At 71.9% G+C, this 54,277-nt stretch carries 45 protein-coding genes and 3 pseudogenes; 20 read left to right on the top strand and 28 right to left on the bottom strand.

All coding sequences use genetic code 11. The features are described 5' to 3' along the window. The 7 genes from ACFXI4_RS29380 to ACFXI4_RS29350 all read right to left on the bottom strand — a co-directional run. Positions 1-168: alcohol dehydrogenase catalytic domain-containing protein (locus ACFXI4_RS29380; RefSeq protein ID WP_384996625.1), on the bottom strand; the 168-nt coding region annotated here is incomplete at its 3' end. Positions 169-192: 24 nt separating this feature from the next. Then, complete coding sequence (locus tag ACFXI4_RS29375) at positions 193-1,098, bottom strand: universal stress protein (protein ID WP_384996606.1); 906 nt, start codon at positions 1,096-1,098, stop codon at positions 193-195. Between the two features lie 148 nt (positions 1,099-1,246). Continuing rightward, entirely contained in the window at positions 1,247-1,876 is a 630-nt protein-coding gene (locus ACFXI4_RS29370) for a hypothetical protein (protein ID WP_384996603.1), read from the bottom strand. 942 nt (positions 1,877-2,818) lie between these two features. Further along, positions 2,819-3,742, bottom strand: a complete 924-nt coding sequence (locus tag ACFXI4_RS29365) for a carbamate kinase (protein WP_384996601.1) — start codon at positions 3,740-3,742, stop codon at positions 2,819-2,821. Between the two features lie 3 nt (positions 3,743-3,745). Continuing rightward, a complete protein-coding gene (argF, locus tag ACFXI4_RS29360) occupies positions 3,746-4,747 on the bottom strand; it encodes an ornithine carbamoyltransferase (RefSeq protein ID WP_384996599.1) in 1,002 nt (333 codons plus the stop codon). Positions 4,748-4,767: 20 nt separating this feature from the next. Beyond that, complete coding sequence (locus tag ACFXI4_RS29355; protein ID WP_384996596.1) at positions 4,768-5,982, bottom strand: arginine deiminase; 1,215 nt, start codon at positions 5,980-5,982, stop codon at positions 4,768-4,770. Between the two features lie 66 nt (positions 5,983-6,048). Continuing rightward, a complete protein-coding gene (locus ACFXI4_RS29350) occupies positions 6,049-7,545 on the bottom strand; it encodes an APC family permease (protein WP_384996594.1) in 1,497 nt (498 codons plus the stop codon). 442 nt (positions 7,546-7,987) lie between these two features. Between ACFXI4_RS29350 and ACFXI4_RS29345 the strand changes: the two genes are divergently transcribed. From ACFXI4_RS29345 to ACFXI4_RS29320, 6 genes and pseudogenes are all read left to right on the top strand, one after another. Beyond that, entirely contained in the window at positions 7,988-8,479 is a 492-nt protein-coding gene (locus ACFXI4_RS29345; protein WP_384996592.1) for a Crp/Fnr family transcriptional regulator, read from the top strand. A 27-nt stretch (positions 8,480-8,506) separates the two neighbouring features. Then, positions 8,507-8,689: pseudogene (locus ACFXI4_RS29340) on the top strand (DNA-binding response regulator); the annotation flags it as partial. 234 nt (positions 8,690-8,923) lie between these two features. Beyond that, on the top strand, positions 8,924-9,376 hold the full coding sequence (locus tag ACFXI4_RS29335; RefSeq protein ID WP_384996589.1) for an OsmC family protein: 453 nt from the start codon (positions 8,924-8,926) through the stop codon (positions 9,374-9,376). 199 nt (positions 9,377-9,575) lie between these two features. Further along, complete coding sequence (locus ACFXI4_RS29330) at positions 9,576-9,860, top strand: SHOCT domain-containing protein (protein WP_384996586.1); 285 nt, start codon at positions 9,576-9,578, stop codon at positions 9,858-9,860. Positions 9,861-10,222: 362 nt separating this feature from the next. Beyond that, positions 10,223-10,387: a hypothetical protein gene (locus tag ACFXI4_RS29325; protein WP_384996582.1), complete on the top strand. Its 165-nt coding sequence runs from the start codon at positions 10,223-10,225 to the stop codon at positions 10,385-10,387. Positions 10,388-10,439: 52 nt separating this feature from the next. Then, complete coding sequence (locus ACFXI4_RS29320; RefSeq protein WP_384996579.1) at positions 10,440-11,405, top strand: D-cysteine desulfhydrase family protein; 966 nt, start codon at positions 10,440-10,442, stop codon at positions 11,403-11,405. A gap of 93 nt (positions 11,406-11,498) precedes the next feature. On the opposite strand, the gene sbnA is transcribed toward ACFXI4_RS29320, so the two are convergent. The 7 genes from sbnA to ACFXI4_RS29285 all read right to left on the bottom strand — a co-directional run bounded on the left by sbnA (position 11,499) and on the right by ACFXI4_RS29285 (position 22,171). Then, positions 11,499-12,542 carry a 2,3-diaminopropionate biosynthesis protein SbnA gene (gene sbnA / locus ACFXI4_RS29315; RefSeq protein WP_384996576.1) on the bottom strand — a complete coding sequence of 348 codons (1,044 nt, stop codon included), beginning with the start codon at positions 12,540-12,542 and terminating at the stop codon, positions 11,499-11,501. A gap of 36 nt (positions 12,543-12,578) precedes the next feature. Next, positions 12,579-13,649 carry a 2,3-diaminopropionate biosynthesis protein SbnB gene (gene sbnB, locus ACFXI4_RS29310; protein WP_384996573.1) on the bottom strand — a complete coding sequence of 357 codons (1,071 nt, stop codon included), beginning with the start codon at positions 13,647-13,649 and terminating at the stop codon, positions 12,579-12,581. Next, positions 13,646-14,650, bottom strand: coding sequence for a TauD/TfdA family dioxygenase (locus tag ACFXI4_RS29305; RefSeq protein ID WP_384996570.1), 1,005 nt, complete (start codon positions 14,648-14,650; stop codon positions 13,646-13,648). Before ACFXI4_RS29305 ends, sbnB begins: the two co-directional genes overlap by 4 nt. Positions 14,651-14,691: 41 nt before the next feature. Continuing rightward, positions 14,692-17,955 carry an amino acid adenylation domain-containing protein gene (locus ACFXI4_RS29300; protein ID WP_384996567.1) on the bottom strand — a complete coding sequence of 1,088 codons (3,264 nt, stop codon included), beginning with the start codon at positions 17,953-17,955 and terminating at the stop codon, positions 14,692-14,694. A 13-nt stretch (positions 17,956-17,968) separates the two neighbouring features. Continuing rightward, positions 17,969-20,545 (bottom strand): Pls/PosA family non-ribosomal peptide synthetase, encoded by a 2,577-nt coding sequence (locus ACFXI4_RS29295; protein ID WP_384996565.1) that lies wholly within the window; start codon positions 20,543-20,545, stop codon positions 17,969-17,971. Positions 20,546-20,981: 436 nt separating this feature from the next. Next, entirely contained in the window at positions 20,982-21,230 is a 249-nt protein-coding gene (locus ACFXI4_RS29290; protein WP_384996562.1) for a hypothetical protein, read from the bottom strand. Positions 21,231-21,730: 500 nt separating this feature from the next. Further along, entirely contained in the window at positions 21,731-22,171 is a 441-nt protein-coding gene (locus tag ACFXI4_RS29285) for an ATP-binding protein (RefSeq protein ID WP_384996559.1), read from the bottom strand. Between the two features lie 230 nt (positions 22,172-22,401). Between ACFXI4_RS29285 and ACFXI4_RS29280 the strand changes: the two genes are divergently transcribed. The 3 genes from ACFXI4_RS29280 to ACFXI4_RS29270 are packed head-to-tail and all read left to right on the top strand — an operon-like array spanning position 22,402 to position 24,376. Beyond that, positions 22,402-23,277 carry a helix-turn-helix domain-containing protein gene (locus tag ACFXI4_RS29280; protein WP_384996557.1) on the top strand — a complete coding sequence of 292 codons (876 nt, stop codon included), beginning with the start codon at positions 22,402-22,404 and terminating at the stop codon, positions 23,275-23,277. Beyond that, a complete protein-coding gene (locus ACFXI4_RS29275; RefSeq protein WP_362724022.1) occupies positions 23,274-23,534 on the top strand; it encodes a DUF397 domain-containing protein in 261 nt (86 codons plus the stop codon). Before ACFXI4_RS29280 ends, ACFXI4_RS29275 begins: the two co-directional genes overlap by 4 nt. A gap of 35 nt (positions 23,535-23,569) precedes the next feature. Further along, positions 23,570-24,376, top strand: coding sequence for an SAM-dependent methyltransferase (locus tag ACFXI4_RS29270; protein ID WP_384996554.1), 807 nt, complete (start codon positions 23,570-23,572; stop codon positions 24,374-24,376). A gap of 75 nt (positions 24,377-24,451) precedes the next feature. On the opposite strand, the gene ACFXI4_RS29265 is transcribed toward ACFXI4_RS29270, so the two are convergent. Next, a complete protein-coding gene (locus ACFXI4_RS29265) occupies positions 24,452-25,306 on the bottom strand; it encodes a chitosanase (protein WP_384996551.1) in 855 nt (284 codons plus the stop codon). A gap of 217 nt (positions 25,307-25,523) precedes the next feature. Between ACFXI4_RS29265 and ACFXI4_RS29260 the strand changes: the two genes are divergently transcribed. Beyond that, a complete protein-coding gene (locus tag ACFXI4_RS29260; RefSeq protein WP_384996548.1) occupies positions 25,524-25,871 on the top strand; it encodes a tetratricopeptide repeat protein in 348 nt (115 codons plus the stop codon). Between the two features lie 76 nt (positions 25,872-25,947). Here the strand turns inward: ACFXI4_RS29260 and ACFXI4_RS29255 are convergent, their stop codons facing one another. The 3 genes and pseudogenes from ACFXI4_RS29255 to ACFXI4_RS29245 form a co-directional block, all read right to left on the bottom strand. Then, a complete protein-coding gene (locus tag ACFXI4_RS29255; RefSeq protein WP_384996545.1) occupies positions 25,948-26,868 on the bottom strand; it encodes a M56 family metallopeptidase in 921 nt (306 codons plus the stop codon). Between the two features lie 6 nt (positions 26,869-26,874). Next, positions 26,875-27,291 carry a BlaI/MecI/CopY family transcriptional regulator gene (locus tag ACFXI4_RS29250; RefSeq protein ID WP_384996622.1) on the bottom strand — a complete coding sequence of 139 codons (417 nt, stop codon included), beginning with the start codon at positions 27,289-27,291 and terminating at the stop codon, positions 26,875-26,877. Positions 27,292-28,110: 819 nt separating this feature from the next. Further along, positions 28,111-28,882, bottom strand: a pseudogene (locus ACFXI4_RS29245) (PepSY domain-containing protein); the annotation flags it as partial. Between ACFXI4_RS29245 and ACFXI4_RS29240 the strand changes: the two are divergent. Then, positions 28,806-29,450: a peptide deformylase gene (locus ACFXI4_RS29240; RefSeq protein ID WP_384996543.1), complete on the top strand. Its 645-nt coding sequence runs from the start codon at positions 28,806-28,808 to the stop codon at positions 29,448-29,450. The pseudogene ACFXI4_RS29245 and the gene ACFXI4_RS29240 sit on opposite strands and share 77 nt — an antisense overlap. A gap of 23 nt (positions 29,451-29,473) precedes the next feature. Here ACFXI4_RS29240 and ACFXI4_RS29235 read toward each other — a convergent pair whose 3' ends face one another. Continuing rightward, on the bottom strand, positions 29,474-30,901 hold the full coding sequence (locus tag ACFXI4_RS29235) for a dihydrolipoyl dehydrogenase family protein (RefSeq protein WP_384996541.1): 1,428 nt from the start codon (positions 30,899-30,901) through the stop codon (positions 29,474-29,476). Between the two features lie 134 nt (positions 30,902-31,035). On the opposite strand from ACFXI4_RS29235, the gene trxA reads away from it, so the two are divergent. Beyond that, positions 31,036-31,416, top strand: coding sequence for a thioredoxin (gene trxA, locus ACFXI4_RS29230; protein WP_384996538.1), 381 nt, complete (start codon positions 31,036-31,038; stop codon positions 31,414-31,416). 148 nt (positions 31,417-31,564) lie between these two features. Here the strand turns inward: trxA and ACFXI4_RS29225 are convergent, their stop codons facing one another. After that, positions 31,565-33,001 (bottom strand): aldehyde dehydrogenase family protein, encoded by a 1,437-nt coding sequence (locus ACFXI4_RS29225; protein WP_384996535.1) that lies wholly within the window; start codon positions 32,999-33,001, stop codon positions 31,565-31,567. Between the two features lie 121 nt (positions 33,002-33,122). Then, the gene (locus tag ACFXI4_RS29220) at positions 33,123-34,169 is read right to left on the bottom strand and encodes a LacI family DNA-binding transcriptional regulator (RefSeq protein ID WP_384996533.1); all 1,047 of its coding nucleotides are present in this window, start codon (positions 34,167-34,169) and stop codon (positions 33,123-33,125) included. 163 nt (positions 34,170-34,332) lie between these two features. Here ACFXI4_RS29220 and ACFXI4_RS29215 point away from each other — a divergent pair, with 163 nt between their 5' ends. Together ACFXI4_RS29215 and ACFXI4_RS29210 are read left to right on the top strand one after the other, a co-directional pair. Further along, the gene (locus ACFXI4_RS29215) at positions 34,333-35,004 is read left to right on the top strand and encodes a TetR/AcrR family transcriptional regulator (protein ID WP_384996530.1); all 672 of its coding nucleotides are present in this window, start codon (positions 34,333-34,335) and stop codon (positions 35,002-35,004) included. A 9-nt stretch (positions 35,005-35,013) separates the two neighbouring features. After that, the gene (locus ACFXI4_RS29210) at positions 35,014-36,180 is read left to right on the top strand and encodes an FAD-dependent oxidoreductase (RefSeq protein WP_384996527.1); all 1,167 of its coding nucleotides are present in this window, start codon (positions 35,014-35,016) and stop codon (positions 36,178-36,180) included. Here the strand turns inward: ACFXI4_RS29210 and ACFXI4_RS29205 are convergent. Continuing rightward, positions 36,155-36,835: a TetR/AcrR family transcriptional regulator gene (locus tag ACFXI4_RS29205; protein WP_384996524.1), complete on the bottom strand. Its 681-nt coding sequence runs from the start codon at positions 36,833-36,835 to the stop codon at positions 36,155-36,157. The two genes, ACFXI4_RS29210 and ACFXI4_RS29205, sit on opposite strands and share 26 nt — an antisense overlap. 102 nt (positions 36,836-36,937) lie before the next feature. Between ACFXI4_RS29205 and ACFXI4_RS29200 the strand changes: the two genes are divergently transcribed. Continuing rightward, positions 36,938-37,495 carry an NAD(P)H-dependent oxidoreductase gene (locus tag ACFXI4_RS29200; RefSeq protein WP_362717950.1) on the top strand — a complete coding sequence of 186 codons (558 nt, stop codon included), beginning with the start codon at positions 36,938-36,940 and terminating at the stop codon, positions 37,493-37,495. A gap of 57 nt (positions 37,496-37,552) precedes the next feature. Here the strand turns inward: ACFXI4_RS29200 and ACFXI4_RS29195 are convergent, their stop codons facing one another. After that, entirely contained in the window at positions 37,553-38,434 is an 882-nt protein-coding gene (locus ACFXI4_RS29195) for an LLM class F420-dependent oxidoreductase (RefSeq protein ID WP_384996521.1), read from the bottom strand. Between the two features lie 166 nt (positions 38,435-38,600). Between ACFXI4_RS29195 and ACFXI4_RS29190 the strand changes: the two are divergent. Continuing rightward, a pseudogene (locus ACFXI4_RS29190) lies at positions 38,601-39,447 on the top strand (alpha/beta hydrolase). A 20-nt stretch (positions 39,448-39,467) separates the two neighbouring features. Continuing rightward, positions 39,468-39,605, top strand: a complete 138-nt coding sequence (locus tag ACFXI4_RS29185; protein WP_384996518.1) for a helix-turn-helix domain-containing protein — start codon at positions 39,468-39,470, stop codon at positions 39,603-39,605. A 43-nt stretch (positions 39,606-39,648) separates the two neighbouring features. Here the strand turns inward: ACFXI4_RS29185 and ACFXI4_RS29180 are convergent, their stop codons facing one another. After that, the gene (locus ACFXI4_RS29180) at positions 39,649-43,761 is read right to left on the bottom strand and encodes a molybdopterin-dependent oxidoreductase (RefSeq protein WP_384996515.1); all 4,113 of its coding nucleotides are present in this window, start codon (positions 43,759-43,761) and stop codon (positions 39,649-39,651) included. A 231-nt stretch (positions 43,762-43,992) separates the two neighbouring features. On the opposite strand from ACFXI4_RS29180, the gene ACFXI4_RS29175 reads away from it, so the two are divergent. Then, complete coding sequence (locus tag ACFXI4_RS29175; RefSeq protein WP_384996512.1) at positions 43,993-45,714, top strand: SpoIIE family protein phosphatase; 1,722 nt, start codon at positions 43,993-43,995, stop codon at positions 45,712-45,714. On the opposite strand, the gene ACFXI4_RS29170 is transcribed toward ACFXI4_RS29175, so the two are convergent. From ACFXI4_RS29170 to ACFXI4_RS29160, 3 genes are all read right to left on the bottom strand, one after another. Then, complete coding sequence (locus tag ACFXI4_RS29170; RefSeq protein WP_384996509.1) at positions 45,705-46,730, bottom strand: alcohol dehydrogenase; 1,026 nt, start codon at positions 46,728-46,730, stop codon at positions 45,705-45,707. The two genes, ACFXI4_RS29175 and ACFXI4_RS29170, sit on opposite strands and share 10 nt — an antisense overlap. A 123-nt stretch (positions 46,731-46,853) precedes the next feature. After that, positions 46,854-47,939 (bottom strand): hypothetical protein, encoded by a 1,086-nt coding sequence (locus tag ACFXI4_RS29165; protein WP_384996506.1) that lies wholly within the window; start codon positions 47,937-47,939, stop codon positions 46,854-46,856. Positions 47,940-48,104: 165 nt separating this feature from the next. Next, positions 48,105-49,523, bottom strand: coding sequence for a lamin tail domain-containing protein (locus ACFXI4_RS29160; protein WP_384996503.1), 1,419 nt, complete (start codon positions 49,521-49,523; stop codon positions 48,105-48,107). 490 nt (positions 49,524-50,013) lie between these two features. Here ACFXI4_RS29160 and ACFXI4_RS29155 point away from each other — a divergent pair, with 490 nt between their 5' ends. Both ACFXI4_RS29155 and ACFXI4_RS29150 read left to right on the top strand, forming a co-directional pair. Next, entirely contained in the window at positions 50,014-50,568 is a 555-nt protein-coding gene (locus ACFXI4_RS29155; protein WP_384996500.1) for a hypothetical protein, read from the top strand. 268 nt (positions 50,569-50,836) lie between these two features. Continuing rightward, positions 50,837-51,958, top strand: coding sequence for an acyltransferase family protein (locus ACFXI4_RS29150; protein WP_384996497.1), 1,122 nt, complete (start codon positions 50,837-50,839; stop codon positions 51,956-51,958). 8 nt (positions 51,959-51,966) lie between these two features. Here ACFXI4_RS29150 and ACFXI4_RS29145 read toward each other — a convergent pair whose 3' ends face one another. Beyond that, complete coding sequence (locus ACFXI4_RS29145) at positions 51,967-54,237, bottom strand: M4 family metallopeptidase (protein ID WP_384996494.1); 2,271 nt, start codon at positions 54,235-54,237, stop codon at positions 51,967-51,969. Between the last annotated feature and the right edge of the window lie 40 nt (positions 54,238-54,277).

Genomic DNA, 54,277 nt, shown 5'->3' with positions numbered 1-54,277 from the left:
CGGCGGATTCGGCCTGACGGGCCAGTCACCGCGCGCGGCATGGATGTCGGTGTGACACAGCCCGGAGGCCTCCACCCGGATCCGGACCTGTCCGCGCCCGGGCTCGGGGTCGCAGCGCTCCTCGATCACCAAGGGCTCCCCGAACCGTCGTACGACCGCTGCCTTCATGGTGGTCCTCTCCTCTGTTCCTGGTCAGCCGTGGGGAACGACGGCGACGGGGGCGGTGGCGTGGTGCAGCACGGCGTGCGTGACGTGCCCGATGTGGGCGCCGAGAGGACTGCGCCGGATGCGCCGGCCGACGACCACGAGGGACGCCGTCTGTGCCGCGTCGACGAGGAGCACGGCGGCGCTGCCGTAGTTGGACTCCTCCCCGACCTCGACGTCCGGGTACTTCCGCCGCCAGGGGCGCAGCAACTCGGCGAGTGCCTCCTGCTCGCTCAGGCAGAGCGCTTGGTGCAGGGGCGGATTCACGGGCATCCCGTACGCGAAGTACGGCGGCGGAAACCAGCCGTGCACGACGCGCAGGGAAGTGGCGCGGAGCCGTGCGGCCTCGAATGCGAATTCGATCAGCGTGTCGTCAGGATGATCGGTGTCCAGGCCCAGGACGACGGGCCGGAAGGGTGCCGTGGCAGAGGGGACTCCCGCAGGGTCCGTCTCGTGCTCGTCGACGGCCTGCTCCCCGGCCCTGACCAGGACCGCGGGGCGCCCGGTGTGGGCCACGGCGCTCAGGCTGACTGAGCCGACCAGGAAGCCGCCGATGCCGCCCAGGCCGCGTGAGCCGAGAACAAGCAGTTCGGCGTCCTTCGCAGCCTCGGCGAGCACGTCGCCCGGCGCGCCCGACAGTTGCTCGACGGTCACCTCGACGCCGGGGTGGCGCCGGCGGAGTTCGGCGGCGGCTTCGCGCGGTATTCGCTCGGTCCAGTGCTGCTGGGTCTCGGCTCCGACCAGCGGCGCCTGCGCCATCGGCTCGGGGACCGGCTCCCAGACATGGACGATCTTCAGGGCCAGGCCGCGCAGCTCCGCCTCGCGGGCCGCCCATTCCGCGGCGGCCCGGCTCTCCGGCGATCCGTCCAAGCCGATCGTGATGGTTCCGGGCATGATCTCTGCCTTCCTGGGCACGGGACGCGGTTCCGGCGTCGTCTGCGGGGGTCTCTTCGGCCAGGGGCCACCGGTCCCCGATCAGGTCCGGCCGTCCCCTGTGCGGCACAACGCGGTGGGTTGAGAGCGGCCCACCGCGTCCGGTCGGTCAGCGCAGCCAGCCGTGGTCGCGGACGACCGGCAGCCGGGCCCAGAGCCGGCCGAGGCCCAGGGCGTCGCCGGCAGCGGCGGCGGCCAGGACGACCATGGCCAGGGCGTAGATGACGTGGTAGTCGGCGAAGGGGTTGGTGGACATGCTCAGCGAGCCGTCGGAGAGGTGCTTGGCGGGCGGCCACTCGGCGATCCACATCAGCGCCATCATCACGGTGCCCGCGACGGCGGCGAGCCGCAGTGCGATCCCCGCGACCAGGGCCAGGCCGACGCCGAGCAGGCCGAGCATGAACAGCCAGTCGGCCCAGGTGTCCCCGGCCCACGAGTGGAAGGTGGACTCCATGGGCCCCGCGGCGACGGAGCCGAGGAAGCCCTTGGTGGGCGAGCCGCCGTCGATCCAGCCCTTGCCGGAGGGGGTGGCGTAGCCGAAGCCGAAGGTCTTGTCGAGGAACGCCCACAGGAAGACGAACCCGGTGAGCAACCGCAGGGAGGCCAGCGCGTACGCCCGCGCGGCGTGCGTATCGGTCGTCGCTGCCACCACGGACTCGGAGCCGGCGGCCGCCCGGGGCCGGCGGAAGGACGGCAGGTGGAAGCCGAAGCTACGGTGAGGATGCTCGTGCACGGCCATGGTGGTGATCCCTTCGGGGAGCCGGGGGCGAATTGTTCCTTGCCTGACGTCCTTTACTCTCGTGGCCCGCGAACGCCCGCACCCGATGCCGAAGGTCCGCACCCGCTGGGCCGAACGGCCCTGTCCGCAAGGCCTTCTGGACATGCACACGACGTCGGTTCCGTGCCCGGGACGGGCCGGGTGGAGGACGGGATCGCCCGGTGAGGGGCGGCACATGGCCAACGGCTGGTGCGGGCACCCTGGTTGGCACCGGCTCGCGCCGGGACCGCCGCGCCGGCACAGGGGTCCGGACGGCTTGTCTCTGCGGTAGGCCGCCCGGGAGACACGGGAGCTGCCCCTCCCGCACCCGGTCACCAGACGAAGCCGTTCTCGAACGGTACATCTGGCCTCGGTGGTCCCCCGCGTCCCTGTCCGGCCTGGCTGCGTGCCGGTGTCAGTGTCTCCTCGCTCGGCACGGCGATCGCCGAGTTCGCCCTCCATCGCGGTGAGCGGGCCGTTTCCGCACGGCAGGAGCGAAGAGACCGGCGTCGAGTTGACGGTCGCCATCCCGGTAGCGCCAGGTGCCGTAGCCGGCCCGGCGCCGTCGTCGAGCAGATCACAGCCCGCCCCGGGAACTGGCCCCCTGGTTCGCACCCGCCGACGACGTCCGCCGCGAGGGGCCGCCGCCCTACGGCGTGCGGGCGCTCGCGGAGCAGTGGATGCTGACGCCACTCACCGACACGACGACCGGACAACAACGCGTAAGTGACTTGGGGACCGGGGACCAGTCGCAGAGTCCGCGCGGTCCGTACTGACCAGTCTCCTCAGGTCTTGTCGGATTCTCGCAGGAGGCCGGGAGGTACCGACTGTGTGAGGGTCTCCGGCCCTCGGCATCGGCCCTGAGCTGGGCGATCTCTTCAGCCTCCGGACAGTGCCCGTGGGCGGCTTTGCCGCTCCGGCACGTCAGCCGGCCGCGAAGCCGGGACGGATCAAGGTGCCCGACCTGCCGTGGACGATCTCGTACGCCGCCTCCAGGGCGCCGATGGCGGCGAGCTGCCCGGTCCGCTCGACGAACCGGGACACGGCCTCGGCCTTGGGACCCATCGAGCCCTCCGGGAAGCCCCCTCGGCGCAACTCGCCCGGGGTGGCGTCGAGGATCGGATGCTGTTCAGGAGTCCCGTAGCCCTCGTACACGCACGGCACGTCGGTGAGGATCAGCAGGAAATCGGCCTTCACGTCCTCGGCGAGCAGGGCTGCGGTGAGGTCCTTGTCGACGACCGCCTCCACGCCGGTCAGCGCCCCGGTGTCCCGGTCAGCGGTGACGGGGACGCCTCCGCCGCCCGCGCAGATCACCAGGTTCCCGCTGTCGAGCAGTTCGTGGACGGTGTCGGTCTCCACGATCCGTTCCGGTACCGGGGACGGAACCACGCGACGCCAGCCGGTGGTGTCCTGCGCGATGTGCCAGCCCCGCTCGCGGGCGAGGGAGCGGGCCAGCTCGCGCGGATAGACCTGGCCGACGAACTTGGTGGGGCGTGCGAAAGCCGGATCGTCGGCACTGACCAGGGTGTGGGTGACCAGCGTGGCGACACTGCGGCCCGGCAGGGCGTTGTGCAGCGTGCGGGCCAGCAGGGAGCCGATCATCCCCTGGGTCTGGGCGCCGAGCAGGTGCAGCGGATACGGGACGCTCAGTGCGGGGTCGGCGGCGCTCTCCACGGCGAGCAGGCCGATCTGGGGGCCGTTGCCGTGGGTGATGACCAGTTCGTGTTCGTGGGCGAGGGCGGCCAGCGCGGTGGCGACCCGGTCGATGTTGGCCTGCTGGACGGCCGCGTCGGGGCGTTCACCGCGGTGCAGCAGAGCGTTGCCGCCGAGGGCGACGACGATACGCATGGTTCAGTCCTCCAGGGTGGCGACGAGAACGGCCTTGATGGTGTGCAGCCGGTTCTCCGCCTGGTCGAAGACGATCGACGCCGGGGAGGTGAAGACGTCGTCGGCGACCTCGAGGCCGTCCAGGCCATAGGTGTCGAAGAGGTCCCGGCCAAGGCGGGTGCCGCGGTCGTGCAGGGCCGGCAGGCAGTGCATGAACTTCACGTCCGGGTTGCCGGTGAGGGCGAGGGTCTTGTCGCTGACCTGGTACGGCAGCAGCAGTTCGATGCGCTCCCGCCAGGTGTCGGCGCGCTCGCCCATGGAGACCCACACGTCGGTGTGCAGGAAGTCGGCGCCCCGTACGGCGGTCTCGACGTCCTCGGTGAGCAGGATCCGGGCTCGGCTGTGCTCGGCGAGCTCACGGCACCGGGCGACCAGTTCGCCGTCCGGCCACAGCCGGCGCGGGGCGGCGATGCGGACGTCCATGCCGAGCAGGGCACCCATGGACAGCAGCGAGTTGCCCATGTTGTTGCGGGCGTCGCCCAGGTAGCAGTAGGCGATGTCCTGCAGGGGCTTGCGGCTGTGCTCGTGCATGGTGAGGACGTCGCACAGGCTCTGGGTGGGGTGGGCGGTGTCGGTGAGGCCGTTGTAGACGGGGACGCCGGAGCGCTCGGCGAGTTCGGTGACGAGTGCCTGGTCGGAGCCGCGGTACTCGATGGCGTCGAACATGCGGCCGAGCACGCGGGCGGTGTCGGCGATGGACTCCTTGCCGCCGATGTGGGTGTCGCCGGGGCCGAGGTAGGTGGTGCGGGCGCCCTGGTCGGCGGCGGCAACCTCGAAGGCGCAGCGGGTGCGGGTGGAGGTCTTCTCGAAGATCAGCGCGAGGTGCCGGCCGGTGAGCCGGGGCCGCTCGGTGCGGGTGCGCTTCTCGGCCTTGAGATGGGCGGCAAGGGTGAGGAGGTGGTGGATCTCGGGGGCGGTGAAGTCGAGTTCGCTCAGGTAGGAGCGGCCTCGGAGGTCGACGGTCATGGTGGCTTCCCCTTGCTGCGTCAGTTGGCCGGGTCGCGTTCGATGGGGCAGCTCATGCACCGCGGTCCGCCCCGTCCGCGGCCGAGTTCGGCGCCGGCGATGGTGACGATCTCGATGCCCTGCTTGCGGAGGTAGGTGTTGGTGGTGACGTTGCGCTCGTAGCCGACGACGACCCCCGGAGCGACGGCGAGGAAGTTGCTGCCGTCGTCCCACTGCTCGCGCTCGGCGCCCCGGATGTCCTGCGGGGCGGAGAGCATCCGGACCTTGTCCAGGTCCAGGGCCTCGGCGAGCGCGGTCGCCAGGTCGGAGTCGGGGGACACTTCGAAGCCGGTGTCGCGTTCGGCACTCGGGGTGAGCGTCCAGGAGCGCAGCGAGTCGGCGAGTCCCGGGTAGATCGTGAAGGCGTCCCGGTCGACCATGGTCAGCACCGTGTCGAGGTGCATGAAGGCGCGGGTGGCGGGCAGTTGGACGGCGATCAGCCGGTTCGCGGTGCCGTCGGCGAACAGCCGGGCGGCCAGGTTCTCCACGGCCTGGGCGGTGGTGCGCTCGCCCATGCCGACCATGACGGCGCCGTTGCCGAGGACGTGGACGTCACCGCCCTCCAGGGTGCCGACCGCACCGTCCAGGAGCGGTTCGGGGGCGGAGCCCGCGAACATCGGGTGGAAGCGGTAGATGGCCTCGGCGTGCAGGCTCTCCCGGCGGCGGGCGAGCTTGGCCATGGGGTTGACCGACAGACGGCCGTAGATCCAGCACGAGTTGTCGCGCGGGAAGAGGTGGTTGGGCAGCGGGGTGAGCGCGAAGTCGTCCGCGTCCAGCGCGTTCCAGACCAGGCTGTGCGGGGACGCGAGCGGCAGGTCGCTCTTGAGGATCCCGCCGATCAGGTAGCCGGCGAGCGTCTCCCCGTCGAGCTCGGCGCAGAGTTCACGCACGGGGTCGACGAGGGCGGGGCCGACGCCGGCCGGGGTGACGACCCGGTCCAGGAGCCAGTCGCGGGCCTCGGGGGTGTCGAGGGTCTGGGCGAGCAGATCGGCGAAGTAGTGGACGCGGGCGCCGCGGTCGCGCACCACCTGCGCGAAGGCGTCGTGTTCCTCGCGGGCCCGCTTGGCCCACAGGATGTCGTCGAAGAGGAGGGCGTCGACGTTGCGCGGGGTGAGGCGGGCGAGTTCGAGGCCGGGGCGGTGCAGGATCACCTGGCGAAGGCGGCCGACCTCGGAGTCGACGTGAAACGTGTTCATGGCTTTGATTCCTCCGACGTGGGGTGTGGGGCGGGCCCGAACGGGGGCTGTCAGTCCAGGTGACGGTCAGTCCTGGTGGCGGTGGGCGTTCCGCCTACGTGGGCCTCCGACTCGGTTGGTGCCCAGTCCGCGGGAGATCCGCTTGGCCGGTGCCGGCGCCGCTGTCTCGGGGGCTCGCTCTTCGCGCGGAGTGCGGGCGGCGGGGATCGCCGCGTTCGCGTCGCCGTAGTTGCCCTGGCTCCGCTTCAGCCAGACGTAGACCGGCAGCCCCAGCAGCAGCACGAACAGGCCGTAGTAGACGGTCTGGTAGCCGCTGCCCTGGATCGACCAGTAGGAGAAGGCCATCGCGGCGGCGGCGACGGTCACGTCCCGGGCCAGTCGACGCGGGCTGAGGCTCTCCCGCCCGCGAACCAGCAGCCAGTACAGCTGGGCGGCCGCGGAGAACAGGTACGGGATCACCGCGGTGAGCACACTCAGCAGCACGATCTTGGTGAAGACGTCCTCGAAACGCGTGTAGCTGAACACCGTGATCAGCGAGGCGAGCACGGTGGAGGCGATGATGCCGAAGGCCGGCACGCCGTTCCGCCCGCGGAGCTTGGCGAAGGCGCCGGGGAAGAGGCCGTCGCGGGCGGCGGCGTACGGCATCTCCGCGCACAGCATGGTCCAGCCGTTCAGGGCGCCGATGCCGGAGACGACCGCGGCGACGGCGACGGCGTTCCCGGCCCAGGTGCCGCCGAAGATGTTGTTGGCGGCGTCGGTGAACGGCGCCGTGGAGGAACCCAGTTCGGCGTGCGAGACGGTGCCGAAGACGGCCAGGGTGCCCAGGATGTAGATGACCGCGCAGACGAGCGTGCCGTAGACGGTGGCACGGGGCACGTTCCGCTCCGGGTCACGCACCCGGCCGGCGACCACCGAGGCGGCCTCCAGCCCGAGGTAGCTGAACAGGGCGATGGCGCCGGCGGCGGAGATCGCGCCCAACGCCGACTGGCCGCTGGCGTTGAAGGCACCGAAGTTGTCCGGATCGATGAAGAACAGCCCGATGCTGGCCATGAAGATCAACGGAATGAACTTCAGCACGGTCGTGATCACCTGGAACGCGCCGATGTTGCGGACCCCGGTGAGGTTGATCGCCGCGGGTATCCAGAGTCCGACCAGCGCGAGGCCCACGGAGATCCACGTCTTGTGGCCGGTGTTCACGAAGACCTCGACGTAGCCGACCCACGCCACGACGATCGCCGCGTTGCCGGCCCATGCGGTGATCCAGTAGGACCAGGCGTTCAGGAAGCCCGCGAACTCGCCGAAGGCCTCCCGCGCGTAGACGTAGGGTCCGCCGCTCGCCGGGACCCGCTTCGACAGGGAACCGAAGGTCGACGCGAGCGCCAGCGCGCCCAGGGTCACGGCGACGAAGGCGACCAGGGAGATCGGCCCGTAGGAGGCGAGGGCCGAGGGCAGGGCGAAGACTCCGGTACCGATGATGCTGCCGATCACGAGTGCGGACGCGGCGGGCAGCCCGAGAGCGGCCCTGGGCGCCGCTCGCTCACCACTGGTCGTGGTTCTGGACATGGCTGTGCTCCTTGTGCAAGTCGCTGGAGACGCGGTGGATGCAGGTCGCTGCGAATGCCGCGGCCACGGAACGATGCTTCTGCGCCATGCCGGGTCGGGGCACCGGCCATACGGTCCCGCGCGGTTCCCGAAGGTCCCGGTCCTGAAGGTCCGTGCAGCCCAACCGGCCTTGGACGCGGGTAGCGTGGGCCGCTCTGAGGGGTCGTCAGCACCCGGGGGCTTCGGCGGCCCAGGATCCCGTGACCAGAAGACGATCAGCCGTCGCCCCCGCGCGAGGCCGCAGGACAGGCGCACCACCCCTGGCGGCGCACGTGGGCGCCGTACCGAAATTCCCTCTGAGGTACCGAACAGACCGGTCAGCGGACCGAGCGGCCCATGGCCTGCTCGGCGACACGACCCCACGCCGGCTCCGGAAGTTCACACGTCCGCCCGGGGGCAGGCCATGACCGCTTCGCCCACCCCCGCCATGGAGCCCTCGCTGTCCGCCGAACACCGCGAGCGGCTCATGCGCGTCGCCCGCGAGGTGTCCCTCCCGCAGGGGACCCGCCTGTCCGAGGAGGGCGGACGCGCCGACCGCTTCTGGATCATCCGCACCGGCAGCATCGAACTCGACCTTCGGGTGCCCGGTCGCCGCACGGCCGTGGCCGAGAACCCCGGGCACGGCGAACTGGTCGGCTGGTCCTGGCTCTTCGCCCCGCGCTTCTGGCACCTGGGCGCCGAGACGACCGCGCCCGTGCGGGCCTACGAGTTCGACGGCACGGCCGTCCGGTCCATGTGCCAGGACGACCCGGCGCTGGGCGACGACGTCAGCCAGTGGGTCGGTCAGGTGCTCGCTCACCGTCTGCGCGTGGCCAGGACGCGGCTGGTGGACCTGTACGCCCCGCACGGCGCCGGCAGGCTGTCCGACCCGCCCCGGCACAGGACTGAGGAGTGACCACGCACGGCACGCCGCACATCGTCAGCGCCGGACGGCAACGGCATCACGGTCCGCCGGGAGCTGCGCGACCGGATGCCGGGGCCGGCCCGCCTCATGCTGACCTCGTTCGACGACGAGGAGGCCCTGCTCGACGCGATCATGGCCGGGGTGTCGGGCTATGCCCTCAAGCAGATCGAGGGCTCCGGCCTGGTCTCCGCGGTGGGTACGCCAGGACGGACAGCCGACCGCCGCCGGCGCATCCCCGCCACGGAGCACGGGCGCCGCGAGAGAGGATCCGCGGGGCCGCAAGCGGCAAGCCGCTCCCCGGCGCGGTTCCGCGTCATACCGGTCGCAGAAAGGGCCGACCGGCCCCGCACGCACCCGATCGGCCTCTCGATCCGCCCTTCCACCCGCGCTGAACTGGGAATCGCCGGCAGGACCCGTCGCCGAAAGGGGCTCGCCATGACCAGCACAGCACCGACGAATCCGACCGTGCGCCCGGCGCCGGAGGGGGACGTGCACCGACTGGACGTCGCACACGTCAACGGTGACGCGTACGCGGTGGACGTCCGAGGCCATCGCATCCTGGTCGACCAGCCCACCGACGCGGGCGGGACGGACACCGCGCCTACACCTGTCGAGTTGTTCGCCGCGTCCCTCGCCACCTGCGTCGCCTTCTACGCGGGCCGCTACCTCCAGCGCCACGGACTGTCCCGCGCCGGACTGCGGGTCCGTACGGAGTTCACCATGGCCGCGGACCGCCCGGCCCGGGTCGCGTCCGTGCGTCTGGTCATCGTCCCGCCGCCTGCGCTGTCCGCCGAACGCCATGCGGCGATACTGGCGGTCGCCGCGCACTGCACCGTCCACAACACGCTGCACGAACCGCCCGTGATCGACATCGGGCTGGAGACATGAGTACGCCGGGCACCCGCTCCGAGGTGCGGGACGGCACCGGCGACAGCCCCGCAGGCCGATGAGCGACGTCCCAGGGCGGGAGGGCCCCTTCGGCGCATGACGGACAGGCGGACGGGCCCACCCCGGTGGGAAGACGCAAGGACCACGGGGCCACGGACGAGAAGGTCCTCGTCCCGTAGCCGCGAGGAAGGAAGTGACCGTGAACCTCTGGTACGGGCGTGACCCCGGTGGATGGAGCTGGATGGCCATGTCGGTCGGCATGGTCCTCTTCTGGGCCGCACTGGCCGCCGTCGGCGTCCTGCTGTTCCGGGCGCTGTCCCGGCCGGCCGGCGGCGGGGCGACCGGGCCCGCTCCGCCGACCGGCCCGACGCCCGAGCGGGTCCTCGCCGATCGCTTCGCCCGCGGAGAGATCGACGGGGACGAATACCGGCGCCGCCTGGCAGTCCTGCGCGCCGACGACGGTCCCCGTCTCAGCAAGGGCTGACCACGTCCGGTGCACCCCGCTCGGAGGCCCCTCGCCGGGGCGGAACGCCTCATCCTCGGGCCCCTCGGCTAGGACCTCCCGGTCCTCCGTGAAATCGTGGAGGAGACGGGAGTCGCCTTCCATGAACGCCCGGTCGGCCTGGGAGAGAAACAGATCAGTGTTCGTACACCCACTCGATAAACGGACCGTGACGGCACCGGCCGAAGACGCCGCGGCCGCTCCGTCCGTGCACAACGCGCAACCGTGGAGGTTCAGCTGCCGCCGCGGCGGCAGTACCTTCCGGCTGCGCTCGGATCTGGAACCAGCCGTGCCGCATGCCGAGCCGGCCACCCGCGCCTGGGAAGAGCCGCCGAACCCGCGGTGTGCGGTGGAACTTCGCGGCCCGGACCCGGCAGGAGATCGCACAGGCCCGCGAGGACGTGACCGGGGGTACCCGCTCCGGCGAGGTGAAGGGCTACGACGGCGACCCGCTGCGGGCCCCGGCGCTGCCGGAGACACCCCTGAAGCCGCGGGGGCGCGGGCGCTGACCCGCGGCCGACGACGAGTGATCGCCCGGACCTGTCCCGTCGGAGGAACTCCGTGAACCCTGCCCCGCCCACGTCCCTCGCGAGTTGGCCGACGCCGCTGGAGAAGGCTCCGCGGCTGGCTGCCGCCCTCGGCCTGCGGGAGGACGATCTGTGGATCAAGCGCGACGATCTGATCGGCCTGGGGGCGGGTGGGAACAAGGTCCGCAAACTCGAGTACACGATCGGCGCCGCCCTGGCCGCCGGGGCGGACACCCTGGTCACCGTGGGGGCTCCGCAGTCCAATCACGCGAGGCTGACGGCCGCGGCCGGAGCCCGGCTGGGCCTGGACGTGGTGCTGGTCTTCCCGGGCTGCCCCGGCGGGTCACGGTCGGGGAACCTGGTCCTGGACGCCCTCTTCGGGGCCCGGGTCCACTGGGCGGGTGACGTCGGCCTGACCGTGGCCGCGCAGGAAGTCGTCGAGGCGCTGCGCCGCCGTGGGGCGCGTCCGGAGCTGATCCCGTTCGGTGGGTCCAACGCCGTCGGTGCCCGGGGATACGAGCGGGCCGGCAGGGAACTGCTGGCCCAGGTTCCCTCGCTGGACCTGGCCGTCGTCGCGCTGGGCTCGGGCGGCACCATGGCCGGCCTGGTCGCCGCGCTGGGTGCCGACCGGGTCCTGGGTGTCGACACCGGCGCGATGGACGAACCCGCCGCGGCCGTTGCCGCCATGGCAGGCGAACTCACCGGGGCCGAGGTACACAAGCGGCTCCGCGTCCGCTCGGACCAGGTCGGCGCCGGGTACGGCCGGCTCACCGAGTCCACCGCCGCCGCCCTGAGCCTCGCCGCCCGCACCGAGGGCATCGCACTCGACCCGGTCTACACCGGGCGGGCCATGGCCGGACTCGTGGCCGCGGTCGAGGACGGCACCGTCGCACCCGGCAGGACGACCGTTTTCTGGCACACCGGCGGGCTGGCCGGACTCTTCGGCCACGCCGAGGCCGTCGACCGCTTCGAGAGCGCGCTGCCGGTGTTCCCGGCGTAGGCGCTGCCGCCGGCCGGCGTGCATCCCGCCGCAGCCCCTCGGACGTCGCCGGTGTGGTGGCTGTCCGAGGGGCTGCCCAGGCGGGTGCGGGGGTCAGGTGCTGGTGCGTCGGCGGGCCGGCGCACGTGACGCGGACTTGGGCTCCCGGACCGGGGTCTGCGTCTGTACGGTGCCGCCGACGTCGGGGTCGAGCACGTCGTCGCCGTACAGGTCGTGGAGCCAGTTGGTCTGGTAGATGGTGTCGAGGTAGCGCTCACCCAGGTCGGGGGCGATGGCCACCGCCGTGAGGTCAGGGCTGCCGTGCCGGGACAGCCAGTCGGTCGCGCCGCTGACGACGGTGCCGGTGGAACCGCCGAACAGGAAGCCGCTTCTGGCCATGCGGTGACACATCCGGATCGTGTCCGGCTCCTCGACCTTGATCACCTCGTCGACGAGGGACTCGTCGAGCAAGGGGGGCCGCATGCTCATGCCGAGGCCCGGGATCATCCGGCGGCCCGGCTCGCCGCCGAACGCCACCGAGCCGACCGCGTCCACGGCGACGATCCGCACCGGCCGGGACCACTCGCCGAAGTAGCGCGCGCAGCCCATCAGGGTTCCGGTGGTACCGGCCCCGACGAACAGCACGTCCAGCTCCGGGAACCGGCGGGCGATCTCCGGAGCCGTCGTACGGTAGTGGGCCAGCCAGTTGCCGGCGTTGGTGTACTGGCTGAGCCAGACGTATCGGTCGTCGGAGGCGCACAGCGAGCGGACGTAGTCGATCCGCTTGCCCAGGAAGCCGCCGTTGCCGTCCTGGTCGGCCACGATGTGCACCTCGCTGCCGAGCGCCTCCATGAGAAGTCTGGTCGACAGGTTGCACCGGGAGTCCGTCACACACAGAAACCGGTAGCCCTTGCTTGCGGCAATCATGCTGAGCGCGACGCCGAGGTTTCCGGAGGAGGACTCCACGAGGACGGAATCCGCTGTCAGGATTCCGTCCCGCTCGGCGCTCTCCACCATCTCGTTGGCTGCCTTCAACTTGATGGAACCGGCGAAGTTGAAGGCCTCGCACTTCAGGTAGAGCGGGTGACCGCAGATCGATGCGAGATCGACGAAGAGGTCGCCCTCGTTGAAGGCATGCGGAGCGGATATGACGGGCACGGCGGGCCTCCTGGTGCCGGGCCGAGGACCGCGGCCTCAGCCGTACCGACGCAGTTCGTGGAAGAAGTCATCGATGAGACACAGGTCCCCCGACCGTGACACCTCGTCGTAGACGTGCTTGCCGACGGCGAGGTCGAGGACGCCGAGTCCGAAGGGTGAGAAGATCACCGTTCGGTCGGCCGGCGGCGCGGCCCGTCCGGCCATGACGTCGCCGAGGGTTCCGTTCAGGAAGTCCCGGTTGCCGCTGAGCTGTTCGGCCAGGTGGGGTGACGTGTCGGCCTTGAGACAGTGCTCGACGTCGTCGACGAAGTTGGCCGAGCCCAGCAGGATCTCCGGGGCGAGGTCGCGCAGGGAGACGTGCAGGACCAGCGGGTTGTGGGAGAACAGGGCCTGGTCGGTCACGTGCGGCCGGCCGGCGATGGTGGCGAAGACCACGAGGTCGCTGGCGCGGATCAGGTCCTCGGCGGTGTCGTGCACGGTGATGCGCGCGGCGCTGCCGGTCTCCCGCAGGTAGCCGCAGAAGCCGGCGGCGCTGTCTGCGGCCAGGTCGTGCACGCCGACCTCGTCGAAGTCCCAGCCGCTGCCGGCCAGGAAGGTGTGGATGTACCGGGCGATCAGGCCGGTGCCGAAGAACCCGACCCGGGTGGGGCGCGTCCGGTTGCGGCTCAGCCAGTCGGCGGCCAGCGCGGCGGAGGCCGCCGTCCTGGTGGCGCTGATGATCGAGCTCTCCAGGCAGGCGAACGGGTAGCCGGTGTCATGGTCGTTGAGGATGAGCACCGCGGACGCCCGCGGCAGCCCGGCGCTCACGTTCTCCGGGAAACTGGAGATCCACTTCAGGCCGTCCACGTGGACCGAACCGCCGAGGGAGGCCGGCAGCGCGATGATCCGTGAGGTGGGCCGGTCCTGGAAGCGCAGGAAGTACGACGGCGGGTTGACCGAGTCTCCCGCGTCGTGCAGCCGGTAGACGGTCTCGACCAGCTCGACGAGCTGCTTCTCGCGTCCGCTCAGCGCCTGCTGCACCTGCTCGCCGGTGATCACCGCGAAGGTCGGCACGGCGGGCCCGTCGGGTGCCGCGGACCGGGTGGTGGTCGACAGGGTGTCGGTCATCGCTCGCTCGCCTCCAGGGCCGGGCAGTCGTCGGCGGGCCGCAGCGGCTCGCCCAGGCCGACCAGTACCTGGCGCTCCCCGGAGAACGCCTCCCTGCTGTGCGCGGTGCGGATGTTGTCCACGAGCAGCAGGTCACCGGCTTGCCAGGGTTCGCGCCTGGTGTGCGCCTCATAGGTGCTGTTGATGGTCTTGACGACGTCCTCGCCGATCGGGGAGCCGTCGCCGTGGCGGGTGTTGAACGGCAGCCCGTCCGGGCCGTAGACGTCGAGCAGGTACTCGCGGACCTCCGGGTCCAGCGTCCACTCGTTGAGGAAGGCGATCTGGTTGAACCAGCAGCGCCGCCCGGTGACCGGGTGCCGGACGACGGCGGCGCGGCGCTGCTCGGTGCGCAGGGACCCGTCGGGCTGCCAGGTGCACGTGATCGCGTTCGCCCGGCAGTACTGCTCGATCCCGGCGCGGTCGGCGGTGCCGAACGACTCCGCGAGGCTCGCCCCGATCTCGTCGTTGTAGCTGCGGGTCAGGATCCAGCCCTCCTGCTCGAACCGTTCGGTGAGCCCGGAGGGCAGCGCCCGCAGCACCTCCTCGGCGTCGGCCACCGCCGTCGCCCCGCCCTGCTGGGGCGCGGTGAGGCAGGCGAACAGCGCCAGTCCCGGCACCTCCTGCTGGTAACTCAGCTCGTGGTGCATGCACATCGGCTGGTTGTCCGGCCAGGGCGTGGAGGAGTAGACCCCCCGGCCGTGGGCCTCGCGGGGGGCGAAGGCCTCCCGCTCCGTCATGAGGTCGCCGACCAGCCGCGCGAAGACGGCACCGGCCTGGCCTGCGTCGCGCAGGCCGAGACCGCGGACGACCAGCGCCCCGTGCTCGGTCACCTGCGCGCGTAGCGCCTCGCGGTACTCGGCCGTCCATGTCGCGGCGTCGTCGGGGGGATCGACGCACAGCAGTGCCGGCTTGTCCGGCCGCAGCTCCACATCGAGTGGTGATGCCAGGGAGGAGAACGGCATCTCGGTTTCCTTTCGGTCGACCGCCTGGGGTGTGACGGAGGTCAGGAGGAGGCGAGGGGAAGGACGCTGTTCAGAACGGCCTGCGCCGTCTCGGCCGGACGGGTGCGGAGGAAGTGGTGGCCCCCGCCGGCGAGTTCATGGAGATCGACATGGTCGGCCAGGAGCCGCCAGTCGCGGTGCCGCTGGGCGTGGCCGGCGGTGTGCGGGTCGTCGGCGGCGACGACCACCGAGACCGGCGCGGCCAGCTTCACCTGCGGCGGGGCTTCCAGGATCTGGTGGAAGTAGCGGTGCGCGGCCACGCAGTCGTGCCGGTAGGCGGCGGCGATGTGTTCGGCGTGCGGCGTGTTGAGTTCCACGAGTTCCGCGTAGCCGCCGTCCCCGGTCAGCCGCTCGGCGATGTCGGCGTCGCTGCTGCCGGTCAGTTCGACGATGGCGGCGAACCGGTCGGCGGCGGTGCCGAGGAGTTGCGCGCCGAGGAAGAGCCGGGCCACCTCCACGCCCCGCTGCTGGAGTCTGAGGGCGGTCTCGACGGCCGCCGCGGTTCCCGAGGAGTGGCCCCACAGCACGACCCTGCTCAGACCGCGGGCCGTGATCTCGGTGACGGTCTGCTCGGCCACCTGCTCGATCGTCGCGAACGGCTCGGGGGGCGCGGCCAGGTTGTGACCGGGCAGGTCCACGGCGAGGACCGGCAGGCCGCTGCCCGCCAGCGCGCTGGCCATGGGCTGGTAGTTGACGGCGTTGCCGCCCGCGTAGGGGAAGCACACCAGGGCGCATTCGCAGGTGCGGCTCCCGCCCGACAGGGGCAGCAGCAGCTCGGGGCGCTGCCGGGCCGTGCCGTCGAGCAGGGCGGCCAGGTCGGCCAGGACCGGGTGCCGGGTGATGTCCTTCAGGGACACCGCGCGGTCCAGGGCGAGGCTGAGCTTGACCGCGGTCAGGGAGGTGCCGCCGGCGTCGAAGAAGTGGTCCGTGCGGCCGATCCGCCGTTCGGGCACCCCCAGCAGTTCGGCCCAGGCCGCGGCCAGCCGCCGTTCGGTCGGGCTGAGCGGGGCGGCGGTGTCCGCGGTGTCCGTGTCCGGTGCCGACTGCTCGGCCAGGGCCGTCAGGGCCTTGCGGTCGATCTTGCCGTTGGGGGTCAGCGGCAGGCTGTCGCGCCAGTGGAAGGCCGACGGCACCATGTAGCCGGGCAGGACCGCGCCGAGTTCCTTGCGCAGGGTCTCGGGTTCATGCTCGTCACCGGAGTAGAAGGCGATCAACTGCTTGCCGCCGCCGGTGCGTTCGGCGACGACCACGGCGCCGTCCCGCACCCCGTCCACCCGCAGCAGGGAGTTCTCGATCTCGCCCATCTCGATCCGGAAGCCGCGGATCTTGACCTGGTTGTCCCGGCGGCCGAGGAACTCCAGCTTGCCGCCGGGGTGCCAGCGGCCCCAGTCCCCGCCCAGGTAGAGCCGTTCACCGGGCCGGTACGGGTCCGTCCGGTACGCCTCCCGGGTGCGTTCGGGATCGTTGACGTACCCGCGGCCCACGCAGACACCGGAGAAGGCGATCAGTCCGGGGGCGCCGAGCGGTACCAACGCCAGCTGTTCGTCGACGACATGGACGCGTACGTTGTTGACGGCCCGCCCCAGCAGCACCCGTTCGGGTACCTCCCTCAGGAGCTCGTGGTTGGTGTCGTCCGAGGTCTCGGTCAGCCCGTAGGCGTTGAGCAGTGCGATGCCCGGCTGGACGGCGAACCAGCGCTGGGTCAGCTCCCGTTTGAGTGCCTCGCCGGTCACCGAGACGCAGCGCAGGTCCGGGAGCATCCGCGGGTGTCGCTCCAGGTAGGAGACGACGACCTCCAGGTACGACGGCACGAGCTGCGCCACGCCGACCCGGCCGCGTTCCAGGGTGCCGACGAACCGCTCCACGTCGGTGATCACGTCCTGTTCCACCAGCAGGGTCCGGCCGCCCACCAGCAGCGGGGCCATGAGCTGCCACAGGGAGATGTCGAAGCACTGCGGAGCGGTCTGGGCGACCACGGTTCCCTCGCCGATCGACAGGTCGTCGATCTTGGCGTGCAGGTGGTTGAGCATGCCCGCGTGCTCGCACATCGCGCCCTTGGGCTCACCGGTGGACCCGGAGGTGAAGTAGATGTAGGCGAGCTGGCCGGGGTCGACCCGGATGCCGGGGGTCTCGTCGGCGTGCGATTCGGCGTACGCCGTCTCCGTCAGGAGCTTCTCGACGTCCTCGAGGGTGGTCAGCGCCTCGTCGAGGGTGCGGGTGCTGCCGGACTCGGTGAGGATCAGCCGGCACCGCGCCCGGGACAGCGTCGCCGCGATCCGGCCGGCCGGGAAGTGCGGTTCGATCGGCAGGTACGCGCCGCCCGCCTTGAACACCGCGAGCACGGCCGCCAGCCAGTCGAGGTTGCGCTCGGTGACGACGGCGACGACGTCCTCCCGGCCCAGGCCCCTGGCCAGCAGTGCGCGCGCCAGCCGGTTGGCCCTGCGGTCGAGTTCGCCGTACGTCCACTGCTGGTCGCCGTGTACGGCGGCCACCGCTTCCGGATGTGTCCGGGCGCGCCGCTCGAAGAGTTCGTGTGCCCGCGCGTCCGGCAGTGGACGGTCGGGCCCGGCCAGGCCTTCCAGCTGTTCGCGTTCCTCCTCGGCGGACAGCAGGTTCTGGTGGGCGTGGTCCGCGTCGGGCTCCGCGGTCATCAGCCGCAGGGCGGTCAGGTGGTAGCCGCCGATCCGGACGGCGGCCGGGGCGTCGAGCACGTCCGTGCGGTACCGCAGGAGCAGCGTCAGCCGTCCGTCCCGGTCGGACCAGCGCACGTGCAGGACAGCGTCGTCGGCAGGGGTCCGGCCGGCGTGGTTCCGGTCCGCCGCCGGCCCGGACACGACCTCGAACGGCGATTCCGTCAGGCCCAGTTCCCGGCGCAGTCCGGCCACCGGGAAGTCGCGGTGGGCCCGTATCTCCGCCTCGGCGTGGTGTGCGGCCGTGACCAGGTCCGCCCAGGACCCGGAGGGGACGGACACCCGGCACGGCAGCGGATCGCCGTCCGCGCCGGTGGTGTACCCCGTGACCACCTCGGTTTCGCCGGAGAGCACGGCCAGCACCTTGAGGTGCGCGGCCAGCATCGGCGCATCGACCGGCAGGCCCCGTCGCCCTGCCAGGTCCCGCACCGCCTGCGCAGTGCCGTCCGGCACGGGTATCTCGTGCTCGGCCGTACCCTGAGCCGGTTGCGGAGCCCACCGCGGCACGGCGGTGGCGCTGCCTGAGGTCAGTACCCGGCTCCAGAACTCCCGGTCCGATTCCACGCGCGTTCCCATCGAATGGCCTTCCTCAACTCAGGTTCGCCGTGCTGGCGTTGGCTGCTGACGTGGTCCGTCCTATGGCGCCGGTCCGGCCGCCGCTCTCCGGCATGTCCACCGCGGGATTGCCGCCCCACTGGGCGTGCGCCGGGACCTCCTCGCCCTTCATGAGGAAGGAGTCGGGCGCCAGCACCGAGCCGTCGCCCATGGTCACGCCGTAGTGCACATGCGCGCCGACGCCGAGGGTGCAGCCGGCACCGAGGGTGGTGACGTCGGACTTGAAGGTGCCGTCCTCCTGCGAGTGGCACTGGACCTTGCTGCCGGCGTTGAGGGTGCACTCGTCGCCGATGGTGCTGAGCGTCCGCTCGGTCATGTAGACGCCGTCGTCGAAGACCATGCTGCCGATGCGGACACCCAGCAGCCTCCAGACCAGGGTCTTGAACGGGGTGCCGTTGAAGATGTTGAGGTACTGGTCGGGGACCTTCCACAGCCGCTCGTGCCACCAGAAGTACGGGTCGTAGATGGAGCACAGCCGGGGGCGCAGTGCCCGGAACCTCCCGATCCAGCGCTCCACCAGGACGAAGTACGCGGTGGTGAAGACGAGGCTGAAGGCCAGGTATCCGCCGATCACCACCTGCCCGAGCATGCCGTACAGGTCCACGGAGGCCAGGCCGAACAGGGTGAGCGCGAAGGCGTGCAGCCAGCGCACGAGCAGCATGCCCGCCATGGAGCGGAGGTTGTACCGGTTCTTCGCGGCGAGCCGGCGGCGGAGCGTGTCGCCGGTCCTGAGGTGGTCGAACCGGGTGTCGCGGTCCACCGTGCGGGGGATCTCGAAGCACGGTGAGCCGAGGAGGCCCACGCCTTCCCTGAGTTCGCCGTCGAGGGGAACCATCACCTTCGTCGCCAGCAGGCAGTTCGCGCCCGTCCTGCCCCCCACCGGATAGGCGATGTTGTTGCCCAGGAAGTTGCGGGGCCCGATGGCGACCCTGGACAGCCGGAAGGAGGTGCTGGAGAAGTCGGCGTTGACGACGGATAGTCCGTCGGCGATCATCGTTCCGCTGCCGATGGTGACCAGCAGGGGCGACTCGTGCTGCACTTCCGTGCCGAAGTTCGAGCCGGTCTGCTCGACGCGTGACAGGTCGTATCCGATACCGCGGAGGTAGTGGACGATGTACGAGCTGTCGCCGAAGAGCCAGGTGAAGAACTTGATGTTCGTCATGCGGGCCGTGAAGCGTTGCAGCACGTAGTGGAATCCGTAGAGCGGGTAGACCTTGTCGGGCTTGAGGACCAGGCCCACCAGTCGCGGCACGGTGCACAGGACCAGCAGCCCGAGGATCACGAACCCGAAGAACAGGACGCCGGAGAGCACGAGGGCGTCGGGGACCAGTTCCGAGGGACTGAGCGCCACCGACTGCCGGTCGAGTCGTTTGCCGATCGCCGGTACCCCGGTGAAGAGCATGTACATCCCGCCGACCAGCAGCGGTATGTACACGACGAACAGCTGCGTCAGCGTGCCCAGGCCGAACCAGGCTCGGCGCAGGGTGCCGCAGCGGGCCGGTGCGACCCTGGCGTAGTCGACCCCGGTGGGTTCCGCGGGGGATCCGTGCCAGTGCTCGCCGGCCGGAATCGACTGCCCGCGGTACAGGGCGGAGGAGTGGCCGAGCTGAGCGCCGTCGCCCAGGGCGGTGTCGATGTCCAGGACGGTCTTCTCGCCGACCAGGACGTTTGCGCCGAGGGTGATCGGGCCGGTCTGGATGTGTCCGGCGTGGGCCCGGTAGCAGAGGAGGAACGCGTCCTTGCGGATCACCGTGTCCGCGCCGACCGTCAGGAGGTCGGTGCAGACCGGGACGGTGCGGGTGAGGATCGTGACCCCCCTGCCGATCCGTGCGCCGAGGGCGCGCAGATACAGCACGTACAGCGGGGTTCCGGCGAGGAGGATCATCGGGTTGGCGTGGATCAGCACCTTGACGAGCCAGAAGCGCACGTACGCCAGGCCCCAGACGGGGAACTCGTCGGGTCGCCAGCGGCCGACGAGCAGCCATTTCGCGGCGATCGGGAAGGCACACAGCGCCACGAAGGCGATGCCGCCGAACAGGACCGACCGCACGTAGACGTCGATCAGGCTCGAGCCGTCGGCGATCCACTCGTACCCCGCCGCGGTGCCGAATCCGTAGGCCAGTGAGTAGCCCAGGAAGACCAGCAGTTGGACGGTTCCGCAGAACAGGTGGGTGCGCCGTCTCGCACGCGGCCCCGGAGCCTGAGGCGGGGGCACCGTCGGGGACGGTGCGTCCGCCGGACCGGTGGGGGCGGGATCCCCCAGCGCAGTGGCCAGACTCCGGATCGTGGGGTGCTGGTAGATGTCCTTCATGGACGGGGAGGGCAGATCGGCGGTCTTGCGTATTCGTGCGCAGAACTGGGCCATGACGAGGGAGTTGGCACCCAGGTCGGTGAAGAAGTGGCCGTCGACCGGAACGCTCTCGGCGTCCAGGAGATCAGCCAGTGCCCGTGCGAGCCGCCGCTCCGTCTCCTCCCCCCGATGGCCGGTGCCGCTCAGCGCGACGACGGATTCACCCGGCTCCGAAACGACCTCGGAGGACTGTTCCACCATGCGATCTCCTGGAGAACGTGGATGTTCCTGATCACGAACCGGCGGATTCAGTTTGTCCAGAGCGATCTACGTCTGCCACTTTTGCCATGGGTTCAACGACTCGGGAAGACGGCCGAGTCGGGCCGCATCCCGGGATTCAGGCCGGGACGGGCAGGTACCGGTTCACCCACATGGCGGTCCCCCAACCGGCAGCGCTCCGGGACCGGACCGGTAGAGGGGTGGCCCGGACGTCGTCACGCGAGGGAATCGCCCGGCCTCCGGGAGTGACGCCAGGCCTCGTCGCCGGCCCGGTCGCGGCAACGGCGTCCGGGCACGTCGGTGACGGTGTGCGGGCACGTCGGTGAGGGCGTCCGGCACGTCGGTGACGGCGTCCGGGCATGTCAGCGGCCCGGGCCACGACCCTGGACGGGCCTCGACCCGGTGGGCCGCGGCCGGATCAGCCGGCGGCGGTCCAGGCCTTCGGACCCATGCCGCGCCACTCGATCAGATCCGGGTCGTCGACCGTCGTATTGGCCTCGGGCAGCCCGGCCCGGCGCAGGAACTCGACGACATCGAGCAGGTGATACGCGGTGCCGACATACTCTCCGCGGATGGTCACCCGCCTGCCACCGTCGGGGCCCGGCGGCTGCACCACCACAGGCGCGTCTTTCATGACTGCCGAATGCCCCGTACCGAGCCCGGTCATGCGGGCCGGTCCCCTGGCGATGCACATCGCCGCCACGTGGTCGCGGCCCGTGACCGCGCCCGACGTGCCCTTTTTCCGGCTCGGGCCGCGCTGAGGCCCGGAAATCGACGGACGGCCGAGACCGCCCGAAAGGCGGAGGGGCAGGAGCGGAACCCGACCCGACGCATCCGGCCCGCCTCGGGCTGCGCCCTCCGCAAGATTCGGACGACGCTCCGCCGGGGCTCGCCGGCCCGGCCCCGTTACCACCGCATGACCGCGGACCTCACACAGGTGCGGAACGGCCGGTGAGCCCGGGGAACGACCCCCCGCCGCCGCGTGCCGATTCCGGCGCGGAAGTGCCCCGGTGAGCACGGTCGCCCTCCCCCAATTAGGGCGAGCGTGCTCACCGGGGCCGGCGCCGGCCCCGCGGATCACCACGGAGCCGGATCGGGCGAGTCCCCCGCTCACCCGTCCGGCACACCAGGACCGTCCCCCTGAGTCCCGGGTGCCCGGCGCCTGCGTCAGGGCGTCAGTGTGGCCCACACGGCGTGGCCGCTGGTGAGCCGGGACCGGTCGACGCCCCAGGAGTCGGCGAGTTCCTCGACGAGCAGCAGCCCCCTGCCGCCCTCGTCGTCCGGGCCGGGCTCGCGCCGGAGCAGACCCTGCCGCGAGTAGTCGTGGTCGTGCACCTCCAGCCGCACACATCCTTCGTTGATCATGCCCATGCCACACAGGATGCGGACGCTGAACGTGTGACGGATGGCGTTGGTGACCAGCTCGGACACCAGCAGCACCGCGTCCTCGCACAGCTCGCCGGGCATTCCCCATGCCCCCAGACGCTCTCTCATGGAGCGGCGGGCGACTCTGACGCTGGAGCGGTGCGAGGGCAGCTCGATCCAGTGCGCCTGATCGGGGTCGACGACGTCTAACAGGTCGAGCGGTGAGGTCGTGTGGGGGGACACGTGGTTGCCTTCCGTGAGGCGGCGGCGGGAAGCAGGCAGAACTGGGCAACGTCCACACGGGAGGAGCGAGTTGCCCGTGAGCGAATCGCGATTGCTCAAGTAACTATGCTCGCAGTCGGCTTCACCCTGCAACCGACTCCCTGATAATTTCAGACTGCCGGTGTCGGTGCGGTCGCTTCGTCAAGTGCCTGTCAAACTCGTACCGGTGACGTTCCTTCAGGAGGTAGGGCGTGAGCGAAGGCCGGTCGAACGCGAGCAGCGCCAGTGCGCCCACCGTGCTGCGCATGATCCTGGGCCGCAGGCTCCAGGAACGGCGCCAGGAAGCGGGCGTGTCACTGGACGAGGCGGCGCGGGCGCTGCGGGTCGCTCCCCTGACCATCCGCCGCCTGGAGAAGGCGGAGGTGGCACTCAAGCCTCTCTACGTGGAGAAACTCCTCGAGACCTATGGTGCCGACCGGCAGGAGACCGAGGAGTTCGTCGCCTTCGCCGAGCGGGCCAACGAGCCCGGCTGGTGGCACACCTACCGTGACGTGCTGCCCTCCTGGTTCAGCGCCTACGTGAGCCTGGAGACCGGTGCCACGACCCTGCGCACCTACGAGCCGCACTACGCCACGGGGCTCCTGCAGACCCGCGAGTACGCGCGTGCGGTGCTGAGCGGCGGCTTCCCGAACGACGGCGACGAGGAACTGGAACGGCGGGTGGACCTCCGGCTGCGCCGTCAGTCCCTGCTGGAGCGGACCGAGGCGCCCACCCTGTGGGTGGTCATGGAGGAGGCCGTGCTGCACCGGGTCGTCGGTGGCCCCCAGGTGATGCGGGGGCAGATCGAACGGCTTCTGGAGGTCACGGAGCTGGAGCACGTCAGCGTCGACGTCGTGCCGTTCACCGCCGGCGCCCATGTGGGCGCGTGCGCCCCGTTCACCTACTTCCGTTTCGAGGAGCCCGAGCTTCCCGACGTCGTGTACAGCGAGATCCTCTCCGGCGCGATGTACCTGGATCAGCGGTCCGACGTCGTCGCCCATCTGGAGGCGCACAACCGCATGTCCCTGCTGACCTCCGACGCACAGAGCAGGGCGCTCCTGGACCGCATGCGCAAGGAGTACGCATGACCATCAGCGACGGCAGTGCCCACGACGTGTACAACGGCATGCCCGCCTCGGACCTCGGCGAGCAGGGCTGGGAGTCACCCTGGAGCGGCCCCAACGGAGGCCAGTGCGTACAGACGAAGCAACTCGCCGACGGCCGGGTCGCGTTGCGGCAGTCGACCGATCCGGCCGGCCCCGCCCTGATCTACACCCCGGAGGAGATCACCGCGTTCGTCGCGGGGGTCAAACGGGGCCTCGCCGACCACCTCACCACTGGCTGACCGCTCCCCCACGTTCCTCCTCTGAAAGGTTCAGGATGACCAACTCCCCCACGGCCCGGGACATCGACACCAGCAGGCCCCACTCCGCCCGCATGTACGACTACTACCTGGGCGGCAAGGACCACTTCGAGGTGGACACCCACGCCGCCGAGACCGTGGCGTCCGCCTACCCGGGCATCTTCGTGTGCGCGCGGGAGAACCGCGCCTTCATGCACCGGGCCACCCGCGTTCTCGCCCGCGAGCACGGCATCAGGCAGTGGCTGGACATCGGCACCGGCATCCCCACCGAGCCGAACCTGCACCAGGTGGCCCAGTCCGTGGTCCCCGAGGCCCGGGTGGTGTACGCCGACAGCGACCCGCTGGTGCTCAAGTACGCCGAGCGTCTGATGCGCAGCACGACGCAGGGCCGTACCACCTACATCGAGGCGGACGTCAACGACCCGCAGGCGCTGCTGGACGCCCCCGAACTGGCGGAGGTCCTGGACCTCCGCCGGCCGGTGGCACTGTCGCTCAACGCCCTGATGCACTTCGTGACGGACGCGCAGGACCCGTACGGCATCGTCAGCCGGCTGCTCGACGTGCTTCCCTCGGGCAGCGCGCTCGCCCTGAGCCACTGCACGCCCGACTTCGACCCGGACACCTGGCAGAAGGTCACCGACATCTACAACAACGCCGGGACCCCGGTGCAGTTCCGCTCGCGGGCGGACGTGGCGCGGTTCTTCGAAGGGCTGGAACTGCTCGACCCCGGCGTGTCCGTGGGCCACCGCTGGCGCCCGGACCAGGAGCCGGGCGCCACCGACGCGGAGGTCAGCCTGTGGACCGGGGTGGGCATCAAGCCGTAACGGCCGCGGTGGGGGGATCCGCCTTGGGGCTGTCGTACCGCGCGGGGACTCGGCGGTACGACAGCCCGGGGAGGGTCAGCCGATGTGGTAGCTGTCCCCGTACACCTTCCAGTCCAGCGGGGTGTTCAGGCACAGGTTGCCCTTGTTCAGAAAGACCCGCTGCTCGGTGTCGACCCGGGTGGTGTCGCTGTGCGCCTCCTCCTGCTTCATGGCCCACACGCGCGCGTCGAGGAAGGCGTTGAGGTACGTGGTCTCGTTGCCGCCCTGCGCCGGCGGCTTGGCCTGGCCGAGGGCGCGCTTGCGTATGTTGCGGAAGCTGGTGGCGTCGTCGCCGTCGCCGTGCATGACGATGGCGTCGTAGTAGGCGAACTGCCCGAGCGTGCCGAGCCCGTCCGTCTTGCCCTGCTGCACGGCCGGGTTGAAGTACACCCGGTCGCGCTCGTCGTTCTGCGCCTGCTGGAAGGCGGTGTCCTGGGCGGCCTTGCGCCAGTCCGCGGGGAAGTTCGGGTCGAGGCCGGAGTGCGAGTCGGTGCCGTTGACCCGGCGCAGCGCCGGGAGGTACTTGGCGAGGACGTTGCCGGGCTTGCGGTCGGTGTAGAGCTGGACGAGGTCGAGCATGTCGCCGGTGCCGGAGCAGAATCCGATGATCCCGGCGGTGTAGCCGCGGCCGTCGCCGATGTCCTCGATGTACTTGTACTGCGCCTTCCAGTCGAGCGAGGAGTTCTCCGCGCTCGACACCAGCTTCATGGCGATCTCCTTCTTCGCCGCGTCGTCGAGGCCCACACAGCTCGCGGCCGTGCCGGCCGGGGCGGCCGAGGCGTGTGCGGGACGCAGCAGTACGGCGCCGGCGGCGGACGCGCCGAGCAGGGCGAGCAGGGTGCGCCGGGACGTCAGGGCGGGGGTCGTCGCGGGGGTGTTCGGATGCCTCACGTGGGCTCCAGGTGGTGGTGGGGGGTGGACTGGGGATCCACTATTAGGAAGGTTTCCTATCAGAGCCTGCCGGTGATGTGTACCCGTCACGCAGAAAATTCGTAGGGTCGGACAAGACAGGTACGGACCACGACCCCCGCAGCCGGGACGGCAGGCCGGTCCAGTAGTGGAATATTCAACAACTCTGGCCGGTTGACGGCGTCGAAGGAGGTCACGAGTGGACACCACGTACTACGACCAGGGGACTCTCACCGAGCGCTGGGACCGTGCCCGGCTGTTCTTCGACGCCAAGGACTACGCGGGCGCCGCGCGGGTGCTCGCCGGGCTGGTCGAGGAGGTGCCGGAGCAGACCGGGCCCCGGCTGCTGCTGGCGCGCGCCTACTACCACTCCGCCCAACTGCGGCGTGCCGAGGTCGAGTTGCGCGAGATCGTCGAGCGTGACCCGGTGGAGCACTACGCCCGGCTGATGCTGGGCCGCACGCTCCAGCGGCAGGCCCGGCACGAGGAGGCGGAGCCGCACCTGCGTCTCGCCTCGGCGCTGATGGGCGACTTCCCGCAGGAGTAGTGGACAACGGCGAGGAGAGGGGCCCCGGGTCTTCCCGGGGCCCCTCTCCTCGCTGCCCGCGACCCGGTCCGTGCCCTCAGAGGGGCGTGGCCGTGCGCAGGACCAGGAAGAGGGTGACCGCCGAGTTCGCCGAGGACATCGCGGACACGACGGTGCCCGCCGCCGCGCCCCAGACGGCCAGGCCGGCCCCGGTGAACGCCGACGGCCAGCCACCGGCCGACGGGGCGGGACCGAGCAGCGCGGCGACCCGGCGGGGCACCGGTCCGGTGGCGGCCAGCGCGGCCAGGGTGGGGGCCGGGGTGCCCCGCGACAGCAGCGCCGCCCTGCCGATGGCCCGGGCGACCGTGCGCCGGTCCCCCACCGCTCGGGCCGCCGCCTCGTCCGCCCAGCGCTCGGCGGTGAAGGCGACCGCGGTGCGCAGGGGCCGCAGGAAGGGGTTGGCGCGGGCCGCCAGGTGCACGGCGAGCAGGCAGCGGTGGTGCCGGGCGCCGACATGGGCGCGTTCGTGGGCGAACAGGGCCCGGCGCTCACCGGGGGCCAGCCCCTCCAGGAGCGCGGTGGTGACCACGATCCGGCCGGGCAGCGCGTAGGCGTAGGGGGTGGGGTCGGGCAGCACGGCCACCTCCCGGCCGGGCACTCCGGTCAGCGCGCGCCGGGCCAGCCGGGTGACCCGGCGGTGCCGGTGGAGAGTGCGCCCGCACAGTACGGCGACCACGCCGAGCGCGGGGATGGCGGCGCGGCCGGCGATCTCGTCCCGCGGCACGGCGGCCCGTACCTCCGGGTCGGACCAGGCGTCCGGGAGGGGGTTGCCGGGGAGCTGGGCCGTGCCGACCACCATCAGCAGGGCCAGGCAGAGCGTGCTGCACACGGCCATCACCACGGCCACCGCGGTGAGCAGCCGGGTGGCGGTGCGCGGATGCAGCCGTCCCTCGGCCAGCCTGGCGACCGGCCAGGCGGTCAGCGGAAGGACCAGCGGAAGGAAGACGAAGACCCCCATGGGCGGTCAGTCCTCCGTACCGCCGGGGTCGCTGGGCGAGGTGTTCCGACCGTTCGCCCGGCCCGGTCCCGCGGCCTCCAGGAGCGCCCGGAGCACCTGCTCGTCGCCGGGCGGCAGCGCGGTGACGAAGCTCGCCAGGACGGCCTCGCGGTCCCGTTCCCCGTCGAGGAGCCGGCGCATCCGCAGGGCGGCGAGCCGGGCCACGTCGGCGGTCGGCGTCCACAGGAAGGCACGGCCCTGCCGCTCACGGGCGACGACGTCCTTGGCGAGCAGCCGGGTCAGGATGGTCACCACGGTGGTGTAGGCGAGGTCGCCGCCGAGCCGCTCCTGCACCCACGCGGCGGTGACGGGACCGCCGGCCTCGCGCAGCGCGCCGAGCACCTGGCCCTCCAGCTCCCCCTGACCGCGCCGGGCCCGCGCCATAGTCCCGTCTCCCTCCGGCGTCGGCGTGTCCGACCACGCTACTTCACGCCGCCCTGCCCCCGTACGTCCGCAGCCCGCGGCAGTGCGCGATCTCGCCGAGCGCGATGTCCACGACGATGAACAGGGCGGACGATGAACAGGGCGAGCGGGATCCCGAGCATGGGGACGAAGCAGCCGACCACCGCGGTCACCGCCATCGCCGGGACGAGCAGGTACGGCGGGACGTCCGCCCAGGCGCCGCGCGGGACCGGCCGGCCGAAGGCAGAGCCGCGGCCGCGCTGCCACCACCTGCGGTAGCCCAGACAGGATCAGCGGGATCAGGCAGAGCGCGAGCGGTGCCAGGGCGAGCTGGTTGACGATCCCGAAGAGGATGCCGGTGTGCGGGTCGATGCCCCAGCGGGTCGGTTCGGCGAGCAGCGGGTGGTCGGCGAACCGCAGGACGTCGGTCACCTCGCCGGTGGCCGGGCCGACGGCGACGGCGTCCTGCCCCTCGGGCCAGCTGCGCCGCACCTGCCGGACGACGTGGGCGCTGTTCGCGTCGGCCGGCGGACGATCTCGACGGGGTTGCCGAGGCCCTCGGCGCGGGCGGCGGTGAGCACCTTGTCCAGGGCCGCCCCGTGGCCGGCGCCGCCGCCGGTCGTCGACGCCATGTCGTGCCCGCGTGTCCGCCGCCGCTCGGGGCCGCCGAGACGGACGCAGTGGCCTGGCCGAACGAGGTGCGCAGCTCGTCGACGTGGGCACCGGCGTACGTGGGTTGCGCAGCGCCCGCCGCCGCGAGAACCACAGGACCAGGCCGCCGCCCGCGATCACCCACAGCCGGCTCGCGGCGAGTTCGCTGTGGAGCCGGCCGGTGTCGCCGAGGTGCAGATCACGGTGGAGTTCGTCGATCCAGGTGCGCGGCGGCAGCGCGCCGGTGGAGCCGTACTGTTCGAGCGCGCCGAGCACCTTCCCGGTGGAGGGGTCGGCGAACACGGCGAGGGTGTGGTCCGCGCCGACGCCCTTCACGCCCGACAGCGGGACCCTGGTGGCCGCGCCGGCCTCCGGGGCGCACCGTATCGGGGAGACGGTGCCCCCGGGATGGGCCTGGCGCGGCGGCGGCCTGATCCGACACCGGCAGCTCCGACCCGGCCGCCGGGACGGTCAGCTCGTGGGCGTACACCAGCTTCTCGGCCGGGAAGGAACAGCCGTACAGCAGGCCGGTGGCGGCGGCGACGAGCAGGAAGGGGGCGACCAGGACGCCGGCGTAGAAGTGCAGGCGCGGGACCGGCGGACGCAGCGGTGCCCAGCGGCTCGGGGCGCGGCCGGGAGGGTCGGTTCCGGGACCTCGTCCGAGGGGGGTCCTCCCGGGCGGGCGGAGCCGGGACGGGCGGAGTTCGAGGGGGCGATGGCCGTCGGGGGCTTCTCCGGGGACTCGTACGGGAGCGGTGACGGTCCGGTAGTCGGAGGGTGCCGGAGCGGAGTTCCGGCAGGTAGAGTGACCTGCATCACATTCGCCGTCATGGCATGCTGGCGCGATGGCATCTCCCAGTGATCGCGCATCCCTTGCCGAGCGGGTCGAGGAACTCCTCGCCACCGGCCGCCCGTTGCCCATCGTCGCGGCCGGCGACCCGGTACTGCGCCGCGGAACCGAGCCGTACGACGGCCAGTTGGGCCCCGAGCTGCTGGCCCGGTTCGTCGGGGCGCTGCGCGAGACCATGCACGCGGCACCGGGCGTGGGCCTGGCCGCGCCCCAGGTCGGCATCGGACTGCGGATCGCGGTGATCGAGGACCCGGCGCCGGTACCCGAGGAGGTCGCCGTCGTCCGCGGCCGGGTCCCGCAGCCGTTCCGTGTCCTGGTCAACCCGGTCTACGAGCCCGTCGGCGGCACCCGTGCCGCCTTCTTCGAGGGCTGCCTGAGCGTGCCGGGCTACCAGGCGGTGGTGGCCCGGCACGCCCAGGTGCGACTGCGCGGCCAGGACGAGCACGGCCACGCGGTCGACGAGGTGTTCACGGGGTGGCCGGCCCGGATCGTCCAGCACGAGACCGACCACCTCGACGGCACGCTCTACCTGGACCGTGCGGAGCTGCGTTCCCTGTCGTCGACGGAGACGGCCGCGGAACGCTGGGCCGAGCCGGCCCCGGCGACGGCGGCGGCGGAGCTGGGCTTCAGGCTGCCCTGAGGCCCACGCTCCCCGCAGGGGCCTCACCCCCGGTAGGCCTCCAGCAACCGCAGCCACACCTCGCTCAAGGTCGGATACGACGGCACCGCATGCCACAGCCGGCTGACCGGCACCTGGCCGGCGACGGCGACCGTCGCCGAGTGGATCAGCTCGCCCACGCCCGGCCCGACGAAAGTGACCCCGCGCAGGATCTCCGCCTCCAGGTCCACGACCATGCGGGCGCGGCCCTTGTAGCCGTCGCCGTACAGCCCCGCCCCGGCGACCGAGGAGAACTCGACGTCGACGGCCCGTACCCGGTGCCCGGCCTGTTCCGCCTCGGCGAGGGAGAGACCGACCGCCGCCGCCTCCGGGTCGGTGAAGACGACCTGCGGTACGGCGTGGTGGTCGGCGGTGGCCGCGTGCGCGCCCCAGGGGCCGTCCAGCACGGGCGTTCCCGAGGCCCGGGCGGCGATGGTGTCGCCCGCGATCCGCGCCTGGTACTTGCCCTCGTGGGTGAGGAGCGCCCGGTGGTTGACGTCCCCGACCGCGTAGAGCCAGTCGGTGCCCTCGACCAGCAGGGTGTCGTCGGCGGTGAGCCAGGAGCCCGGTTCCAGGCCGACGGTGTCCAGGCCGATGTCGTCGGTGTGCGGGATACGCCCGGTGGCGAAGAGGATCTCGTCGGCCTCGATGCGGTCACCGGCGTCGGTCACGGCCACGACCGTGCCGTTCTCCCGGGTCACCGACACGACCGAGGTGCCGGTACGGACGTCGACGCCGGCCTCCTTGAGCGCCTCGCCGACGAGTTCGCCGGCGAACGGCTCCATGCGGTTGAGCAGGCCCTTGCCGCGGACCAGCAGGGTGACCCGGGAGCCGAGGGCCTGCCAGGCGGTGGCCATCTCGGTGGCGACGACACCGCCGCCGACGACGATCAGCCGGCCGGGCGCCTGCTGGGCGCTGGTGGCCTCACGGCTGGTCCACGGCCTGACCTCGGCGAGTCCCGGCAGGCCCGGCAGCTGGGCGCGGGTGCCGGTGGCGACGGCGACCGCGTGCCGGGCGGTGAGGGTGGTGACGGTGCCGTCGGCGCCGGTCACCGTGACCGTGCGGGGCCCGGCGAGCCGCCCGTGACCGCGGTACAGGTCGGCGCTGATGCCGTCCAGCCAGGCGACCTGGCCGTCGTCCTTCCAGTTCGAGGTGAAGTAGTTGCGCCGGGCGAGGACCGCCGGGGTGTCGAGCGGGCCCTGGACCGCCTGGCTGAGACCGGGCAGGCGGCGGGCGTCGGCCTGGACGATGACCGGGCGCAGCAGGGCCTTGCTGGGCATGCACGCCCAGTACGAGCATTCGCCGCCGACGAGTTCGCTCTCCACGACCGCGGTGGAGAGGCCGGCCGCACGGGTGCGGCCGGCGACGTTCTCCCCCACGGGCCCGGCCCCTAGCACCACGACGTCGTAAGCGATGGATTCCGTTTCCGTCATGGGGTCAGTCTCCCGGGTGGCGTGCGCCGAGGCCACACGGGTAGGGGCCCGGAATACCCACCCGGTCGGACGTGTTGTGCGGACAGCTCGTCCCGGAGCGGGGCGCCCCCCACGTCAGGAAGAGGGAAACACGCATGAGCAGCACCGTGGAACTCACCAAGGAGAACTTCGACCAGACGGTCAGCGAGAACGAGTTCGTTCTCATCGACTTCTGGGCGGCGTGGTGCGGCCCGTGCCGGATGTTCGCCCCGGTCTACGAGAAGGCCGCGCAGGCCAACCCGGATCTGGTCTTCGCCAAGGTCGACACCGAGGCACAGCCGGAGCTGGCCGCGGCCTTCAACATCCAGTCGATCCCGACCCTGATGATCGTCCGTGACCAGGTGGCCGTCTTCGCCCAGCCCGGCGCCCTCCCGGAGGCCGCTCTGACGGACGTCATCGGCCAGGCCCGCAAGCTGGACATGGACGAGGTGCGCAAGAGCGTCGCCGCGCAGCAGGGCAGCGCGCAGGCCGAGTGACGGCTTGACGCGGGGCCGGCACACCGTCGTCCGAGAAATATCCAATAACCGCAGTTAGACTCTCTAACTGCGGCTATTGGCTTTGGGATGTACGGAGATCCGTCCATCTCGATCGGGCCCTGTTCGGGCCCGCTCGGCCTGCCTCGCCTCAGAAGGGGTACGGCGCCACGTCCCCACGTACGGTCGTCCAGCGCACGTCCGTGAACGCGTCCAGGTTGGACTCGCCGCCGAACCGCGCTCCGGTGCCGGAGGCGGCGACCCCGCCGAAGGGCGCCACGGCCTCGTCGTTCACGGTCTGGTCGTTGATGTGGACGATGCCGGTCGGGATGCGCTCGGCGAGGTCCAGGCCGCGCGCCGCGTCCCGGGTGACGATGCCGAGGGACAGGCCGTAGGAGCTGTCGGCCGCGAGGGCGGCGGCCTCCTCGAGGTCGGCGAAGGACCGGACGGGCGCAACCGGCCCGAAGACCTCCTCGGCGTAGGCGGGCGTGCGGTCGCCGACGCCGGCGATGACGGTGGGCCGGTAGAAGAGGTCCTCATGGGTGCCGCCGGCGGCGAGTCTCGCGCCTTGGGCGGTACTCGCCTCCACCAGGCCGTGGATCTTGGCGAGTTGAGCGTCGTCGATGATCGGACCGAGGTGGACCTGCGCGCGGTGCGGGTCACCGACGGCGAGGGAGTCGGCCTTGGCCGCGAGGCGTTCGACGTACTCCTCGGCCAGGGAGCTGTGGACCAGGTGCCGTCCGGTGGTCATGCAGATCTGGCCCTGGTGGAAGAAGGATCCCCACGCGGCGGTGGAGATCACCGCGTCGAGGTCGGCGTCCTCCAGGACGATCAGGGCGGAATTGCCGCCGAGTTCGAGGTGAGCACGCTTCAGGCGGCGGCCCGCGGCCTCGCCGACCGCGCGGCCGGCCGCCGTCGATCCGGTGAACGAGATCACCGGTATCAGCGGGTCCTCGACCAGCGCCGCGCCGACGTCGGCGGCGCCGGGCAGCACCTGCAGCAGCCCTTCGGGCAGCCCGGCCTCGGCGAAGACGGCGGCGAGGGACAGCCCACCGCAGACGGCGGTGCGCGGATCCGGCTTCAGGACCACCCCGTTGCCCAGCGCGAGGGCGGGCGCCACCGACCGGATGGACAGGATCAGCGGCGCGTTGAACGGCGCGATCACCCCGACCGCACCGACCGGGACCCGGCGGGTGTACGACAGCCGGGGGGCCTCGCTGGGCAGCACCTGGCCCGCAGGGCGGGAGGCGAGGGCGGCGGCCTCGTAGCACTCCTGGGCGGCGACATGCAGTTCGAAGTCCGCCTTGCCGGGTATGGAGCCCGACTCGCGGACGATCCACTCGCGCAGTTCCTCGGCGTGCTCCGCGAACAAGTCGCCCGCACGGCGCAGGACTTGGGCCCGCACGAAGTGGGGTGCGCGGGCCCACTCGCGCTGCGCGGCCCGCGCGGCCGCGGCGGCCGGGGAGACGTCCGCGGGGGCGGCCAGGGTGACGGTGCCGAGCGTGTCACCGGTGGCGGGCTCGGTGACGGCGTACTGGGGGCCGGACAGGGCGCTCGCCTGCCAGGTCTTCGGGTCGAGCAGCGACATGACGGCTCTCCGATCGATCACCGGGGTTGCGCGGCCCACGGTGCCCGCGAGCCGTTTTGTTGAGCGCGCAACATCCTAGTCAGGGGGCCCGGAAAAGCACCGCCCCGACCAGGGTGAGGCATCAGCTGGACTCGCGCCGTACCACCGAGGCACCGAGCACCTCGTGCGTCTCCGGTGCGCCGCCCGGGTCGCGCACCACGCGGTCGACCAGTTCGGCGAGATCGCGGCCGGAGGGCAGCTCGATGTGGACCGTGGAGAGCCGGGGCCGCAGCAGCCGGCCGAGCATCAGGTCGTCGGCGCCCACCACGGCGGTGTCCTCGGGGATGCGCACGCCCTCGTCCTGGAGGGCGCGCATGACCAGCATCGCGTACTCGTCGTTGTACGCGAACACCGAGTCGATCCCCAACTCCGTCCACCGGGCGGCGAGTCCGGCGGCCGACTCCTCCGTGTAGCCGAGGGACAGCTCGGTCACGGTGGCGTCGGTGCCGTACAGGGCCCGGCGGACGCCTTGGAGACGGGGCCTGGAGTAGGTCTCCAGACCGGCCTCCTCGGGGACGACCACACCGACGCGGCGCCGGCCGCGGGCGTACAGGTGGGCACCGGCGCAGCGGCCGACGGCTTCATGGTCCATCAGCAGGGCGTGCGCCCCGTCCACCCGCTCGGGGCCGAGCGTGACCACGGCGCGGGCACCGGCCCGCTTGAGGACGGCGACACTCTCGGTACCGAGTCCGGCGCCCGGGACCAGCACGGCCACCGGCCTCAACTCGGCCCAGGCGCGGGCGGCTTCGTCCCCGCGCAGGCCCGCGGTGCCGTACTGGACGACCGTGTAGTCGAGGCGACCGAGGGCCCCCTGGAGGTCGGTGATGAACTGGCCGTACAGCGGGCCCATCGCGATGGCCGGGGCGGGCATCAGGACCATCCGGCTGTGACCGGCGCGCAGGCTGCGGGCGGCCGCGTGCGGGACGTACCCGATCTCCTTCGCGGCCTCGTGGACCCGGCGGCGGGTGGGCTCGCTGATCCGTACGGCACTGGTGTTGTTGAGGACGTAGGAGACGGTCGCACGGGAGACGCCGGCCAGACGGGCCACATCTGCGCTCGTGGGGACCGAGCGCGGAGTCGGCGACGCTGCCGAGGGCGTATTCGGTATCTGCACCATGACGTACGGCATCTTGGCAGAGCGCCGGGGAGGCGGTTCCGGCGGGTCAAGGTGGTTCACCCTTGGAGCATTCGTGCCCGCGGGTCCCGCGCCACAGCGTCCGCCGCACCCACGTCTCGACGAACATGTTCGTGTCGAACTTGTTCCTGACGAACATGTTCGTTACCGTGGGCGCATGCCAGCCACCCCCCGCTCCCGCCGCGAGCGTCCCGCCAAGCCCGCCCTGAGCAGACAGGGCATCGTCGGCGTCGCCGTCGAGATCCTGCGCACCGAGGGACTGCAGAAGGTCACCATGCGGCGCCTCGCCCAGGAACTCGACACGGGCCCGGCCTCGCTGTACGTCTACGTCCGCAACACCGCGGAGCTGCACGCGGCGGTCCTGGACGAGCTGCTCGCCACCCTGCCACCGGCTCCGGCGGAAGGGGACTGGCGGCAGCGGCTGGAGCGGGTGCTCATCGCGTACACGCAGATGCTCCTGGAGCATCCGAGCCTCGCGCGCTCCGCGCTGACCGCCTGGCCGAGCGGCCCTCACTACCTGGACCTGATCGAGAACCTGCTGGGCCTGCTCGACGAGGGCGGAGTACCGCGCGAGCGGGCCGCCTGGGGTGTCGACCTGCTGCTGCAGCGCGCCACCGCGACCGCCGCCGAGCACGCGGGAGGGGAGTCCCGGGGGGACTGGGACGCGCTCGGCGACGCGCTCGGCAAGGTCTCGCAACGGACCCACCCGCACATCGCCGCCGCGTCCGGGCTGCTCCTGTCGGGGGCACCCGGGGACCGCGCCTCCTGGGCCTTCCAGGCCCTGATCAGCGGCATCGAACGTACCGCCGTACCCGAACCTCGCGACTAGGAGACCACCATGCCGACTCCCCACCACCCCATAGCCGTCATCGGCGCCGGTCTCGGCGGGCTCACCCTCGCCCGGGTGCTTCAGGTGCACGGCGTCGAGGCCGCCGTCTTCGACCTCGACGCCTCCGACGCCGCCCGCACCCAGGGCGGCATGCTCGACATCCACGACGACTCCGGCCAGGCGGCGCTGCGCGCGGCCGGACTGCACGAGCAGTTCCTCGCCCAGGTGCACGCCGGCGGCCAGTCGGTGCGGGTGCTGGACAAGGACGCCCGGGTCCGCCTCGAATCGCCCGACGACGGCACCGGCGGGCGGCCCGAGATCGACCGGGGCGACCTTCGCCGGCTGCTGGTGGGCTCGCTGGCCGAGGGCGTGATCCGCTGGGGCGCGAAGGTCACCGGCGCGCGTCCGCTCGGTGACGGGCGGCACGAGGTGTCCCTGGCGGACGGCGGCTCCTTCACTACCGATCTGCTGGTCGGCGCGGACGGCGCCTGGTCACGGGTGCGCGCGCTGCTCTCGGACGCCTCACCCGCGTACACCGGGGTCTCGTTCGTGGAGACGGACCTGCCGGACGCGGACGTACGGCATCCGGTCAGCGCCGAGGTGATCGGCGGCGGCATGCTGTTCGCGCTCGGCGCGGGCCGGGGCTTCCTCGCCCACCGGGAGAGCGACGGCAGTCTGCACGTGTACACGGCGGTCAAGGCGTCCGAGGAGTGGCTGGACGGGATCGACTTCACCGACACCGGGGCGGCCAAGCGGGCCGTCCTCGAGCGCTTCGACGGCTGGGACAAGAGCCTGCGGGCGCTGGTCGCCGACGCGGAGGGCGCCCTGGTGCCCCGACGGATCCACGCCCTGCCGGTCGGCCACCGCTGGGACCGGGTGCCCGGCGTCACCCTGCTCGGCGACGCTGCCCATCTGATGTCGCCGTTCGCCGGCGAGGGCGCCAATCTGGCGCTGATCGACGGCTCCGACCTGGGCCTCGCGCTGGTCGCGCACCCCGGCGACACCGAGGCCGCCCTGGCCGCCTACGAGGAGCCGATGTTCGCACGCGCCGAGAGGTCGGCGGCCGAGTCGGAGGCGAGCGGGGACCTGCTGTTCCGGGCCGACGCCCCGCAGGGCCTGGTCGACATGTTCACCGCCCACGGGCCGGACGTCAGCGAGGCGACTCCGTCCGTGTGACGCGGGCGACCAGGTCGATCCAGCCGGCCTCCAGGCGCTCCATCGTCATCCCGCACTGCCTGGTCAGATGGTGGACCAGGGCCGGGTCGAGATAGGCCAGCAGTGTGTGGGCGAGCAGTTCGCAGTCGGCCTCCGGCTGGATCCGCCGCAGCAGCATCGTGACGTGCGTGCGCAGCGCCTGCATCGGGGGATTGGCGTAGCGCCGGGTGGGCTCGGGCTGGGCGGCCAGCTGGAGGTCGAGCTGCTCGGAGGCGCGGTACAGCACCGCGACGCCGAACGCGCGCAGCCGCTCGACCGGCGGGGCGCCGGGGCCAAGAGGCGGCGGCCCGCCCAGGAAGTCCGCCTGGAGCTGGCGCGAGGAGTGGTCGAGCAGCGCCATCAGCAGCCCGGTGCGGTCTCCGAAGCGGCGGAAGACCGTGCCCTTGCCCACCTCGGCCGCCGCGGCGACCGCCTCCATGGTGACGCCGGCCACGCCGTGCTCGGCGATCAGCCGGGCAGCGGCCTCCAGCAGCCGGGCGCGGTTGCGCGCCGCGTCGGCGCGCAGGCACAGCTCTTCGGGGGCCGGCCCCACCTCGAGCAACTGGGGCGCGTCGAAGGGCTCCTGGGGCTGCGGGAAGGGAGGCAGGACGCTGGACATGAAGACAGCGTAAAGCATGGGGAACAGAACTGGACCGCGGTCCGTTTGGGGTGTTAGGAAATAACCGGACCCCGGTCCGTATTTGTAACGGCAGTGTTTCACCCCCCTTGGAGTTCCCCCATGTCTGTCCGCATCCTTGCGCTCGTCGGCAGCCTTCGCGCCGGTTCGCACAACCGTCAGCTCGCCGAGGCGGCCGTCAAGCTCGCCCCCGAGGGTGCCGTGGTCGAGCTCTTCGAGGGCCTGGCCGACATCCCGTTCTACAACGAGGACATCGACGTCGCGGGCAACGTCCCGGCCGCCGCCGCGAAGCTGCGCGAGGCCGCCCAGGCCGCCGACGCGTTCCTGCTCTTCTCCCCCGAGTACAACGGCACCATCCCGGCCGTCCTGAAGAACGCCATCGACTGGCTGTCCCGTCCGTACGGCGCCAGCGGCTTCGGCGGCAAGCCGGTGGCCGTCATCGGCACCGCCTTCGGCCAGTACGGCGGCGTGTGGGCGCAGGACGAGGCCCGCAAGGCCGTGGGCATCGCCGGCGGCAAGGTGATCGAGGAAATCAAGCTGTCGATCCCCGGCTCGGTGACCCGCTTCGCGGAGACCCACCCGGCCGACGACACCGAGGTCGCCGCCCAGCTGACCGAGGTCGTCGCGCGTCTGCACGGCAACGTGGGCGTCGCCGCCTGAGGCACCGCCCGGGTGACACAGGGGCCGGGGCCCGATGAGCCCCGGCCCCTCGGCGTCTCAGTCGATCGCGGCGAGCCGCTCGACGGCCGGGGCAGCGAAGGTCTCCATCCACCCCGAGGTCTCCCCCAGGCGCGGGCCGACGATCACGGTGTCGAGGCCGAGCCCGGCGTACCCCTCGATGTCCCGGGTGAAGGCGTCCAGGTCTCCGTCGGTGGCCGCGTCCCCGGTGTACGCGATGGTCTTGCGGATGGTGTCGTAGTCGCGCCCGACGGTGTCGCAGTGCCCGCGCAGCACCTCCAGCTTGTGCCGCAGCTCCTCCGGCGAGGAGGGGATCAGGTTGCAGGCGTCCGCGTACTGGGCGACCAGACGCAGGGTCTTCTTCTCTCCCCCGCCGCCGATCATGATCTCCGGGTGCGGCGAGCTGACCGGCGCCGGAACGCAGAGCGTCTCGGCGAGCCGGTAGTGCTTGCCCTCGAAGGGCCCGTCGTCCTTGGGGTCCCACATCTGCAGGCAGATCCTGAGGGTCTCCTCCAGCCGCTCGAAGCGCTCCGCGAGCGGCGGGTACGGCACGCCGAGACCGTGGTGCTCACGGTCGTACCAGGCGGCCCCGATGCCCAGCGTGGCCCGGCCGCCGGACACCACGTCCAGGGTGGTGGCGATCTTGGCGAGAAGTCCGGGGTGACGGTAGGTCACTCCGGTCACCAGGGCGCCCAGCTGGACGGTGGAGGTACGGCCGGCGAGGAAGCCCAGGGTGGTGTAGGCCTCCAGCATGGCGTCCTCGGCGCCGCCGTTGAACTCCATCTGGAAGTAGTGGTCCATCACCGAGACCCAGCTGACGCCCGCCGCCTCGGCCGCGGCACCGGCGGCGGCGAGTTCGGCGCCCAGTGCGGGGCTGCCGCCAGGATGGTTGAACCGGTTGATGTGCACGCCCACGCGCATGGCCGTTCTCCGTTCCGCCCGGATCGTGTGCTGTCCGTCCGACGCTAGAACTTCGAGCGCTCTCGAAGTCAAGGCGGTGGCCGGGACGGCGGCCCCGGGCCCCGACGGGGCGCGCGGATCACGGTGCTGCGAGCAGTTCCGTTCAGCACCGCCGCGAGGAGCCGCCATGGCCTCCCTGCCGCCCCCGCTCGACCCCGGACTCTCCGCCACCCTGGAGCCGATCAGGGAGTCACGCCGGACGACATCGCCACCGTCCGGCAGAGCGCGGGGACCCGGCTGCTCGCCGAGGTGGACCTGCCCATGGACGGCGCGTTCGAGACGGCGGACCGCGCGGTGCCCGGCCCGGCGGGCGCCCCCGGGATCTCCCCGCTGATCTGCCGGCCCACCGCGCCCGCGGTGCCCCCGCCACTGCCGGTGATCTACCACGTGCACGGCGGCGGCATGGTGAACGGCGGCAACCGGTTGGGCGTCGACGTCCCGCCGGCCTGGGCGAAGGAACTGGGCGCGGTGGTGGTGTCGGTCGAGTACCGGCTGGCGTCCGAGCATCCGCATCCGGCGCCGGTCGAGGACGTGTACGCCGGGCTGCTGTGGACGGCGGAGCACGCGCGGGAGATCGGCGGCGACCCCGAGCGGATCGTGATCGCGGCGCCGGTCCTTCTCCTGAGGAACCGTCAGGGCCAGTCTGTGATCGGCCAGATGCTGATGTGCCCGATGCTGGACGACCGCAACGACACCCCGTCCGGCCACCAGATGAAGGGCCTCGGCGTCCGGCACCGCACGGCCAACGAGACCGGCTGGACCGCGCTCCTCGGCCAGGCCCGCGGCGGCCCCGCCGAGACCTTCCGCGGCGAGACCGTCGCCTACGCCTCCCGCACCTGGCAGTCGGGCGGCACCGCCGAACTCCACGTCTGGCCCGGCGGCTTCCACGGTTTCGACGGCTTCGCCCCGCAGGCCGCCCTGTCCCGGCAAGAGCAGCCCACCTGAACTGCCTACGGCGCCTGCCGGGGGGCTGAGCACGCCGGGGGAGGTCGGCGTGCATCACTCCACGCTCCAGGACCGGTTGACGCACGCTGAGCATCTGCTGGGCTGGTCGGCGCGCACCCCGCAGGCCCGGTTTCGGTTCCAACCGGCGCTCATGATGCAGCAGCTGACGGAAGATCAGCAGACGTGACCGGTGAACGGGCGTCATCAGCGGGCCTGATCAGTGGACGTGTTCAGTAGACGTCACGGACGTAACGCCGGTCCGCGGCGAGCTGTTTGACGTATGCGGTCGCCTCCGCCTCGCTCAGTCCGCCGTGCAGGGCGGCGATGTCCTTGAGGGCGCGGTCGACGTCCTTGGCCATCCGGGAGGCGTCACCGCAGACGTAGAAGTGGGCGCCGTCCTGGAGCCAGGACCACAGCAGCGGGCCGTGTTCGCGCATCCGGTCCTGGACGTAGACCTTGGCCCGCTGGTCGCGGGAGAAGGCGGTGTCCAGGCGGCTCAGGGTGCCCCCGGTGAGCAGGTCGGTCAGCTCCTGCTCGTAGTAGAAGTCGGTGGCCCGGTGCTGTTCGCCGAAGAACAGCCAGTTGGGGGCGCGATGGCCGCGAGCGCGGCGCTCCTCCAGGAAGCCGACGAACGGCGCCACGCCGGTGCCGGGGCCGACCATCACCATGGGCGTCGCCGGGTCGGCGGGCGGGCGGAAGTGCGGGGAGCGCCGGACGTGCACCGGGACGGGCGTGCCCGGTCCGGCGTCCGCGAGGAACGGGGAGCAGACGCCCTGCCGGGGCCTGCCGTGCAGGTTCTCGTAGCGGACGACGGAGACGGTGGTGGAGACCAGGTGGGGGTCGGTGAGCGGGCTGGACGATATCGAGTACAGGCGCGGTTGCAGCCTGCCGAGGACACCCGCCCACTCCCCGGCGTCGGCACGGATCCCGAACTCGGCGGCGACGTCGACCGCCTGGCGTCCCCAGCACCACTTGGCCAGCTCGTCCTTGTTGTCGGGGCGCAGCAGCTTGCGCAGTTCGCGCGGGTCGCGGGTGCGTTCGGTGGCGAAACGGAGCAGGTCCGGGGTGATCCGGGTGATGTCGAGGTACCGGGACAGGGCTTCGGCGAGGGGCACTTCCCCGACCCCGTCGACGGGCACGCCGGTCGTCCCGTCGAGACCGGTCACGGTCAGCCATTCCGCCACCAGGCCCCGGGAGTTGAGGGGGTGGACCGCGAGCGCGTCGCCCGCCTCGTAGACCAGCGGGGTCCGGCTGTCGCGGGTGTCGAAGCTGAACCGGCGGACCTCCTTGCCGGCACCGGGCAGGCTGAGCAGCCGGTTGCCGACCAGCCGGGCGGTGGTGGGGGCGGGCCGCCCGGACCTGGCCGGCGCGGCAGCGGGCACGGGAGCCGCCGCTGAGGCGACCGCGGCAGCCGGCCCGGAGGCGGCCGCGGCCTCGTCCTTGAGAGCCGTGAGCACCTGCTCCAGCCAGGCCTGCGCCTGCGTCTCGTAGTCCGGTTCGCAGTCGGTGCGCGGGGCGAGCCGGACCGCGCCGAGTTCGTCCATACGGCCGTCCAGGCGCCGCCCGTGGCCGCAGAAGTCGGCGTACCGGGAGTCGCCGAAGGCCAGTACGGCGTACCGGCGGCCGGTGAGGCGTCCGGCGTCGAGGCCGGCGAGGCCGTCCCAGAAGCCGGTGCCGTTGTCGGGGGCGTCGCCGTCGCCGAAGGTGCTGGTGATCAGCAGCAGGTCGGCGCCCACGGGGAGGTCGGCCGGGTCGGTCTGGTCCATGGCGACCAGCGAGGCCGGGTGGCCGCTCGCGGCGAGGCGTTCGGCGGTGGTGGCGGCGAAGTCCTCGGCGTTGCCGGTCTGCGAGGCCCACAGGATGACGACCTGGCGGCTCGTCGCCGGTCCGGCGGCCGTCACCGTGGTCGTGGCGGACCGGGAGTACATGCCGGCGAGGGTGCCGTTGACCCACAGGGCGTGTTCTGGGCTGAACGGCGCGTCCGGCGGCAGGACGGGGACGCCGGGGGCACCGGCCGGGATGCCGGCGAGGAAGCCGATCAGGTACTGCCGTTCGGATGCGGTGAGGACCGGCGGCGGGGCGGGGTCGAGACCGAAGGCGGCGGCGGAGGGCGGCACGCCGGTGGGCGCGGCGACGACGGCCGGCGTCTCCTCGAACCCGGGCACCCGCACGTTCACCGGGGTGGACACCTTGGTCAGCGACACCGCGCACACCTTCAGCTCGGGCTGGAAGGACAGCGGATCGACCGCGTCGCCGGTCACCGCGTTGACGCTGAGGTACTCGCCGAACAGGTCGTTCCAGTGGAAGGGCGCGAAGCAGGAGCCGGGCAGCACCCGGTCGGTGACAACGGCCGGCAGCACCGCCCGGCCGCGCCGGGAGGCGACCTCGACGGAGTCGCCGTCGGCGAGGCCGAGCGCGGCGGCGTCCTCTGGGTGGACCTCGACGAACGGACCGGGGTTCAGCCTGTTGAGCCTGGCGACCTTCGCGGTCTTGGTGAGGGTGTGCCACTGGTGCTGGAGGCGGCCGGTGTTCAGGACGAACGGGTAGTCGTCGTCAGGCATCTCGGCGGGGTCCAGATGCGGCCGGGCGTGGAAGACGGCGCGGCCGGAGGGGGTGGCGAAGGTGAGGGTGCCGTCGGGGCCGGCGTACCGGACCGGGTTGCGGTCGGGGCCGTCGGCGGTGGCCGCGGGCCACTGCACCGGCGTGGCCCGCAGCCGGTCGTAGCTGACTCCGCGCAGGTCGTAGCCGGTCGCCGGGTTGTGGAAGCGTTTGATCTCCTCGAAGATCTGCTCCGCGCTGTCGTAGCGGAAGCCGTCCCCGAAGCCCATCGCGCGGGCGACGGCGGCGATCAGCTGCCAGTCGGCGGTGGCCTCGCCGGGCGGGTCGGCGGCGGGACGGGCGAGGGTGAGGTTGCGCTCGCTGTTGATCAGGACACCTTCGGCCTCGGTCCACAGGGCGGCGGGCAGGACGACGTCGGCGTAGGCGTTGGTCTCGGTGTCGGTGAAGACGTCCTGGGTGACGACGAACTCGGCGGCCTCCAGGCCCTCGATGACGGTCCGCCGGTTGCCGACGGAGGCGACCGGGTTGGTGCAGATGATCCAGCAGGCCTTGATCTCGCCGTCGGCCATCTTCCGGAACATCTCGACCGTGCCCTTGCCGACTCCGTCGGCGCGGATCGTGCCGGGCTCCAGTCCCCACACGTCCTCGACGAAGGCGCGGTCGGCGTCCACCAGGACCGACCGCTGGCCGGGCAGCCCGGGGCCCATGTACCCCATCTCGCGGCCGCCCATGGCGTTGGGCTGGCCGGTGAGGGAGAACGGCCCGCTGCCGGGGCGGCAGATCCTGCCGGTGGCCAGGTGCAGGTTGACCAGGGCGTTGGTGTTCCAGGTGCCGTGGGTGGACTGGTTGAGGCCCATGGTCCAGCAGCTGGTCCACTCCCCCGCCTCGCCGATCAGCCGCGCGGCCGCGCGCAGGCCGGCCTCGGGGACGCCGGTGATCGCGGCGACGGCGGCGGGCGGGTAGCCGGCCAGGAAGTCGGGCATCGCCTCCCAGCCTTCGGTGTGGGCGGCGATGAACCCGGGATCGGTGTGCCCGTTCTCGTGCAACAGGTGGAGCAGGCCGTTGAGCAGGGCGAGGTCGGTGCCCTGCTTGACCTGGAGGAAGAGGTCGGCCTTCGCGGCGGTGGCGGTACGGCGCGGGTCGACGACGATCAGCTTCGCGCCCGCCTTCACCCGGTCCATCAGGCGCAGGAAGAGGATGGGGTGGCAGTCGGCCATGTTGGCGCCGATGACCAGGAAGACGTCGGCGCGGTCGAGGTCCTCGTAGGAGCCGGGCGGGCCGTCGGCGCCGAGGGAGAGCTTGTAGCCGGTGGCCGCGCTGGCCATGCACAGCCGGGAGTTGGACTCGATGTTGTTGGTGCGCACAAAGCCCTTGGTGAGCTTGTTCGCCAGGTACTGGGCCTCCAGGCTCAGCTGGCCGGAGACGTAGAGGGCGACCGCGTCGGGGCCGTGCTCGTCGACGATCGCGCGCAGCCGTCGCGCGGTCTCGGCAACCGCCGTGTCCACGGCCGTGGGGACGGCCTCCTCGCCCCGGGCCGGCCGCAGCAGGGCGGTGGTCAGCCGGCCGGGCGCGGCGAGCAGGTCGGCGGTGGTGGCACCCTTGGTGCACAGCCGCCCGAAGTTCGCCGGGTGCTCCTTGTCGCCGGAGGCCTTGAGGACGGTACGTCGGCCGTCCGGGCCGCTGCCGATGTCCAGGACCAGGCCGCAGCCGACCCCGCAGTACGAGCAGACCGTCCGCACCGTGCCGGTGTCGGTACTGCGCGAGTCCGGCGCGGCCACGGTCACCCCCCTGTTCCTGCTGGTCGGCTTCTGTTCTCCGGCCCCCGACCGTAGGCACCGGTGATTACGCCGGCGTCACCGCTCCTGATCAACGGGGGTTAAGGCCGCCGCACAGACCGGCACCCGGCGATGTGAGCAGGCGGGTATTATTTGTCACGATATGCCCCGGAATGCGCGGTACCGGGGCCTCGTGGAGGATGGGGGCGGCCGTGGGCGGGGGCAGGCGAGGAGGACCGGGTGGACAGGGACACCTCCTCGCGACGACCGGCCTCCTCGGGCGCACCGGCGGTGGACATCGGCTACATCGATCTGCTGCGCGGCATCGTCGAGGGCGCGGCAGCCGGTTTCGCGGTCCTCGACACCGACCTGCGCTACCTGTACGTCAACCCGCACATGGCCCGGATGACGGGGCTGCCCGCCGCCGCGTACGTCGGGCACACCCTGCACGAGGTGCTGCCGCACATCCAGCGGCCGGAGGCGGTGCTGCGGGACGTCCTGCACGACGGACGGCCGCGCGAGACCATCGTCGCCGGGCGGACCTGGGTGGACTCGCCGTACCAGGTCCGGGAGTGGCGGTGCGTGTACCACCGGATGGTGGACAGCAGCGGCAAGGTGGTGGGCGTCGCCGGAGTCGGCCTGGAGATCAGTGAGCCGCAGCAGTACCTGTACGAGCTGGAGCGGGCCCATCGGCGCCTCGCGCTGCTCGACGCGGCCGCGTCCCGGATCGGTACCGGCACCGATGTCGCCGGGACCTGCCGGGAGCTGGCGGAGTTCGTGGTGCCGGAGCTGGCGGACGCCGCCGGGGTGGAGCTCGTGCCGCCGGACACGGCCACGGGGCGGCGGGCGCCCGTCCGGCTCGCCGCGTACGCCACCAGGCCCGATCTGGTCACCGGGCTCGCGGCCCTCGACGCGCGCGGTGAGCTGGTCGGCTGGCCGCGTGGCATCGGCACCCGGCGCAACCTGGCGGCGGGCCGGGTGCTGCGGCGCAACGCGATCACCGCGGCGCAGTGGCGGGCGCTGATCCCGAGCTGGCCGCCGGCCCGTGCGTGCCTGACCGCCGGTGTCCACTCGGTGCTCCTGTCGCCGCTGGTCTCGGAGGGCCGGTACCTCGGCAGTCTGCAGCTGGCCCGGGCCGGGGACTCCGCGCCGTTCTCGAACGAGGACGCCACGGTGGCCCGCGAACTCGCCGACCGGGCCGCGCGCGCCCTGGACCGGGCGGTCCGCTTCGAGCGCGAGCACACCATGGCGCTGGAGTTGCAGCGGGCGCTGCTGGCCGAGCCGGGCCAGTTGCAGCAGCACGCCGGTGTGGAGACCACCGGGCGGTACCGTCCCGCCGACGACGGCTCGCTGATCGGCGGCGACTGGTACGACGTCCTGGCTCTGCCGGACGGCCGTACGATGCTGGTCATCGGGGACGTGATGGGGCACGGCGTGGACGCGGCGGTGGCCATGAGCCACTACCGTTCGACGCTCCGTGCCCTGGCCCGCGCGGGACTCTCCCCGGGCCGGATCCTGGAGCACGCGGACCGGATGGTCTCGGACTCCGGTTTCGAGCGGGTGGCCACCTGCTTCCTGGCGCTGAGCGACGCGGACGTCGCCACCCTCACCTATGCCAGCGCCGGGCATCTGCCCCCGGTCTGGCTGAACCCCGAGGGCGGGATCGAGCTGGTGCCGGTGCCGGTCGGCCCGCCGCTGGGCAGCGGGCTCGGCTGTTACGAACAGCGCGTCACCCCGGAACGCGGGGGTGTGCTGCTCCTGTACACCGACGGGCTGGTGGAGCGGCGCGGTGAGGACATCGACCGGGGCCTGGCCCGTCTGACGGGTCTGTCGCTGTCCCCCGCCGACCCGCTGGACAAGATCGTCGACACCGTCCTCGAGCGCCTGGCCACCGGCTCCGAGGACGACATCGCGCTGCTCGCGGCCCGTGCCGTACGGCCGAGACGTGCGCCTCAGCCGTAAGTGATCACCATGCGGAAGCGCGCGGCCCCGTCCATCATCTTCCGGTAGGCCGCGCCCGCCTCCTCCAGCGGTACGGTCTCGATCGTCGGACGGATCCCGTGCAGGGCACTGAACTCCATGGTGTCCTGCACGTCCTGGGCGGTGCCGGACGGGTGGCCGCGGATCTCCCGGGCCTTCGTGAGCAGCTGGAGCGGGCTGGTCCCGAGGGGCTCGGGGTCGATGCCGATCACCACCAGCTCGCCCCTGGGTCCCAGGCCGTCCACGGCCGCCGAGATCGCCTGGGAGTTGCCCGCGGTGGCGAGCACCACCTTGGCGCCGCCGAGCGACTGGAGGGCCTCCGCGACGGGTGTCGAGGTCGTGGAGTCGATGTAGTGGTGGGCGCCGAGCTGTTTGGCGAAGTCGGCCTTCTCGGCGCCGCGGGCGATGGCCACCGTCTCGAAGCCCATGGCCACCGCGTACTTCACTCCGAGGTGGCCGAGTCCGCCGAGGCCGACGACGGCGACCAGGTCGCCGGGCTCGGCCGGGCTGCGCCTGAGCCCGTTGAAGGTGGTCACGCCCGCGCAGCCCAGCGGCGCGGCATCGGCGGCGGTCAGTCCCTCGGGGATGCGGGCCAGGGCGTCGACCGGGGCGATGACCCGCTCGCCGAAGCCGCCGTCGTACGCCCAGCCGGGTACCTGGAGGTTCTCGCAGACGATGAAGTCTCCCTGCCGGCAGGGCTTGCAGTGACCACAGCTGCCGCCGAACCAGCCGACGCCGACCCGGTCACCGATCTGCCAGCCCCAGTCCTCGATGCCCTCGCCGATCTCCTCGATCCGCCCGGCGATCTCGTGTCCTGGCACCACGGGGAACGTGACGCCCGGCAGCCCGGCGGTCACGAAGAAGCTGTCGCTGTGGCAGACTCCGCAGGCCTCCACGGCGATCCGCACGTGCCGGGGACCCGGCCGGGGCACCTCACGCTCGACGACCTCGAACGGTCCGCCCGCGGCGGTCACCTGCGCGACTCGGTAGGTACTCATGCGTCTCTCCCGGAACCGGTACGACGGGAACGGCCGAAACCCCCTCCCCCAGCACACCAGCTCCGGGCCGATCGCGCACGGTGAGCCCCGTTCGCGACGGAGTGACGCTACCGGTACCGGGTGTTACGAGGTGATGCCGTTGTACTGGTCCCAGGTGTAGGCGAGGTCGGGCGAGGAGGGCTTGCCGGACCAGTTGAAGTAGTCCCAGACGAGTTCGGCGGGGTTGGTGGCGAGGTAGCCCCGGCCGGGCAGGTCGTCGGCGTCGTCCCAGGCCCAGGGCGGGTTGGCCGCGTCGGTGTCGCAGGTGCCGTTGGCCGGGCCGAGGACCCCGCCCGCGCCGCACCTGGCACCGTAGGGGTTGGAGCCGTCGTCGCCCGCGAAGTTGTCCGTGGTCGCGAAGAGCGTGGTCAGGGTGCGGTTCGCCCACATGCCGCCCGGGGCGAAGACGTCGGTCAGTGTGTACTGCACGTCACGGTCGTTGGAGCCGGAGGGCACCTCGGCGGTGGAGCCGGGGTAGTAGACGATGCCGTCGCCGTTCGCGTACTGGTCGCGCTCCTTGGAGAGGTAGCCCTCGGCCCACGCGGCGTGGGTGTTGGGCTGCTGGGTCGTGAACGGGCGTCCGTGGCCGTCGTCGTGCGGGTCGCCCTGGAGCTTCAGGGTGCCGTCGACGCTCTCCTGCCCGCTGGTGAAGTCGCTGCCCGCGGGCACCCAGGAGTAGAAGTTGCTGTGCGCGACGGTGATGGCGGCCTTCAACTGACCGTGTGCGGAACCGTCGTTGGCGACGACGACGAGTACGCCCTCGGAGTCGTTCTCGTGTTCGCTGAGGTCCTCCTGGTAGTTGTCCAGCACGCCGTCCGACCAGTCGCGGGGATGGAAGTACGTGTACAGCAGGTACGAGAAGGACGGGGTCTGGACGACCGAGTAGTAGACATGCGCCGCGAGCGCGGCCTGGCTGGTGTTCTCCCAGTTGTCGCGGCCGTTGAGGTCGCCGTCGTAGTCGTAGGACGTGATGTAGTCGGACTTGCCGCCGAGCGCGGTCTCGCCGGTGGAGTCGACGTCCTGGAAGTGGACGGGGGCCCACCACTGGGCGAGGGCCGCCCGGTCGGCGGTGGAGTCGGCACGGGCCTGGGCGGGAAGGGTGAGGCCGGCACAGCAGACGGCGGCCAGGGCCGCCGTCAGGGCAAGGGATCTGCGTCGGGTCGCAGGCACACGAGAACGGTGGGGGCGGTCGGTTGCCACGGTTCCTCCGGGGGCGGCGAACGGGACCGGCACATCGGTGAAGTCGACGTGCCGGTAAGGGAGTTGACGCTGTGTTCCGGTGGTGCGTGAGATGCCGCGGGTACGATACAGCGGGGTACCGGTGCGCCGGCAGGGTCAGCAGGTGATGGTGGACCGGCGCAGCGCGTGGCCGCTGTCGTTGCTGTCGTCGGACCAGTACACGGGCTTGGTGCCGCCGCTGCACGCGTCGGCACCGGAGACCACGAAGCCCTCGTTGTTGAGGTTGTCCATGCCGGACGGGCGGTTGTAGATCGCGGTGGTGGCGAGGACACCCGACGCGTTGATCTTCATGGTCCGGTGCTGGCCGTCACACGTGTCGTCGCAGACCGCCCAGAGGCGCGAGGCCTGCGGCTCCCACTGGAGTTCCATCACGCCGGCCATGCCGCTGCTGACGGAGGCGACCCGGGTGAAGGTGCCGCCGTCCTTGAGGACGTAGCCGTAGATCATGCCGGTGCCCTCGACGCCGACGAAGAACACCCCGCCCGTGTGGGAACCGTAGCCGGCCGGGTTGTAGGCCGCGCCGGTGGTGGCGTCCCTGAACCCGGCCGCGGTCAGGGTGGCGTCCGGGACCCAGGTGATGCCCTCCAGGCCGAGGTTGGAGCCCACGGAGGGCAGGTCCGGGGTCAGGTTCCACTCGGTGGCGGCGGTGAGCGTGGTGGCGGTGCCGCTCACGTCGTACTTCAAGACGGACAGCCGGCTGGTGCCGGAGGAGTCCGCGTTGCGCTCACTCGCCACGTAGACGCCCCCGCTCGATCCGGCGCCGGTCAGCGTGACGCCCTCGTCGTCGGGGGTGCCCGAGCCGCCGGGGAACTTCAGGGCCTTGCCGGACGTCCAGCCGTTGCCGGTGTCGGCCTTCCAGGCGGTGGAGCCGTTCGGGACCAGTCGCCACAGCTTTCCGCTGTTCTGCGCCGCCCACATCACACTCCCCTCCTGGTAGAGGCCGCTCAGGTCGGAGCCGAAGGCGTTCTTGGTGTCGGCGGTCGAGACCGAGCCGCCGCCCGGCCAGGCCGTCGCCGACACCCCGCCGGATCCGCAGTCGTTGGCGGCCCCCAGCGTCACCTTCGCCGAGCCGAAGGAACCGGTGCCGTCGGGGCAGCGCGACCACGACGGGTCGGAGTGCTCGCTCCAGCTGTAACTGTCCACCAGGGTGGTGCCGTCGGCGAGGTAGAGACGCGCCTCGTCGTCGGAGCCGAGACCGAAGGAGTTGTGCACGTCGAAGGCCACGAAACCGCCGGGGGCAAGCGTGGTCCCGGCGGCTATCGCGTACTTGGAACTGTTGTCGTCGTCCCTGAGGATCCAGCCGGACAGGTTCACCGAGGCGGTGCCCCTGTTGTACAGCTCCACCGAGTCGTTGACGTCCCCGGTGGTCACCACCTCGTTGATCCGGATGTCGTCGGCCGCCGCCGCGTGGGCGGGCGACGCGGTCAGGGCGCCGACGGCGAGCGTCGGGCCGGCGACGGCGACGAGCAGAACACGGAGGCTGTGACGCCACCGGCGAACGCGTGATTCGATCACGAAATCCGTCCTGGGGTTCGGTTGTGACAGGCCGCCAGGACCCTTCCTGCGTGGCCCGAACAGCCGCCGCCCGCCAGGTGAGGGCGCCATGAACGGTGGGCGAATCACCAAGATCGCGTGGCGTCGGCGGGGCTTCCGCGGTCCCCATTGGTACGGGCCGGACAATTCCACGACGGGCGGCCCGTTCAGCGTGCGCGTTCGCCGTGCGAGGAGGAACGGCAGCCGTGCGGCCGGCGTCCGGATCGGCCCGGGGCGAGGACGATGCGGTCCTCAGGAGTACCGGAGGGCATGCGGTTCCTGGCGCGGATCGAGGAGAACCTCACTCGCACGGACGCCGACGCGCCGACGCCGTGACCGCGCAGGCCGCCACGGCCGTCACCGGGGCGGCGATGGTCAAGACTGCGTCATCTCGTGTCCGCGGCTGAGAGGGCGGGAGCCGGGCGACGTACCAAGGGAGGCAAGTCGCCGCGACTCCTGAAAGGGCAACTCCTTGATCCTGCGACGCATCGTCCTGAGCCTCGCCGCGGGGCTCGCCTCCCCGCTCCTGCTGGGCGCGTGCGGTTCTTCGAACGGCACCGGCAGTGCCGCGCCGGCGGCCCCGGCCACGTCGGATTCCGCGGTCTCCGCACCGGCCACCTCGGCGGCGGACGGCGGTGACGGCTCCGGGACCGGGTCCTCGGCCCTCACCACCGGCGTGACGGCCGAGGCGATGGACGGCATCGGCACCGTGGTCGCCGACGACCGGGGGATGACCCTCTACCGCTACGACAAGGACGAGTCCGATCCGTCCAAGTGGACGTGCTCCGGCACCTGTACGAAGACGTGGCTGCCGGTCATCGTGGGAGACTCGGTGCGGACCTCGGGAGTCGCCGAGAACCTGCTCGGCACGGTGCACCGCAACGGCAAGAAGCAGCTCACCCTCGCCGGATGGCCGCTCTACCGGTACAACGGCGACACCGGGGCCCGACAGGCCAACGGCCAGGGGAAGGACGCGCAGTGGTACGCCGTCGCCCCGTCCGGGCAGAAGGCCGCCGAGACGGGCTGACACTCCGGCTCCGGTGCTGTCGGCGACAGGGACCGCCGGCTCCGCACTGAACCGCCGGGCCCGCCGGCACGTACCAAGTCTCTGTGGTGGCCCTGTGCCGCCCGGCGCACCGCCTCCGAGACACCTCGGCGGCACCCGCGCTGCCAGGAGAAGGGGTTGAACGATTTCCACGGACCTGAGCCGTCCGGCCGACAGCACTCCGCGCCCGACCGCCCCGGCCCCGGCGGGGCAGGAGGAGACGGCCGCCGGGGCCCGCACGCACTCACCGGTGGTGGGCCTGGACGGCCTCCGCGGCCTGGCCGCCCTGTATGTCGTGCTGTTCCACTGCTGGCTGTACACCTTCCCCGGATATCCCGACAGTTCGGCGCCGCCGTGGCTGAAGGGGCTGATGTTCGGGCGCCTCGCCGTCGTCTTCTTCCTGGTGCTGTCCGGCTTCTCCCTGGCCATCTCCCCGGCGCGTCACGGCTGGCGGACGGGCGGTGTCGCCCGGTTCCTGCGCCGGCGTGCCTGGCGGATCCTGCCGCCGTACTGGGCGGCGCTGGCGATCAGCCTGCTCGTCTCCCTGTTCGTGGTGCCGGCCTCGCACTTCGGACCGCCGACCGGCAGGACCGCCCTCGTGTTCGGCCTCGTCGCCCAGGACATGATCACCGCGCCCACACCGAACGGCGCGTTCTGGTCGATCGGAGTGGAGGCCGAGCTGTACCTCCTCTTCCCCCTGCTCCTTCTTGTCCGGCGCCGGACGAACGCCGTGGTGCTGGCCGCGTGCGCGGCCCTTCCGGTGATCGCCCTCGGCCTGGCGGCGCCCGGCGCCGATCCCGTGGAGGGCGACAACTGGCTCGCCCCTCACCTCGCACCCGTGTTCGTCGTTGGTGTGATCGGCGCGGGGGTGGTCGCCGCGCGAGAGCGGGTCCGGCGCCTGCCCTGGGGATGGTTCGCGGCCCTGGCCGCCCTGCCCGTCCTGGTCCTCGGTCTCGTCAAGGGCTCCGTGTGGACGGTGCACCACTACTTCTGGATCGACCTCGCCGTCGCCCCCGCCATGACGATGCTGCTGGCCGCGGTGGCCACCGGCAGGCCCGCCCCGCTCCTGCGGCTGCTGACCACCCGGCCGGTCCGGCGGCTCGGCGACTTCTCCTACAGTCTCTACCTGATCCACCTGCCGATCGTCATGACCGTGATCCGCCGCGTCGCCCCGCACGTCGCGTCTCCCGGCCTGCCCGCGTTCTGCTGCACACTCGCCCTGGCCCTGCCGGTCTCGGTGCTCGGCGCATGGCTGTTCTCCCGGGTCTTCGAGATGCCCTTCAAACGGAACAGGTCCTGGAGATCCCTGATCGCGACGGCCCCTCCGGTCCGACGCGGCGGTCGGACCGGAGGGGCCGCTGGGGCGCCGTAGCGGCGGGATCAGGGAATGAGCCGCCACTGCTCGATGTAGCCGACGTCGATCGCGGCACGGTCCTGGACCCGGAGCTTCCAGGTGCCGGCGAGGGGCTGTGCGGAGGCGTCGACGGTGAACGTCTGGTCGACGTTGTCGGCGGAGCCGCCGCTGCGGTTCAGGAGGGAGTAGACGGTTCCGTCGGGGCCCACGAGGTCGACGGTCAGGTCACCCCGGTAGGTATGGATGATCTTGACGTAGACCTGGGTGGTGGCGGAGGCGTTCCCGGTCCGGCCGGTGACGGTGACCGGGGACTCCACCGCGGCGCCGTTGTCGGGGATGTCGACCCGGGTGGCGTTGGCGTAGATGTAGGCCACCCGCCAGGAGAAGTGCCGGGTGGCGGACGCGCCCGTGTCGTCGGTGACCGTGACCGTGACGTCGCTGGCGCCGAGCGTGGTCGGGGTGCCGGATATCAGTCCCGTGCCGCTCATCGTCAGTCCGTCCGGCAGGCCGGTCGCCGTGTACGTCAGGCCCGCGCCGGAGTTGGTGGTGTAGGCGTCCGTCTGGAGGGACACCGCCTGCCCGACACCGCTGATCTGGTCGGCGATCGGTGCGACGTTGACGCCGATCGCGACCCGGTTGCCCACGTTGATCGCCGCCCAGGCGTTGGCGACGGCGAGGTAGGCGGGGCTGTAGGCGCCGAAGAGGTCGGTCGCGGCCTGGAGCGTGGCGGTGCGGGCGCCCGCGTAGTCGGTGCTCGACGTCATGTAGGTGGTCAGAGCCCGGTACCAGACCTGCCGGGCGTTGTCGATGCCGATGCCCGTCACCGGCTGCCCGTCGTAGGTGGGGCTGTCGTAGGCGACCCCGTTGACGGTCTTCGCTCCACTGCCCTCCGAGAGCAGGTAGAAGAAGTGGTTGGCCGGGCCCGAGGAGTAGTGGACGTCGAGTCCGCCGAGCGACGGGCTCCAGTAGTCGCTGGACGCGCCGTCCTTGGAGGGCTTGTCCATGTAGCGCAGCGGGGTGCCGTCGCCGTTGATGTCGATCTTCTCCCCGACCAGGTAGTCCGGGACGTCGGCGGGCAGGTTCTCGTAGAACTCGACGGCGGCGGCGAAGATGTCGGAGGTCGCCTCGTTCAGGCCGCCCGACTCGCCGGAGTAGGTGAGCCCCGCCGTGGCGGCGGTGACGCCGTGGCTCATCTCGTGCGCGGCGACGTCGAGCGCGGTGAGCGGGTGGGTGTTGCCGGAGCCGTCGCCGTACGTCATGCAGAAGCAGCTGTCCTGCCAGAAGGCGTTGACGTAGTTGTTGCCGTAGTGGGCGCGGCTGTAGGCGGCGACACCGTCGTTGCGGATGCCGTTGCGGCCGAAGACGTCCTTGTAGAAGTCCCAGGTGGCCGCCGCGCCGAAGGCGACGTCCACGCCCGCGGTCTGCCGGTTGGCGACCGTGCCGTCGCCCCAGACATCGTTGTCGTCGGTGAAGAGGGTGCCGGTGCCCGAGGTGCCCTGGTTCAGGTCGTAGGTGCGGTGCCCGGCACGGTCGCCGTCGACGAGCTGGTAGGTCGAACCGGAGAGCGTGGTGCCGAGCGGCACGGTCCCGTCGAACTGCCCGGTGCCGGTGCCGGTCTCGACACCCTGGTAGTGGAAGAGCTGCTTGCCGGACGCCGCGTCGGTGATGACGTGGAGTTCGCTCGGCGTGCCGTCGTCCTGGACGCCTCCGACGACGGACTCCCAGGCCAGGGCGGGCCGGCCCGAGGCGGCCCAGACGACGAGACGGGGGCTGGAACCGACCTCGGGGTGCTCCGCGCCGGCCTTCGCCGCGGCGGTGAGCGCTTGGGTCCTCGCCGTGGCCGAGGAGATCTTCGCCTTCGTGGAGGTGACCGCGAGGGATGCCTTCGTGGCCCGTGACACGGTGAGCCGGCTGCCGCTCCGGTGGACGATCAGGTCCCCGCCGAGGACGGGCAGGCCCTCGTACGTGCGTTCGTAGCGGGTGTGCGTCGTACCGTCGGCGTCCTGGGTGACGTCCTTGACGACCAGCTTCTCGCCGGAGCCCAGGCCGAGGGTCTTCGCGGTGTCGGGGGCCGCGGTCGCGGCACTCCTGAGCAGTGCGGTGCGCCTGGCCGGTGAGAGTGCCGCGGGGGCCGCGCCGGCCCTGGGCGTGGCCAGGATCCGGGCGGGGGCGTGTTCGCCGCCCGTGGCCAGGGCGGTGCCCTGCTGCAGGCCGGCCGCGAGCAGGGTGGTGGCGGCGGCCAGCGCCAGGCTGACGCCGCCTCTGACGCGGCGATGGTGACGGTCCTGCCGGAACATGGCGTTCTCCTTCTGTGGGGTGGTCGGGCTCGGTGGAGCC

Origin of the sequence: Streptomyces sp. NPDC059224 (genome assembly GCF_042754285.1) — a bacterium.
Classification (GTDB): domain Bacteria; phylum Actinomycetota; class Actinomycetes; order Streptomycetales; family Streptomycetaceae; genus Streptomyces.
Note: the sequence above shows the minus strand (reverse complement) of the source record. Positions and strands in the feature narration are given on the sequence as shown.

What these genes read in the sequence shown, in the direction of transcription:
- ACFXI4_RS29375 (WP_384996606.1), bottom strand. Translation starts at nt 1,098, where the DNA reads ATGCCCGGAACCATCACGATCGGCTTGGACGGATCGCCGGAGAGCCGG.
- ACFXI4_RS29370 (WP_384996603.1), bottom strand. Translation starts at nt 1,876, where the DNA reads ATGGCCGTGCACGAGCATCCTCACCGTAGCTTCGGCTTCCACCTGCCG.
- ACFXI4_RS29365 (WP_384996601.1), bottom strand. Translation starts at nt 3,742, where the DNA reads ATGCGTATCGTCGTCGCCCTCGGCGGCAACGCTCTGCTGCACCGCGGT.
- argF (WP_384996599.1), bottom strand. Translation starts at nt 4,747, where the DNA reads ATGACCGTCGACCTCCGAGGCCGCTCCTACCTGAGCGAACTCGACTTC.
- ACFXI4_RS29355 (WP_384996596.1), bottom strand. Translation starts at nt 5,982, where the DNA reads ATGAACACGTTTCACGTCGACTCCGAGGTCGGCCGCCTTCGCCAGGTG.
- ACFXI4_RS29350 (WP_384996594.1), bottom strand. Translation starts at nt 7,545, where the DNA reads ATGTCCAGAACCACGACCAGTGGTGAGCGAGCGGCGCCCAGGGCCGCT.
- ACFXI4_RS29345 (WP_384996592.1), top strand. Translation starts at nt 7,988, where the DNA reads ATGACCGCTTCGCCCACCCCCGCCATGGAGCCCTCGCTGTCCGCCGAA.
- ACFXI4_RS29335 (WP_384996589.1), top strand. Translation starts at nt 8,924, where the DNA reads ATGACCAGCACAGCACCGACGAATCCGACCGTGCGCCCGGCGCCGGAG.
- sbnB (WP_384996573.1), bottom strand. Translation starts at nt 13,649, where the DNA reads ATGACCGACACCCTGTCGACCACCACCCGGTCCGCGGCACCCGACGGG.
- ACFXI4_RS29305 (WP_384996570.1), bottom strand. Translation starts at nt 14,650, where the DNA reads ATGCCGTTCTCCTCCCTGGCATCACCACTCGATGTGGAGCTGCGGCCG.
- ACFXI4_RS29300 (WP_384996567.1), bottom strand. Translation starts at nt 17,955, where the DNA reads ATGGGAACGCGCGTGGAATCGGACCGGGAGTTCTGGAGCCGGGTACTG.
- ACFXI4_RS29295 (WP_384996565.1), bottom strand. Translation starts at nt 20,545, where the DNA reads ATGGTGGAACAGTCCTCCGAGGTCGTTTCGGAGCCGGGTGAATCCGTC.
- ACFXI4_RS29290 (WP_384996562.1), bottom strand. Translation starts at nt 21,230, where the DNA reads ATGACCGGGCTCGGTACGGGGCATTCGGCAGTCATGAAAGACGCGCCT.
- ACFXI4_RS29275 (WP_362724022.1), top strand. Translation starts at nt 23,274, where the DNA reads ATGACCATCAGCGACGGCAGTGCCCACGACGTGTACAACGGCATGCCC.
- ACFXI4_RS29270 (WP_384996554.1), top strand. Translation starts at nt 23,570, where the DNA reads ATGACCAACTCCCCCACGGCCCGGGACATCGACACCAGCAGGCCCCAC.
- ACFXI4_RS29255 (WP_384996545.1), bottom strand. Translation starts at nt 26,868, where the DNA reads ATGGGGGTCTTCGTCTTCCTTCCGCTGGTCCTTCCGCTGACCGCCTGG.
- ACFXI4_RS29250 (WP_384996622.1), bottom strand. Translation starts at nt 27,291, where the DNA reads ATGGCGCGGGCCCGGCGCGGTCAGGGGGAGCTGGAGGGCCAGGTGCTC.
- ACFXI4_RS29240 (WP_384996543.1), top strand. Translation starts at nt 28,806, where the DNA reads ATGGCATCTCCCAGTGATCGCGCATCCCTTGCCGAGCGGGTCGAGGAA.
- ACFXI4_RS29235 (WP_384996541.1), bottom strand. Translation starts at nt 30,901, where the DNA reads ATGACGGAAACGGAATCCATCGCTTACGACGTCGTGGTGCTAGGGGCC.
- trxA (WP_384996538.1), top strand. Translation starts at nt 31,036, where the DNA reads ATGAGCAGCACCGTGGAACTCACCAAGGAGAACTTCGACCAGACGGTC.
- ACFXI4_RS29225 (WP_384996535.1), bottom strand. Translation starts at nt 33,001, where the DNA reads ATGTCGCTGCTCGACCCGAAGACCTGGCAGGCGAGCGCCCTGTCCGGC.
- ACFXI4_RS29220 (WP_384996533.1), bottom strand. Translation starts at nt 34,169, where the DNA reads ATGCCGTACGTCATGGTGCAGATACCGAATACGCCCTCGGCAGCGTCG.
- ACFXI4_RS29215 (WP_384996530.1), top strand. Translation starts at nt 34,333, where the DNA reads ATGCCAGCCACCCCCCGCTCCCGCCGCGAGCGTCCCGCCAAGCCCGCC.
- ACFXI4_RS29210 (WP_384996527.1), top strand. Translation starts at nt 35,014, where the DNA reads ATGCCGACTCCCCACCACCCCATAGCCGTCATCGGCGCCGGTCTCGGC.
- ACFXI4_RS29205 (WP_384996524.1), bottom strand. Translation starts at nt 36,835, where the DNA reads ATGCTTTACGCTGTCTTCATGTCCAGCGTCCTGCCTCCCTTCCCGCAG.
- ACFXI4_RS29200 (WP_362717950.1), top strand. Translation starts at nt 36,938, where the DNA reads ATGTCTGTCCGCATCCTTGCGCTCGTCGGCAGCCTTCGCGCCGGTTCG.
- ACFXI4_RS29195 (WP_384996521.1), bottom strand. Translation starts at nt 38,434, where the DNA reads ATGCGCGTGGGCGTGCACATCAACCGGTTCAACCATCCTGGCGGCAGC.
- ACFXI4_RS29170 (WP_384996509.1), bottom strand. Translation starts at nt 46,730, where the DNA reads ATGAGTACCTACCGAGTCGCGCAGGTGACCGCCGCGGGCGGACCGTTC.
- ACFXI4_RS29145 (WP_384996494.1), bottom strand. Translation starts at nt 54,237, where the DNA reads ATGTTCCGGCAGGACCGTCACCATCGCCGCGTCAGAGGCGGCGTCAGC.